Genomic DNA, 57,214 nt, shown 5'->3' with positions numbered 1-57,214 from the left:
GAGAAAAACTGCCTGAGTGTCGCTTGCAAAATACACTTGGGACACTTTTCGGTATTGTTGAGCTTGCCTGAGATTTAAATAAGGGAAATAATAAATAAACGCCCCGCATATTCCCCACCCCCGAATATCAAAATAAATCTCACCAAATATCACTAAATAATGCTGTGTTAATGATATTTATTCTTTTCATACGACTACAGGATATTTCATGAACGCTCCCAGCCAGGTAATCCATACCCAGGACGTCGAACTCCAGGCCATTCACGCCGCGCTCAACCGCGTACAGGCGGTGATCGAGTTTGACATGGAAGGAAAAATCCTGCACGCCAACGACAACTTCTTGCGCGTGCTCGGTTACTCCCTGGCGGAAGTGCAAGGTCGCCATCATTCGATGTTTTGCCCGCCCGACTATGCGGCCAGCCCGGCCTACAAACAGTTCTGGGCCGGCCTCGCGGCGGGCGAGTTCGAGCACGGCGAATTCAAGCGCCTGGCCAAGGACGGCCGTGAAATCTGGATCAATGCTTCGTACAACCCGGTGATGGACAGCGACGGCCGCCCCTACAAGGTGATCAAGTTCGCCACCGACATCACCAACAACCGCGTGCGCAGCGCCGAGTACGAGGGCAAGGTCAGCGCCATCGACAAGGCCCAGGCGGTGATTGAATTCGACATGCAGGGCCATGTACTGAATGCCAACGATAATTTCCTTAATGTTATGGGATATTATCTGGACGATATTAAGGGCGAACACCACCGCATGTTCTGCGACCCGGATTACGCCGCCAGCGCCGAATATAAACGCTTCTGGCAAAAACTGAATCGTGGCGAATTTGACAGCGGACGTTACAAACGTTTAGGAAACAATAAAAAATCGATATGGATCCAGGCCACTTACAACCCGATTCTGGATTTAAATGGTAAACCATACAAAATAGTTAAATACGCAAGTGATATCACCGCCCAGGTCGAGCTGGAAGAATCGGTGGCGGCCAAGTCCAAGTCCGATGGCGATAAAATCAGCCGGCTGCTGGATTCGGTGGCACGCGCGGCCAATGGCGACCTGACCAGCAAGATCGTGGTCGAAGGCGACGAACCGCTCGACCAGCTGGCCGAAGGCATCAGCAAGATGATCGCCGACCTGCGCAAGGTCATCAGCGACGTCGTGATGTCGGCCAACGGCCTGGCCGACGCCTCGACCACCATCGCCGAGCGCTCGAACGGCGTGGCGGTCGGCACCCAGGCGCTGGGCGCCACGGTGGAAGAGATGAACGCCTCGATCGATGGCCTGACCAGCTCGATCAACACCATCGCCAACAACACCTCGGACGCCGATTCGATGGCCAAATCGACCCAGCACGAGGCCGAAGTCGGCGCCAAGGCGGTGGCCAAGTCGATCGAAGCCATGGACCTGATCAACCGCTCGTCGGAAGACATCGGCGAAATCGTCAAGGTCATCAGCGACATCGCCAACCAGACCAATATGCTGGCCTTCAACGCGGCCATCGAGGCGGCCCGCGCAGGCGAGCACGGCCTGGGCTTCTCGGTGGTGGCGGACGAAGTGCGCAAGCTGGCCGAGCGCTCGTCGCAGGCCACCAAGGAAATTTCCAAGCTGATCAACGAGTCGGTCAAGCGCGTCTCGGCCGGCAGCGAGATTTCGCGCCAGGCCAGCGACGCCTTCGACAAGATCCTGGTGGGCGTGGTCAAGACCACGGTGGCCATCTCCGACATTTCCAAGGCCGCCAACGAGCAACTGCTGACGGCGCGCGAAGTGAGCACGGCGGTGCAGTACATCGCCGAGGAAGCCGAGAAGTCGGCCGCCGCCTGCGACAGCATCGCCCGCTCGACCGAGGGGCTGAACCAGCGCGCCGGCGACCTGAATAAAACCGTGTCCGGCTTCACGGTGTGAGCATGGATGCCACCGGCCTCCCTCCGGCCACGCTGTCGGCCCTGATCGCCCTGGTGCGCAAGCACACGGGCATCGCCATGACCGAGCGCAAGAGCGTGCTGCTGGAACGGCGCTTGCGCCCGCGCGTGCAGGCGCTCAAGCTGAACAGCTACCAGGCTTACCTCGACATGGTGGAACGCGACCGCGCCGAAGTGCCGCACTTTATCGACCTGGTGACCACCAACGACACCCTGTTCTTCCGCACCCAGCAGGTGTGGGATTACGTCGAGCAGGAATTCCTGCCGCAGTGGTGGCGCGCGCACCCGGGCAAGCAGCTGAAAGTGTGGTCGGCAGCCGCCTCGAGCGGCGAAGAACTGTACTCGATGGCCATGCTGTGCGAAGAGTTCCAGGCGCTCCATCCGGATTTCAGCTACCAGATCCACGCCACCGACATTTCGCAGCAAATCCTGGCGCTGGCGCGCGACGGCCAGTACGGCGGCCGTTCCGTGGAACGCATCCAGGCCACCCACCCGGACTGGGTGCGGAAATACTTCCGCCCCAGCGCCAGCGGCCTGCGCGTGGTCGATGCGCTGAAACGCCATGTCGAACTGGCGCAGCACAATCTGATGCTGCCGCTGAAATCGGCCAAGCAGTTCGACCTGGTGTTCCTGCGCAACGTGCTGATCTATTTCGACCAGGAACACCAGCACACCATCCTGCAACAAGCGCGGTTGAGCATGGCGCCGCACGCCGTCATGATCGTCGGCGAGTCGGAATCGATCTCGGGCAGGGATACCGCCTACCAGTTCGACCGCCCGATGATTTACACAATGGAATAAGGACACCATGCACGTGACCCAACTCACTGCCCCGATACGACCGGCCACGCTGCCGTGGAACGACCCGCACGGCTGTCTGCAGCCAACGCCCAGCGGCGTGCTGCAGGTCGCCATGGGCCAGGTGAAAATCGGCGCCGGCACCGACCGCTTGCAAGCGCTGCTGGGTTCGTGCGTGGGCATCGCCCTGATCTGGAAGAAGCAAGGGCGCTGCGCGCTGGCCCATTGCCTGCTGCCGGAAACGGCGGACGTGAGCGAGCTCCCCTGCGCTCGCTATGTGAGCCAGGCCGTGCCGTCCCTGCTGAGCCTGCTTGGCGCCAGCGTCGCCGATTACGCCGACCTGGAAGTCATCGTGGCCGGCGGCGCCACCATGCTCAACGGCTGCTCCAGCCGCTTGCAGATCGGTCAGCAGAATGCCGACGCGGCGCGCCGGCATTTGCGTAAATTCGGCCTGAACATCAGTTATTGCCGCGTCGGCGGCAAGTCGGGACGCACCCTGCACATCGACTGCGCCACCTGCGACTATTCCGTGCAGGACATCGTCCCCCCTTGCCCAGGAATTCCCCATGCGTGATGCGTCCGCCACTGCCGGCACTGAATTATTTGGTTCCTTCATCCTCGGTCAGGACGAGTTCGCCCTGCCCGCCTGCTGCTTCCGCGAAGTGGTCAATTTCCCGTCCAAGGTGTCGGCCCTGCCCTTGTCGCCCAAATTTCTGGAAGGCGTGTTCACCTTGCGCGGCAGCGTGATCCCGGTGGTGAACCTGGGGCGCGTCTTCAATCCCGACGCCCGCGCGGCGCTGCCGACCGACAAGATCGCCGTGCTCGACTACGAAGGCGTGCTAGTTGGCATCCTGTTCGACGCTACCGGCGAAATCCTGCGCGTGCGGCCCGAGCAGCGCAGCACGCTCAGCTATCCCGAGGGCGAACAGCGCGGCGTGGTGGCCGGCACCATCCTGCTCGACCACGGCGCTCGGCTGGTGCAGGTGCTCGATCCCGACGCCTTGATCCACATCGAGAACGTGCCGCAGGTGCTGGCGCTGCAAAGCGCGGACCGCAAGACGCGCCGCCATCAGGGCGAGCGCCGCCAGTGCGTGAGTTTCCGCGTGGGCGCGTCGTCGTTCGCGTTCGAGATGGCGGCGATCCAGGAAATCATCCGGGTGCCGGAATTGCAGCCGTCGGTGCTGAACAGCGCACTGTGCCTGGGCCGCATCAATTTTCGCGGCAGCCCGGTGGCGGTGGTCGACTTCGCCACCCTGCTCAACGCCGGCGGCGGCGCGCGCAGCGCCAGTCCCGACCAGCGCATCATCGTGGCGCGCATCGACGACGCCACCATCGGCTTCCTGGTCGATTCGGTCGACAACATCGTGCATTTCTACAGCGAAGAAGTAATGCCCATTCCCATGCTGAGCAAGGCGCGGGCGGGCATGTTCGGCGGTTGCCTGTCCAAGCCGGACCTGGGCGACATCTTCTTCCTCGATCACCAGCAGATCTTCTCCAGCACCGAGATCAAGGACATGCGCAACGGCCACGCCAACCTGTATCCCAAGGATGCGGTTCAGATAGGCAAGAACGAACGGGAAGACGCGCGGCGCGGCCAGCGCAAGGTCTACATCACCTTCGCGCTGGAAAACAGCTATGCGGTGGAGATCAAGCAAGTGCGCGAGATCATCGATCTCAGCGTCGGCGAGATCACGCGCCCGCCGGGTCTGCCGGCCTTCATGCGCGGCATGCTTAACCTGCGCCAGCAAATGGTGACGGTGATCGACCTACGCGGCCTGTACGGCATGACGCCGCTGGTCGACACCTCGCAGTCGAAGATACTGGTGATCGAGCGCGGCGAGGAATGCTTCGGCCTCTTGGTCGATGCCGTGCAAAACATCATGACCATCAATGACAACCGCCGCTTCGCCGCGCCGAAGATGATGCGCAATCCGAACGCCAGCGGCGACCCGCGCGCGGAAATGGACGAAGTCATCGATATCGAAGGCGAAGGCGACACCCACCAGACTCTCAGCGTGTTTGAGTGCGGCCGGCTGCTGGAGCGTATGGCCAGGGAGATTCCGGCACTGGCGGCATAGGCTGCGGTGGAGTACAGTAGGGCATTGCCTCATTGGAGACTTCCATGCCCGTATCGCGCCGCTCGCTTGCCGTCCTGATCCCCTTCGCCCTGTTGTCCGCGAGCGCGTTTGCGCTGTCGCTGGCCGACCTCAGCAACAAAGATGCGTCCGGCGGGCTGAAGGCCGCGCTGGAAACCGGCTCCAACGCGGCCGTGGCCAAGCTCGGCGTCGACGGCGGCTTCCTGAACAACGACAAGGTGCGCATTCCGCTGCCCAAGATTCTTGAGCAGGCGCGGCCTATCCTAAAAATGACCGGCAAGGGCAAGCAGCTCGACGAGCTGGTGGTGCAGATGAACCATGCGGCCGAAGCCGCCGTGCCGATGGCCAAGCCGCTGCTGTTGGACGCCGTCAAATCGATGAGCATCACCGACGCCAAGAACATCCTGACCGGCGGCGAAACCTCGGTGACGGATTTCTTCCGTGGCAAAACGCAGGACAAGCTGGCGGTGCAGTTCCTGCCGGTGGTCAAGAAGGTCACCGACAAATCCGGCGTGGCCACCCAATACAACAGCGCCATGAGCCTGGCGCCGAAGATGGGCGTACTCAGCAAGGAGCAATCCACAGTGGAAGGCTACGTCACCCAGCGCGCGCTCGACGGCCTGTACACCATGATCGCCGAAGAGGAAAAAGCCATCCGCGCCGACCCGCTGGGCACCGGCAGCAAGCTGATCGGCAAAGTCTTCGGCGCCATCAAGTAGCCGGCTTACTTAGGTTTCTGCCGCTGCTCCTCGCGCATTTTCTGGACCAAGACGGTGAGGTGCTCGACTTGCTTCGTCACCTCGGCTTGCGCGGCCGCCGTGTTTTTGCCGGATTCGAAAGCCGCGACCATGTTAGACAAAATGGTGGCATTGATGGCGCCAACGGCAAGCACCGAAGCGATGGCCGTCACGATGACGGTGGTTTTCAGGTTCTTGATGTCCGCGCGCAACTCCTTGTGGAATTGAATCGCTCCTGCAATCGCGGTTTCAATCGCCAAAATCCTCGCATCCATCCTTGTTTCAATGGTTTCGATTCTGGCGTTCAAAAGGTCGGTGGTAACGGTACTCATCCCAGTATCGTACGAGTGTTAAGCGGAGTGCGCAACTCGCACGATAGTCAGGTTTTTCGTAGCTCAATCAACGGCCCAGTGCCAGTGTCGGACGGCGCAGGGCTTGGGCGCTACGCTGGCCGGCGTGGCTGTCCAGTTTGAAGGTGCTGACCATTTCTTCCAGTTGCGCGGCCTGCTCCTGCATGGCGTTGGCGGCCGCAGCGGCCTCCTCCACCAGCGCGGCGTTCTGCTGCGTTACTTCGTCCATCTGCACGATGGCCTGATTGATCTGGTTGATGCCTTCGCTTTGCTCTTCGCCGGCGATCATGATTTCGGTCATGATGCCGGTGACGCGCTCCACGCTGCTGACGATGTCGTTCATGGTGGCGCCAGCCTTGTCGACCAACTGCGTTCCCGCATCCACCTGCTCCACCGAGGCGGTGATCAGTTCCTTGATTTCCTTGGCGGCGGCGGCCGAGCGTTGCGCCAGGTTGCGCACCTCCGAAGCCACCACGGCGAAGCCACGGCCCTGTTCGCCGGCGCGCGCCGCTTCCACCGCCGCGTTCAGGGCGAGGATGTTGGTCTGGAACGCAATGCCGTCGATAACGCCGATGATGTCGGCAATCTTGCGCGACGAACTATTGATCGAACCCATGGTATCCACCACCGCCGACACCAGTTGGCCACCCTTGCCGGCCACATCCTGCGCGCTCAGCGCCAATTGGTTGGCCTGACGGGCATTGTCGGCATTCTGGCGGACGGTCGAGGTCAGCTCTTCCAGCGACGAGGCGGTTTCCTCCAGCGCGGCGGCCTGGTTTTCGGTGCGGCGCGACAGGTCCAGGTTGCCGGCGGCGATTTCCGCACTGGCGGTGGCGATCGCGCTGCTGCCGCTGCGGATGCCACCGACGGTGCCCGACATTTGTTCCTGCATCCGGATCAGGCCCTTCATCAACTGGCCCATTTCGTCGTTGCGGTCGGCGTGGATGCGATTGGCCAGATTGCCGGCGGCGATCTGGTCGAAGTGTCCCAGGGCTTTTTGCAGCGGATGCAAAATCGCCCGCAGCAGACGCACCGCCGAGAAAATGATCAGCGCCGCGCCCAGCGCCAGCGCAATGGTGTAGCCCTTGGTAAAGCCGGAGAAGAAGGACTGGCTGTCCTCGTAGTGCACTTTGGCGGACGCCATCTGGAAGTTTTCCAGCTTGACCGAAGCGGCGTCAAACACGCCGAACTGCGCCGACAGCGTTTTCATCGACATTTCTTCGATCTTGGCGGCGTCCTGCGCGCGCAGCGCGGCCATGAGGGCGCGCATTTCACTGACGTAAACGGTACGCTTGGCATCCAGATCGTTCGCCAGCACTTTTTCTTCTTCTCCCAGCGGCAGGGCCAAGTAAGCCTTCCAGGCATTGTCGCCGTCCAGGATGAAGCCCTCGGCGCGGCCCAGCGTTTTTTCCAGGTCGGCGGCGTCGGGATGGAACACGCCGCGGTCGATCACGAAGCGCGAGCGGTTGAGGAAATTCTTGGCATTGGCCAGAGCGATGGTCGACGCCATCTGATTCGAATACACGTCTTTCAGCGCGAAATTGACGGTGTTCATGCCGAAAATGCTGAGCCCACCCAGGGCCAGCATGAGCACGCCAAGCACAGACATGGTGAATATCAGGCGCGTGCGGATAGTGATGCTGTTGAACATGGTTTTCTCTCGTTTATTGTTGGAAACAAATTCCTTAGGGCAATAATGTACGAGTAAAATGGTTTGGAGTCAAACGATTTATTTGTGAAGTATTTAGACTGAACGCGGCTACGCAGGACGATGCTGCACCGCCGCAATCGCGCCCTGCGGTAAAATCACCGCTTAGCCTATCTGGAGCACATCATCACTGCCGCCAAACTGCCGCTGGACAATTCCTTCGCGTCCCTGCCGCCCGCGTTCTACACCCGATTAATGCCCACGCCCCTGCCCGCGCCCTATCTGGTGGCCGTAAGCGCACCGGCGGCGTCCCTGATCGGCCTGTCGCCGGACCTGGCCGACAGTATTGACGTCCTGATCGGCAACGCCGTGCCGGAACGCGGCCAGGCGCTGGCCGCCGTCTACTCGGGCCACCAGTTCGGCGTGTGGGCCGGCCAGCTCGGCGATGGCCGCGCCATCCTGTTCGGCGAAGTGCAGACCGCGCAAGGCCCGATGGAACTGCAATGGAAAGGCGCCGGGCTGACGCCCTACTCGCGCATGGGCGATGGCCGCGCCGTGCTGCGCTCCTCGATCCGCGAATTCCTGTGTTCGGAAGCGATGCATGCGCTGGGCATTCCCACCTCGCGCGCGCTGTCGGTGGCGGGGTCGGACCAGGGCGTGATGCGCGAAACCGTCGAAACCGCCGCCGTGGTGGTGCGCATGGCGCCGAGCTTCGTGCGCTTCGGCTCTTTCGAGCACTGGTACTACCGCAAGCAGAACGCCGAACTGAAACTGCTCGCCGACTACGTGATCGACCACTTTTATCCAGCCCTGCGCGCGGCGGAAAATCCGTACGCAGCACTGCTGGAGGAAGTCACGCGTCGCACCGCGCACATGATCGCGCACTGGCAGGCGGTCGGCTTCATGCACGGCGTCATGAACACCGACAATATGTCCATCCTCGGCCTGACGCTCGATTACGGGCCTTACGGCTTCATGGAAGCGTTCGACGCCGACCACATCTGCAACCACACCGACCAGCAAGGCCGCTATTCCTACGCCAACCAGCCACAGGTGGGCCACTGGAACTGCTACGCGCTGGCGCAAGCGCTACTGCCGCTGATCGGCGAAGTCGAACCGACGCAAGCGGCGCTGGATGTGTACCAGCCGGAATTCGCCGCCAAGCTGGACGAGCTGCTGCACGCCAAGCTCGGCATCGCCGTGCTGGAACAGCACTTCGACGAGGACCGGGCGCTATTGGACGACATGTTCGCGCTAATGCAGGCCAACAGCGTCGATTTCACCCTCTTCTTCCGCCGCCTGAGCGGCCTGCGCGCGGCCGACGCCAGCGGTGACGAGCCGTTGCGCGACCTGTACATCGACCGTCCGGCGTTCGACGCCTGGGCCGGGCGCTACCGCGCGCGCCTGCAGGCCGAGGCCAGCGACGACGCCACCCGCGCGCTTGCGATGAACGCAGTCAACCCCAAATACGTGCTGCGCAATTATCTGGCCCAACAAGCCATCGAAAAAGCGCAAAATAAGGACTTTTCCGAGGTGGAGCGCCTGCTGACGGTGTTGCAGCGCCCCTACGACGAACAGCCCGAACACGAACACTACGCCGCCTTGCCGCCGGACTGGGCAAGCCACCTTGAAGTCAGCTGTTCTTCTTAAGCGAGAAATAAGCCATGAGCAATAAAGTTGTCAAATCCGACGCCGAATGGCGCGACCAACTGGACCCGATGGAATATCAAGTCACCCGCCATGCAGCGACTGAACGCGCCTTCACCGGCAAGTTCTGGGATCATCATGAACATGGCATCTACACCTGCGTGTGCTGCAACACGCCGCTGTTCCGCTCGGACACCAAGTTCGATTCCGGCTGCGGCTGGCCGAGCTACTTCGAACCGATCGATCCCGCCAATGTGGTGGAAAAAGTCGACCGCACCCATGGTATGCTGCGCACCGAAACCATTTGCGGCGTGTGCGACGCCCACCTGGGTCACGTATTCCCGGACGGCCCGCCGCCAACCGGCCTGCGTTACTGCATTAACTCCGCTTCCCTCCGCTTCGATCCACAAGACTAATAATAGACGCCATGAAATTCCTGTTCGACATGATCCCGGTACTGCTGTTCTTCGCCTGCTACAAGATAGCCGGCATGAACGCGGACGCCTCCCAGCACTTCATCAACACCTACATGAGCGGCATCATTTCCGGCGGCTCGGTCACGCCCGAGCAAGCGCCCATCGTCCTCGCCACCCTGGTCGGCATCTTGGCGACCGTGGCGCAGATCGGCTGGATCAAGGCGCGCGGACGCAAGGTCGATGGGCTGCTGTGGGCCTCGCTGGGCATGTTCGTGGTGTTCGGCGGGCTGACCATCTACCTGCACGACGAGGATTTCATCAAATGGAAGCTAAGCATTGTCTATTGGCTGTTCGCCGTGGTGCTGCTGTTCAGCGACCTGCTGTTTAAAAAGAACCTGATGCGCCAATCGATGAAGGAAATCATCGAATTGCCGGACCTGATCTGGACCCGCCTGAATCTGGCGTGGATCGCCTTCTTCACCTTCATGGGTGCGCTCAACTGGTATCTGGCGTTTGTGCTGTTTAAAGGGAATACCGATGCCTGGGTCAACTTTAAAGCGTTCGGCGCCAGCGGCATCATGTTTGTATTTATTGTTGGGCAAACGATTTATTTATCGCGTCATATGAAGGACCAGGCATGAGCCAGATTCAAGATACCCGCATGGAGCGCATGCGCGCCGCCCTGACCGCCAAGCTCGATCCGGTGGAACTGGTGCTGGACGACGACTCCGCCGCGCACGCCGGCCACGCCGGTGCGGCCTCAGGCGGCGGGCACTACAACCTCCGAATTGTTTCGTTACAATTCGAGGGCCTGAAACTCGTCACAAGACATCGACTCGTGTATGATTCTGTGCACGATATGATGCATAAAGAAATTCATGCACTGGCCATTACTGCATTGGCGCCCTCCGAGGTCTGATGCTGTCGTGGTCGCTATCGGCAATTTAAAATAATTGAAGACAAAACATAGCCGTCCAAGCTAATTCGCTAAAACTTTCCCCTTACAGGAATTAATAATGACTTTCAAGCCAGCCCAGTTGCTGATTGCACTCCTCGTTATCGCTGTACCAGCATTCGCACAAAACGTTGCCGTGGTAAATGGCAAGGCTATCCCGACTTCGCGCGTAGACGCGGTCGTCAAGCAAGTCGTGGCACAGGGCCAGCAACCTGATTCACCTCAGCTGCGCGACCTGATCAAGAAAGACCTGATCGGCCGTGAAGTCATGATGCAGGAAGCTGAAAAACAAGGTTTTGGCAAGAACGCCGACGTGAAAGCCGCGCTGGAAAACGCCCGCCAAGCCATCATCGTCAACGCCCTGGTGGCGGATTACGTGAAGAAAAACCCGGTATCGGACGCCGACATCAAGGGTGAATACGACCGTTTCGTGGCGCAAGCCGGCGACAAGGAATACCACGTTCGTCACATCCTGCTGGGCAGCGAAGCTGAAGCCAACGACGTGATCGCCAAGATCAAGGGCGGCGCCAAGTTTGAAGATTTGGCCAAGCAGTCGAAAGACACCGGCTCGGCAGCCAACGGCGGCGACCTGGACTGGGCCTCGCCTTCGTCCTTCCCGCCAGTCTTCGCACAAGCGTTCGTCGCTCTGGGCAAAGGCCAAGTGACCGAGAAGCCAGTGCAAACCCCGAACGGTTTCCACGTCATCAAGGTAGACGATGTGCGTCAGGCAAAACTGCCGACCCTGGAAGAAGTGAAGCCGCAAGTGGCTGAAGCGCTGACCCAGAAGAAATTGCAGGCTTATCAGGAAGAACTGGTAAAGAAAGCAAAAGTGCAGTAATGTTATGAAAGGCGGCGCCCTGCGGGGCGCCGTTTTTAATTCAGCGTTGGTATCATGCACCCTTAGAGTGTAATTCAGAGTTGTAATTTTTAAAGGATTTGAATAATGATGTTGAAGCCAGCCCGCCTGATGTTAGCCCTGATCGCCGTCGCGGCAGCACCAGCTTTCGCGCAGAACGCTGCGACCGTCAATGGCAAGGCAATTCCAGCCGCCAAGGTTGATCAAATGGTCAAACAAGTTGTGGCCCAGGGCCAGCAACCGGATTCGCCGCAACTGCGTGAAGCCGTTAAAAAAGAACTGATCGGCCGTGAAGTCATGCTGCAGGAAGCAGACAAACAAGGCTACGGCAAAAAAGCCGAAGTCAATGCAGCGATTGAAAATGCCCGTCAAAGCATTATTATCAACGCCATGCTGGCTGATTATGTGAAAAAGAATCCGGTGAAAGACGCCGAGATTCAAGCTGAATACGACAAATATAAAGCCGCTGTCGGCCCAACCGAATATCACTCGCGTCATATTCTGGTGCCAACCGAACAGGAAGCCAAGGATATTATTGCCAAGCTGAAAGCCGGCGGTAAATTCGAAGAGCTGGCCAAGGTATCGAAAGATCCAGGTTCGGGCGCCAATGGCGGCGACCTGGGCTGGATGACCCCGGCCAAACTGGTGAAACCATTCTCGGACGCGATGATCGCGCTGAAAAACGGCGAAATCACCCAGACCCCTGTGAAATCGGAATTCGGCTTCCACGTTATCAAACTGGAAGAATCGCGTCCAACCAAGTTCCCATCGTTTGAAGAAGTCAAAGCCCAAGTGGCCGAAGGCATCCAACAGCGCAAGATCGTGGCCTACCGCGAAGAGCTGACCAAGAAAGCCAAGATCCAGTAATCTGGACCTGGCCTACAAGAAGCGCCTGCATGCAGGCGCTTTTTTTACGTCCTCCACAAACTCAAACCTGGCTTGTACAAGCCAAGAACTAGCATGAAACCTGAGCTCCTGAGCCAAGTAAACGCCGTCCTCGCCCCGGTAGTGGACAGCGGACGCGCACCCGCCATGCGCGCCTATATGCGTGATCAGTTCGCGTTCCTTGGCGTCGGTACGCCGCAGCGCCGCGCCGCCTGCAAGGATGTACTGCGACCGCTCAAAGGCGCCGGCGCCGACGCCCTGCTCGACCACGCCCGCGCGCTATGGACACTGCACGAACGCGAATATCAATACGTCGCGCTCGACCTGCTGGCCATGCACTGGAAAGAATTGAATAGCGCCGATATTCCAGCATTGCTGGAATTGGCGCAGGATAAATCGTGGTGGGATACGGTGGATGCTTTGGCGGGAATCATCGGTAAGGTTTTACGTCATGACCATGATTATATGGACGACGCGCTGCGCGACAATAATATGTGGGTCCGGCGCATCGCCTTATTGCATCAATTAGGCTGGCGAAATAAAGCGGATGAACAACGCTTATTTGAATATGCGCTGACCTTGGCGCATGAAAAAGAATTCTTCATTCAAAAAGCCATCGGCTGGGCATTAAGGGATTATGCCCGCCACGCGCCGGACGTCGTGCGCTTATTCACCCACAAAGAAAAAGAGCGGCTTGCGCCGCTCAGTTTCCGTGAGGCGAATAAACACCTCGCCGTTTAATTACCCGATAAATTTACGGGCATTACGGAACATACGCATCCAAGGCGATTCCTCACCCCACGATTCCGGCGCCCACGAATGCTGGACGGTACGGAATACACGCTCGGCGTGCGGCATCATCACCGTGAAGCGACCGTCCGCCGTGGTCACCGATGTCAGGCCTTGCGGCGAGCCGTTCGGGTTGTACGGGTAGGCTTCGGTGGCGGCGCCACGGTTGTCGATGAAGCGCATGGCGGCCACGGCTTCGCTGATGTTGCCGGTCTGCGAGAAGTCCGCATAACCTTCGCCGTGGGCGATGGCGATCGGCGTTTGGGTGCCGGCCATGCCCTGGAAGAAGATCGATGGAGAATCCAGCACTTCCACCATGGCGAAGCGGGCTTCGAATTTCTCCGACTTGTTGGTCGTGAATTTCGGCCAGGCGTGCGCGCCAGGGATCAGCGGTTTCAGGTTACTCATCATCTGGCAGCCGTTGCAGACGCCCAGGCCGAAGCTGTCGCCACGGGCGAAGAACTTGGCAAATTGATCAGACAGAGCGCTGTTGAACAGGATGGTCTTGGCCCAGCCCTCGCCCGCGCCCAGTACGTCGCCGTACGAGAAGCCGCCGACGGCGATGATGCCCTGGAAGTCGTCCAGCTTGGCGCGGCCGGCAATCAGGTCGCTCATGTGGACGTCGACGGCGGTAAAGCCGGCTTGGTGCATGACGTAAGCGGTCTCGATGTGCGAGTTGACGCCCTGCTCACGCAGGATGGCGACGCGTGGACGCACGCCGCTGTTCAGGAACGGCGCCGCCACGTTCTCGCTCAGGTCGAAGCTGACTTTCGGCGTGATGCCTGGGTCTTGTTCGTCCAGCAGACGGTCGTATTCAGCGTCGGCGCAGGCTGGGTTGTCGCGCAGGCGGGCGATGCGCCAGCTGGTCTCGCTCCACAGGCGGTGCAGTTCCACGCGCGGCTTGTTGTAGATGACCTTGGCGTCGCGGGTGAATTCGATCACGCCACGGTCGTTGGTCTTGCCGATGATGTGGCTGCAAGCGCCCAGGTTGAACGAGCGCAGCACGTCCATGACCGCCGATTTCTCGTCGGCACGCACCTGGATCACGGCGCCCAGCTCTTCCGAGAACAGCGCGCGCAAGGTTTGCTCGTTGCGGCGTTCGGCGATCTGTTGCGTCCAGTTCTTTGCGTCGCCCTGGTCGGCGCCGTGACCTTCTTCCAGGGTCAGGATGTCGAGGTTGATCGACAGGCCGGCGCGGCCGGCGAAGGCCATTTCGGTCAGCGTGCCGTACAGGCCGCCGTCCGAACGGTCGTGGTAGGCCAGCAGCTTGCCGTCCGCGTTCAGTTGCTGGATGGCGGCGAAGAAGGACTTGATGTCTTCCGGATTGTCGACGTCCGGCACCGAGTTGCCCAGCTGGCCCATGACTTGCGCCAGCGCCGAGGCGCCCAGGCGGTTCTTGCCGCGACCCAGGTCGATCAGGATGATGGCGGTGTCGCCGGCATCGGTGCGCAGTTGCGGCGTCAGCGATTTGCGGACGTCGTAGACTGGTGCGAACGACGATACGATCAGCGAGACCGGCGACAGCACGGCCTTGGCGTCGTCGCCATCTTTCCAGGTGGTGCGCATCGACAGCGAATCCTTGCCGACCGGGATGGAGATGCCCAGCGCCGGGCACAGTTCCATGCCGACGGCCTTGACGGTGTCGTACAGGGCCGCATCCTGGCCGGGCTGGCCGCAGGCGGCCATCCAGTTGGCGGACAGCTTGATGTCTTCGATCGAGCGGATCGGCGCGGCGGCGATGTTCAGCACCGCTTCGGCCACGGCCATGCGGCCCGACGCGGCGGCGTTGATCACGGCCAGCGGCGTGCGTTCGCCCATGGCCATGGCTTCGCCGAGGTAGCCTTCGAAGCTCATGGCGGTCACGGCGCAATCGCCCACCGGCACTTGCCATGGGCCGACCATCTGGTCGCGCACGGACATGCCGCCCACGGTACGGTCGCCGATGGTGATCAGGAAGGATTTGTCGCCCACGGTAGGCAGCAACAGCACGCGCTTGGCGGCTTCTTCCAGGTCCATGCCGGTCAGGTCGATGGCCGGGAAATCGTTCTGCACATGGTGCACGTCGCGCTGCATCTTAGGCGGTTTGCCCAGCAGGACGTCCATCGGCATGTCGACCGGATCGTTGCCCAGTTCCGGATCGATCAGCTTCAGCTGACGTTCTTCGGTGGCAGTGCCGACCACGGCGAACAAGCTGCGCTCGCGCTCGCAGATCGACTGGAACAGCGGCAGGTCGGACGGCGCAATCGCCAGCACGTAACGTTCCTGCGATTCGTTGGACCAGATTTCCTTCGGCGCCATGCCGCTCTCTTCCAGCGGGATCTTGCGCAGGTCGAAGATCGCGCCGCGCTTGGCGTCGTTGGTGATTTCCGGGAAGGCGTTCGACAGACCACCGGCGCCCACGTCGTGGATCGAGATGATCGGATTGTTCGCGCCCAGCTGCCAGCACGCGTTGATGACTTCCTGTGCACGGCGTTCCATTTCCGGATTGCCGCGCTGGACCGAGTCGAAGTCCAGGTCGGCGGTGTTGGTGCCGGTGGCCATCGAGGAAGCGGCCGAGCCGCCCATGCCGATGCGCATGCCGGGACCGCCCAGCTGCACCAGCAGGCTGCCGACCGGGATGTCGTTCTTGTGGGTGTGCTGCGACGAGATGTTGCCGATACCGCCGGCAATCATGATCGGCTTGTGGTAGCCGAACACGGTGTCGTGCGCGCCGGCGAACTGCTTGCCGATGTTCTGTTCGTAGGTACGGAAGTAACCACCCAGCACCGGACGGCCGAATTCATTGCTGAAGGCGGCGCCGCCCAGCGGGCCGTCGATCATGATTTGCAGCGGCGAGGCGATGCGCTCCGGCTTGCCGTAAGGCGTGCCGGAATCGCGGTAATCGGCCACCGGCGCTGTAACGACGGCATCGCTTTCCCAGGCGCGCACGGCGCCCGGCAACAGCAGGTTCGAGACCGTGAAGCCGCACAGGCCGGCCTTCGGCTTGGCGCCGCGACCGGTCGCACCTTCGTCGCGGATCTCGCCGCCGGCGCCGGTGGAGGCGCCAGGGAACGGCGAAATCGCGGTCGGGTGGTTGTGGGTTTCCACTTTCATCAGCGTGTGGGTCAGCTCGGTCATCGGCGCGTACTGCTGGCCTTCGCCTTGCGGGAAGAAGCGCATCACTTCCGCGCCTTCCATGATCGAGGAGTTGTCGCTATAGGCGACCACGGTGCCTTTCGGCTGTAGCTGGTGGGTGTTCTTGATCATGCCGAACAGCGACTTCGGCTGGGCGACGCCGTCGATGGTCCAGTCGGCGTTGAAGATCTTGTGGCGGCAGTGCTCCGAGTTGGCCTGCGCGAACATCATCAGTTCCACGTCGGTCGGATTGCGGCCGGCCTTGGTGAAGGCGGCGTCCAGGTATTCCACTTCATCGTCCGACATGGCCAGGCCGAGGTCGGTGTTGGCCTTGTCCAGTGCGGCCTTGCCGCTGCCGATCACGTCCACCGATTCCAGCGGACGCGCCTTCAGTTCGCGGAACAGGCCGGCTGCGTCGTCCGGCGAGCGCAGCACCGATTCCGTCATGCGGTCGTGCAGCAGCGCGATCACGGCTTGCAGTTCATCGTCGCTCAGCTTCTTGGCCGCGCCGATGCTGCTGCCCAGGATGCCGGTCTTCAGGTTGATGCGATACGCCACGCCGCGCTCGACGCGCTTGATGTGCGCCATGCCGCAGTTGTGGACGATGTCGGTGGCCTTGGAGGCCCACGGCGAAATCGTGCCGAAGCGCGGGATGACGAAGAATTCCTCGGCGTGGCCTTCGGTGTTGTCGGCGTGGGCCGGCTCGCCGTAGGTCAGCAGGCCGGTCAGGCGGCTGGTGTCGTCGGCCGTTAGCGGCGCGGCGGCATCGATGAAGTGGACATAGCGCGCCTGGACGGCGGCGACGGAAGGCAGCACCGCTTGCAATTGGTTCAACAGGCGTTGGCTACGGAATGCGGACAGGGCGTTGGAACCCGGCAGAATCAGCATGGTGGGAAGGTAGTTGAGGCAGCTAGGCTGCGGTTTAAAGGGAGATGGGGCACTAGATACTTGTCTTGCTGAATTTTCCTTTGCGCGCATTATACCCTTTTCAACCCCTCCCTCGCCACCCGCCGCCCGGGGAATCTCATCGTCGCGGCGCAGTAAAACGTGCCTTGGCTGCAACATTTCGGGGCAAAAACGCCAAAAAAACCGCGCTGCGGCCCGGGCGGGCGGCGGTTTCCTGCCTTTACGGCTTGCCTTGGAGTATGCTCTTCTGAAAGTAGCATTACCCACGAGAGCAAGCAATGCACGACTATAGCAACCTGTCGGTTCTGATTGTCGACCCCAATCAGAGCATGCGCGCCAGCGTGCACAACATGCTGACCCAGGTAAATATCAGCAAGGTCGATCACGCGGTCAGCGCCGCCACGGCCATCCGCGCCCTGAGCGTCCGCGCCTACGACGTGATCCTGTGCGAATACGATCTCGGCGGCGATGGCGACGGCGCCGGCCAGGACGGCCAGCAACTGCTGGAAGACCTGCGCCACCACAAGGTGATCAGCCCATGGTCCATCTTCGTCATGCTGACTTCGGAAGGCGTGTACGGCAAAGTAGTCAGCGCTGCAGAGCTGCTGCCGACCGACTACATCCTCAAACCGTTCACGGTCGACGTACTGTCGCAGCGCATCGGCCGCGCGCTGGAGCGCCGCGCCGTGTTCCTGCCGGTGTATCAATTGATCGGCCAAGGCCGCGCGCGCGAGGCGATGGAGGCCTGCCTGGCCAACCAGGCCGCGCAGCCGCGCTATGCCATCGATTACGCCCGCCTGCGCGCCGAACTGCTGGCCAGCCTGGAACGCCATGCCGACGCCGAGCAGGCGTACGGCGCCATCCTCAAAGTCAAGCCGCTGGGCTGGGCTCAGCTGGGACAGGCGCGCGCGGTCTACGCGCAAGGCCGGCTGGCCGACGCCGCAGCCCTGCTGCGCCAACTGCTGGCGGAGAATCCGAAGTTCATGGCCGCCTACGACCTATTGGCGCAGGTGCTGCGCGAGCTGGACCAGGACGCCGAGGCCAAGCAGGTGCTGGAAGATGCGGTGACCCTGTCGCCCCACATGGTGCGCCGCCTGCGCAACCTGGGTGACGTGGCGCTGGCCACCGGCGATGTCGCCGCCGCCGAAAAGGCGTACAAGCAAGTGGTGGCCAAGGCCAAGTATTCCGAATTCCGCGATCCTGCCGACCATGTCAACCTGGTGCGCGCGCTGGTCCACAAGGGCGATGCGACGGCTGCCGCCGCCGTGGTGCGCGACCTCGAACGCTCGATGCGCGCCAGCCCCAGTGTCGACGTCTGCCGTGGCTACGCGGCCTCCATGGTCAAGCAGCTCAACGGCGACGCCGAGGGCGCGGCGGCCGAGCTGGCCAAGGCTATGGACAAGCTGGCCGAAGCCACCGGCATGTCGAGCAACCTCAAGCTGGGGCTGGCGCACAGCTGCCTGGCCAACCGTCTCGACGAACAAGCCGCCGCCCTGTTCGACCAATTGATCGCCAACCCCAACAGCGGTGTGGACGCGGAACAGGTGATCGACCTGTGCAAGCAGGCCGACCGCCAGGACATCGTCAAGCGCTACACCCTGGGCCAGGAACAGGCGGTGGACGCCGCCGTGCGCGAAGCGGCCGCCTTCAGCCGCACCGGCGACCTGCATGCCGCCGTGAGCACGCTGCAGGATGCGCTGCAACGCCATCCGGCCCACACCGGCCTGTGGTCGGTGAGCGTGACCGCCATGCTGCGCCAGATTACCGAGCTCGGCTGGGATGCCGAGCTGGCCACCCAATGCACGGCGCTGATGCGGCGCATGCGCGAAGACAATCCCCAACACCCATTATTGCCGGGCTTGCTGGCGCAATATGCGTCGGCGCGCCAAAAGGCCGCCGCGCAGGCGTCCTCCACCCCGGCTGAAAGCTCCTGATGTCCGACTACGCCGCCCTCTCCGTCCTGCTGGTGGACCCGAACCAAAGCATGCGCGCCAACCTGCGCAACATGCTCAGTCAGGCCGGCATCACCAACATTGACGACGCCGTCAGCGCCGGCACGGCGATTCGCCAGATCAACAAGAAAGCCTACGACCTGGTGCTGTGCGAGTACGACCTCGGCAACGGTTCCGGCGACAGCGGCCAGGACGGCCAGCAATTGCTGGAAGACCTGCGCCATCACAAGCTGATCGTGCCGTGGACCATCTTCATCATGCTGACTTCGGAGGGCGTCTACAGCAAGGTGATCGGCGCGGCCGAGCTGACGCCAACCGACTACGTGCTCAAGCCCTTCACCGTGGATGCGCTGCTGCAGCGCATCCGCAAGGCGGTGGACCGGCGCGACGTCTTCCTGCGCGCCTACCAAATGATCGAGATGGGCAACCTGCGCAAGGCCATCGACGAGTGCGTCGTCGGCGAGGAAAAGAATCCACGCTATGCCGTCGAGTTCGCCCGCCTGCGGGCCGAATTGCTGGCCCAGCTGGGCGAGCTGGGCGAGTCGGAGCTGGCTTACCAGATGATCCTGATGACCAAGCCCATCGCCTGGGCGCACCTGGGCCTGGCGCGCTGCCAGTTCGGCCAGCAGAAATATGTCGAGGCCCAATCCACGCTGCAAGAGCTGCTGGCGCACAACGGCAAATACATGGCGGCCTACGATCTGCTGGCACGCACGCACGAGGCGCTGGGCCAGCAGGAATCGGCCAAGAAGATCCTGGAGGACGCGGTCGCCATTTCACCGCACATGGTGCACCGGCTGCGGCACTTGGGCGACGTGGCCTATGAAACGGGCGATGTCGGCGTGGCCGAGAAGGCGTTCAAGCAGGTGGTGGCCAAGGCCAAGTACTCCGAGTTCCGCGACCCTGAGGACCACGTCAAGCTGGTCAAGACACTGGTCCGGAAAGGCGACGCCAACCAGGCCAGCAACGTGATCCGCGACATGGAGCGCTCGCTGCGCGGCGGCGCCAATGTCGATGCCTGCCGCGCCATCGCAGCCGGCCTGCTGCAGGAAATGACGGGCAATATCAGCGCCGCTGCGACCGAGCTGACCAATGCGGTCAACGCCATCGGCGCCACGCGCGGCCTGTCCACCAACCTGAAGATCGGCCTGGTGCACAGCTGCCTGAACATCAAGCTCGACCAGCAAGCCTCGGACCTGATGCTGAACCTGATGAACGATACGGACAGCGGCGTGTCCATGGACGACGCGGTGCAGGTGTTTGAAAAAGCCGGCCGTCACGACCTGGCCGAAGGCATGGGTGAACAGATCAAGCATCAGGTGGACGAATTGCTGGCCCACGCGGCCGAGCAACGCGGCCAGGGCGATCTGCGGGCGGCGGTCGATACCTTGAACGCGGGGCTGCGCAAGGCGCCGGGCAATATGGCTCTGCTGCCGGCGGCGACGGGGGCGATGCTCAAGCAGCTCGACGATCTGGGCTGGGAGGCGCCGCTGGCGGAGCAATGCCAGTTCCTGATCGAACGCATGCGCCGACTGGATCCCGATCATCCGGCGCTGGAAGCGCTGATGGCGCAGTATCAGTACACCCAGCGCAAATACGGTATCTCGGCGGTGGCCTAGTCGTCGTTCCCGCGAAGGCGGGAACCCATACCGAGTGGCTTGCCCGGCGAATCATGGATTCCCGCCTTTGCGGGAAGTCATTTCGCCCAATGGGCGGAATGACGTTTTTTATTCCGGGCTGTCGACCTGATAGCCCTTGTTCTTGAGCGCCGCCAGATAGTTTTCCGGACCGAAGATATTGGTCAGGCGCAGCGTGGCGAAGCTGCTGGCGTTGGCGTCCAGCGCCTTCTCGGCGGCGGCCAGCCAGGCCTCGCGGATGCGCTCCTTGACATTCTGGAAGCCCGGTGCGGTCTTGACGAAGTCGGCATTGCGCATGGCGTCCCCGCATTCCTGCTCCTGATCGGGATAGCTGAGCTTGCGGATCGCGTCCAGGTCACCCTTGGCCCAGGCGTTGGCGCGCACACGCATGGCGCCGATGTCGCTTTCCAGCCGTGACAGTGTCTTGTCCAGGCAGGCGGCGTCGGCAATCTGCGACTTCTTGAAGTCTTTCACCATCTTGCTGGCGTTGTCGATCTCCAACTTGACGGCGGTCTCGGTCAGCTTGATCTTGCGCTCCTTGGCGATGGCGAACAGTTTCTTTTCCACTTCGTAGCCTTTGGACAGGCCGGCCTGCTTCAAGCCGGCTTCGTACAGCGCTTCGGCGGCGAAGATCGGCCGTTCGCGTTCGATGTCGTCGTTTTCGCCGAGGTATTTGGTTTTCAGCGGTTGCCAGCGAGTGTACACATCGGCTGGCAGCACGTCGCGCAAGCTGGCGCCATCGGGATTTTTCTTCAGGCCGATCAGGCTGGGCAGCAGCGTCAGGCCACGAAAGAAGCCGACACTGGCGTGGGCGCCCGGCGGCGACAGGTATTCCTGCGTCTGCGCCAGGATGCGCTCCACTTCCTGCGAGCGCCATTCCATTTTCTGCGGCAGCGGCGAGTAGGTGCCGAACACCCACAACACATGGTCGCCCTTGCTGACCTTCCACAGGCCAGGGCCGGGACGCTGGCCTACCAGCAGGATGGTTTCCGGCACGGCTTCCTCGGTCGCAGGCGCGTCGGCGGGCGGCGCCTCGGTCTGGGCGAATGCGGAAGTCAGGTGAAGCGTCAGGCAAAGTGCGGACAGCAGGCGTATGCGCATGATTTAGAAGCCGACCAGACCGGCGGAAAGATAGTGGCTGATGATGTACCAGGAGGCGAAATACAAGCCGCACAGGCCGAAGGAAGACAGAATGGCGGCGCGCGGCGAGCTGTGGCTCTGCAAGATGTTCAAAATTGTTCGCATGGTGTGCTCTCCGGGCCGCTGAAAAACCTGACTGTACGTCGGCAGTTGCCGCCTGGACAAGCCGGGAATCCAGGGTAGCGGATTCCGGCACTACGGGTATCGTCTGGCTCGACTATTATCAGGAAGGCATGGCCGCGCGCAGCTCGGCTTCGGCGGCGCTGCCCAGCGCCTGTGGATCGATGCCGATGGCCTTGAAGGCGCGGCCGGCGGCACTGTGCGCCATCGATGCGGTGGCCAGCAACACATGCGCACCGCACAACGGTGCTGGCAAACGGCGCTGCAACTCGGGCAGGCTTTGCATCAGCGCCTGGCCGGAAGATTGGGCATCGAACAGTATGGCCGGCTTCGCTGGCGGCATGGCGTCACTGTCGCCCGGCCAGGCGCTGGTCGAGGCGGCGCCCGGCCCGGTTGCCTCCGCTGCGGCGGCCGCCAGCGCGGCAGCATCGTGTAGCCCGATCGCCCCGAGCGCGGCGGCGTGGCGATTGCTGAGCGCGGCGCGATAGGCTTCGGGATCAGCGCCGATGCGCGCGAATACGCGGCGCGCGCTGCCATCCGGCAAATCGAGCGCAGCCAATGTGTAGTGCTCAGCGCCCGGGTGCTGCCGCCCTTCCTGCAAGGCGCGCTTTTCCGCATCCAGCGACAGGGCCATGATGGTGCGCGTGTCTTGCCAGCGCTGCTTGAGTTTTGCAAACATCGTTCATCTCCGGTCAGCCGCGCGCCAGATTCGCTGCATGCTTTTTGTGGGCGGCCTGCTTGCTGACGCCAAGCGCTTCAGCGATCTGGGCCCAGGTCCAGCCGTCGTCCAGCGCCCGCCTGACGGCCTTGCGCTCGATCTGGTCGGCCAGATCGCGCAAGGCCAGCGCCGCCGCCATGGCGTCGCCGGGTTCGTCAGGAATCGTCAGTTGATGGAGAGCGGTCATGCGTCAACTTTAATTGACGAACACCGGACTGTCAACTTAAATTGACGGACCAAAGCCACCACCGCCCGGCGTCTCGATGATGAACACATCGCCAGGTTGCATATCGGTCTTGCCGATGTGGCCCAGTACCTCGACGCTACCGTCCGCGCGCTGCACACTGTTGCGGCCCAGCGCCCCCGGCTCGCCGCCGGCCATGCCGAACGGCGCATGGATGCGGTTGTTGGACAGGATGGCCGCCGTCATCGGCTCCAGGAAACGCACCTTGCGCACGCCGCCATTGCCGCCGTGCCAGCGCCCGGCGCCGCCGCTGCCCTGCCGGATCTCGTAGCTGTCGAGCCGCACCGGGAAGCGGAATTCCAGGATCTCGGGATCGGTCAGGCGCGAGTTGGTCATATTGGTCTGCACCACGCTCGTGCCGTCGAAGCCCTCGCCGGCGCCGGAGCCGCCGCTGATGGTTTCGTAGTACTGATATTTCTCGTTGCCGAAGGTGAAGTTGTTCATGGTGCCCTGCGCCGCCGCCATCACGCCTAGCGCGCCGAACAGCGCGTTGGTGATGCAGGTGGACGTCTCCACATTGCCGGAAACGACCGAGGCCGGATACACGGGATTCAACATCGAGCCCTGCGGGATGATCACCTTCAGCGGCTTGAGGCAGCCGGCGTTGAGCGGGATCTCGTCGTCCACCAACGTGCGGAACACGTACAGCACGGCCGCCATGCACACGGCCGACGGCGCGTTGAAGTTGTTCTCCAGCTGCGCCGAGGTGCCGCTGAAGTCGATCTCCGCGCTGCGCGCCGCCTGGTCCACGCGTACCGCTACCTGGATCTGCGCGCCGTTATCGAGCGGCAGCGTGAAGGCGCCGTCCTTCAGTGCCGAGATCACGCGGCGCACCGCTTCCTCGGCGTTGTCCTGCACGTGGCCCATGTAGGCCTGCACCACTTCCAGGCCGAAGTGCGCCACCATCTTGCGCAGTTCATCCACGCCCTTCTGGTTGGCGGCGACCTGCGCGCGCAGATCGGCCATGTTCTGGTCGGGATTGCGGGCCGGATGGCGTGCGCTCGCCAGCAGCACGCGCGTCTCCGCCTCCAACAGCCGACCGCCATCGACCAGCTTGAAGTTGTTGATCAGCACGCCCTCTTCTTCGATCACGCGCGAATCCGGCGGCATCGAGCCTGGCGTGGTGCCGCCGATGTCGGCGTGGTGGCCGCGCGAGCCGACGTAGAACAGGATGCGTTGATCGGCTTCGTCGAACACCGGCGTAATCACCGTCACGTCCGGCAAGTGCGTGCCGCCGTTGTAGGGATCGTTGAGCATGAAGACATCACCTGGGCGCATGCGGCCGGCGTTCTCGCGCATCACGGTCTTGATACTCTCACCCATGGAGCCCAGGTGCACCGGCATGTGCGGCGCGTTGGCGATCAGGTTGCCGTCGGCGTCGAAGATGGCGCAGCTGAAGTCCAGCCGTTCCTTGATATTGACCGAATACGCCGTGTTCTGCAGCCGCAGCCCCATTTGCTCGGCGATCGACATGAACAGGTTGTTGAAGATCTCCAGCATCACCGGATCGGCCGTGGTGCCGATGGCACGCCGTTCCGGCAGCGCGGCCAAGCGTTTCAGCACCAGGTGGTCGTGCAGCGAGACCTCGGCCTGCCAGCCGGTTTCCACGATGGTGGTGGCGTTGGCTTCGGCGATGATGGCCGGACCTTTGATCACATCGCCGATGCGCGTGGTTGAGCGCTGGTACAAGCCGGTCTGGCGCCACGTGCCACCGGTGTACATCGGCACCACCGCGTGCGGCATCAGGCCTGAGACGCGGCGCGCGGCCGGCACCACCGATTCGGCCGGCGCATCGGACTTGCCCACCGCCTCCACCGACACCGCCTCCACGATCAGCGCGCGCGACTGCATCAGGAAGGAATAGCGCTTGCGGTAGGCGGCTTCGAACTGGTCCTGCATGCTCTCGACCGTATCGAACAGCACGATCAGCGCGGTGTCCGTGCCTTCGTAGCGCAGGTGCACGCGGCGGATCAGCGTGATGCGCTGGTCTTCCACCTGTTGGTGATGCAGGTCGGCGCGCGCCTGGCGGCCCAGCGCGTGCAGGCGAGCTTCCAGGTCGGCGTGGGCGGCGGCGTTCAGACGGATCTCGACCGCCGCTTCACGCATCGCCGTCTGGTCGGCCAGACCCATGCCGTAGGCCGACATCACGCCGGCCAGCGAATGGACGAACACCGTCTTCATGCCCAGCGCATCGGCCACCAGGCAGGCGTGCTGGCCGCCGGCGCCGCCAAAGCTGGTGAGCGCGTATTCGGTGACGTCATGGCCGCGCTGCACGGAAATCTGCTTGATGGCGTTGGCCATATTGCCGACCGCGATATCGAGGAAGCCTTCGGCCACCTGCTCCGGCGCGGTTTCCTTGCCGGTGGCGGCGGCGATCTGCTCGGCCATCTCGGTAAAGCGATCGCGCACCGTGGCCGCGTCCAGCGCCTGCTTGCCGTCCGCGCCGAACAGCTGCGGGAAGTGGGCGGGCTGGATCTTGCCCAGCATGACGTTGCAGTCGGTGACCGCCAACGGTCCGCCGCGCCGGTAGCTGGCCGGGCCGGGATTGGCGCCCGCGCTGTCCGGGCCGACGCGATAACGGCTGCCGTCGAAATGCAGCACCGAACCGCCGCCCGCCGCCACCGTGTGGATGCTCATCATCGGCGCGCGCATGCGCACGCCGGCCACCTGCGTTTCAAACACGCGCTCGAATTCGCCCGAGTAGTGCGACACGTCGGTCGAGGTGCCGCCCATGTCGAAGCCGATCACCTTTTCAAAGCCGGCCAGCTTGCTGGCGCGGACCATGCCGACGATGCCGCCGGCCGGGCCGCTGAGGATGGAGTCCTTGCCCTGGAAGGCGCGCGCATCGGTCAGGCCGCCGTTGGACTGCATGAACTGCAGGTTCACACCCGGCAGCTCGTGCGCCACCTGGTCGACATAGCGGCGCAGGATCGGCGACAGGTAGGCATCGACCACGGTGGTGTCGCCGCGCGCCACCAGCTTCATCATCGGGCTGATTTCGTGCGACACCGACACCTGCGTGAAACCCATCTCGCGCGCCAGGTCGGCCACGCGGCTTTCGTGCGCATGATAGCGGTAGCCATGCATGAACACCACCGCCAGCGAGCGCAGCCCCATGTCGTAGGCTTGCGCCAGGCCGGCGCGCGCGGCCGTCAGGTCGAGCGCCGTCACGGTATCGCCGTGCGCGCCGACGCGCTCGTCGATCTCGATCACGTGGCTGTACAACAGCTCGGGCAGCACGATGTGGCGGTCGAACAGGCGCGGACGGTTCTGGTAGGCGATGCGCAGCGCGTCGCGGAAGCCGCGCGTGATGGCCAGCGCGGTCGGCTCGCCCTTGCGTTCAAGCAGCGCGTTGGTGGCCACCGTGGTGCCCATCTTGACGGCGCCAATTTGCGCCACCGGAATCGGCTTGCCCTTGGCCACGCCCATCAGTTGGCGGATGCCGGCGATGGCCGCATCGGCGTAGTGCTCCGGATTCTCGGACAGCAGCTTGAGCGTGCGTAGCCGGCCGTCGGGCGCGCGCGCCACGATGTCGGTGAACGTACCGCCGCGGTCTATCCAGAATTGCCAATCCATGCCGTGCCTCGCCTCGTTGTGATGCGTCTATTGTAGTGCCGCCGACGGCCCGCACACCAGCGGTGCACGCAGAAATATCGATGATAAAATAGCACCATGAATCCCCTCTACTCCGTCGCCGAGATCCGCGCCATCGAGCGCGCCGCAGCCGCCGTGCTGCCACCGGGTGCGCTGATGCAGCGCGCCGGCCAGGCCGCAGCCAACGCCGCGCTCGACCTGCTGCCCTTCGCCACCACGCAGGCGCGCGTGCTGGTGCTGGCCGGGCCGGGCGACAACGGCGGCGACGCGCTGGAGGCGGCGGCTCACATCTCGTACACCGGCGCGCACGTCACGCTGGTTCACTTCGCGCCGACCGGCGCAGCTTCGCCCGAGCGCGAGGCGGCGCTGCAGCGCGCCAAGGTCAGCGACGCCCGCTTCCGCGAATGGGGTGACGCCGACATCGGCGGCGCGGAATGGCATCTGGTGGTGGACGGCCTGTTCGGCATCGGCCTGAAGCGCCCGCTTGACGGCGAATTCCGCGCGCTGGCGGAAGCCATCAACCAGCTGCGCTGCAACGTGCTGGCGCTGGACGTCCCCAGCGGGATGGACGCGGACAGCGGCGCCGTGGTTGGGCCGGACGGGATCGCCATCCACGCCACGCACACGCTCACCTTCATCGGCAACAAGCCGGGCCTGCACACCTGCGACGGCCGCGACTACGCGGGGCTGGTGGACGTGGCGCGGCTAGACGTCGACGCCGGCCACTACGCGCCATCTCAGCTGCATTTGAACGACGTTAAATTCTTTGCACGCCATCTGCGCGCGCGGCGTCACAACTCGCACAAGGGCAGTTACGGCAACGTGGCGGTGATCGGCGGCGCGCGCGGCATGAGCGGCGCGCCCATCCTGGCGGCGCGGGCTGCGCTCAACAGCGGCGCCGGGCGGGTCTACGCGTTGTTTCCGGAAGAAGCGCTGGCCAGCGATCCCGGCCAGCCGGAATTGATGTGCCGCAGCGCCGGCGACTTCGACCTCAGCCTGGCGACGCTGGTCATCGGTCCCGGCCTGGGCAACTCGGCGGCAGCACACGAATTGCTGGCGCGCGCCATCGGCTGCGGCAGCGCGCTGCTGGCCGACGCCGACGCCCTCAACCTGCTGGCGGCCAATCCGTCCCTGCAAACGGCGTTGGCGCAGCGGCCGGCGGCGGTGGTGCTGACACCGCATCCGCTGGAAGCGGCACGCCTGCTGGGCACGACGATAGGCGCGGTGCAGGCCGACCGCCTGGCCGCCGCGCGCACGCTGGCGAAGCGGCTGCACGCTGTGGTCATCTTGAAGGGATCGGGAACGGTCATAGCCGCGCCGAGTGGCGACGCGGTCATCAACACCACCGGCAATCCGGCGCTGGCCACGGCCGGCACGGGCGACGTGCTGGCGGGCCTATGCGGCGCGCTGCTGGCGCAAGGCTGGCCACAGTGGGAAGCGGCGCTGGCGGCGGTCTGGCTGCACGGCATGGCGGCCGATGTACTGGTGACCGAAGGCGCCGGCCCGATCGGCCTCACCGCCGCCGAACTCATCCCCGCGATCCGCGTGGCCCTGAACCGCATGGTCCAACACCACACCCGCTAAAACTTCGGGGTCAGGTCCTCCATTGCTACACGGGCTGTACCGTAGCGGTCGCTACGGTACAGCCCGTGTAGCAATGGAGGACCTGACCCCGGATTTAGATGAGGCGGCCGGCGGCGATGGTGATGGTGCGGCGGCAGCGGGCGGCCATGGCTTGATCGTGGGTGACCAGGACCAGCGTCGAGCCGTGTTGGCGGTTGAGCTCGAACATGAGCTGGATCACCGCTTCGCCGGTGGCGGCGTCCAGGCTGCCGGTCGGCTCGTCGGCAAACAGCAGCGGCGGCTCGGTGACAAAGGCGCGCGCCAGCGCGACGCGTTGCTGCTCGCCGCCCGATAGATATTTCGGATAATGTTTCAGGCGACTCGACAGGCCGACCCGCGCCAGCATCGCTTCGGCCCGCTCACGCGCTTGCGCCACGCCGGCCAGTTCCAGCGGCAGCATGACGTTTTCCAGCGCCGTCAGGTGCGCCAGCAGCTGGAAGGACTGGAACACAAAGCCCAGCTTTGCCATGCGCAGCGCCGCCCGGCCATCCTCGTCCAAGGCGTAAATATCGACGCCGTCGAGCACCACGGTGCCGGCACTGGGCGTGTCCAGCCCGGCCAACAAGCCCAGCAGCGTCGACTTGCCCGAACCCGAGGCGCCAACTATCGCCAGCGTCTCGGCCTTTTGCACGGTAAAATCCACCTCGTGCAAAATCGTCAGTTCGCCGCTGGCGTCGGCAACGCGCTTGGCCAGACCACTGACCACGATCGCCGATTGCGCCGCCACCGCCGCCGGCGTAGCCGCCGGGGACGCTAACGCCGGACCATCCGGGATGAAATGTGTTGATGCATTAGGGAAATCTGGCATGCTGAGTCTATTAAATCGTTTATCGGGTAAGGCCCTGGCCGCCCTGCTCCTGCTGTCGGCAGCGGCGAGCGCCTATTCTGCACCAAAAACCGTGCTTGTGCTCGGAGATAGTTTGTCGGCCGAATATGGCCTGGCGCGCGGCACCGGCTGGGTCGCACTGGCCGAGCGCAAACTCAAGCAAAACAATATCGATGCGGTGCTGGTGAACGCCAGCGTCAGCGGCGAGACCACCAGCGGCGGCCGCACGCGCCTGCCCGCCTTGCTGAGCAAGTACAAGCCCGACCTGGTGGTGATCGAACTGGGCGCCAACGACGGCCTGCGCGGCCTGCCGGTGGCCGCCGCCCACTCCAATCTGCGCGCCATGAGCGACGCCGCAGCCAAGGCCGACGCCAAGGTGATGCTGATCGGCATGCGCATGCCACCCAACTACGGCCGCGACTACGCCGACAAGTTCTTCGCCATGTATGGCACGTTGAGCAAGGACATCAAGGCGCCACTGGTGCCCTTCATGCTGGACGGCGTGGCCGACCAGCCGCAGCTGTTCCAGCCCGACCGCCTGCACCCGCTGGCCGAGGCGCATTCCATCATTCTTGCCAATATCTGGCCCACCCTGCAAAAAACCATCAAGGCCAAATGAAGTACCCTGAAATACTGAGCATCGACCAGGTGCTCGCGCAGCTCGATACCTTTGACGCCATCATCGACGCCCGCAGTCCGGGCGAGTTCGCGCTCGATCACCTGCCCGGCGCCATCAACGCGCCGGTGCTCGATGACGAGCAGCGCATCCGAGTCGGCACCATGTACAAGCAGATCGGCTCGTTCGAGGCCAAGAAGCTGGGCGCGGCGCTGGTCGCCCGCAATATCGCGCATTACGTGGAAACGCTGTGGATAGACAAGCCGCGCGAGTGGCGCCCGCTGGTCTACTGCTGGCGCGGCGGCAACCGCAGCGGTTCGATGGCGCATATCCTGGCCAAGATCGGCTGGCCGGTGGTGCAGCTGGACGGCGGCTACAAGGCCTTCCGCCAGCACGTCAACGCGGCGCTGGAACATGCGCCGCAACTGAATTTTAAAGTGGTGTGCGGCACCACCGGCAGCGGCAAGAGCCGCCTGCTGGAGGTGCTGGCCGCGCAAGGCGCGCAAGTGCTGGACCTGGAGCTGCTGGCCGCGCATCGGGGCTCGGTGCTGGGCCACCTGCCCAGCCAGCCGCAGCCGAGCCAGAAGGCCTTTGAGACCATGGCGTGGGACGTGCTGCGCCGCTTCGATCCGGCGCGGCCGGTGTTTGTGGAGGCGGAAAGCAAAAAGGTCGGCAACGTGCGCGTGCCGGCGGCGCTGATGGAAACCATGCGCGGCGCGGACTGCATCGCGCTGACGCTGTCGCGCCAGGACCGCGTGCGCCTGCTGATGGAGGACTACCAGCATTTCCTGGTCAGCCCGGAGTCGCTGAATACGCAGCTGGAGCACCTGACCCAGCTGCACGGCAAGGAAAAGATCGCGCACTGGCAAGCCATGTCGCAAGCCGGCCGCATGCCCGAGCTGGTCGATGAACTGCTGGCCCAGCACTACGATCCCGCCTATCTGCGCTCGATCGACCGCAACTTCGTCCGCTACGGCCAGGCGCTGCCGCTGCATCTGGACGATATCGACGCCGAGGCCTTCGCGACCGCCGCGCGACAACTGCTCGCCATGTAAAAAAGGCCGCTCGATGTGAGCGGCCTTTCTTTTATTTCACTTCAGTCACGGTTGCGCTGGCAATCGGCTTGAGGATCTTCACCTTGGCTTTTTGCTTGAGCAGCTCAAGGTACTGAGCCATCTCCTGCTGCGCCACGATGGTGCCGATCTGTTCGGCTTCCTGCTTGCGCTGTGCTTCATCCAGCTGGGCTGGCTGCTGCACCTTGCCGATGCGGTACAGGCCGTAACCCATGCCCGGCACGTCGACACCGACGTAGGCCGGCAGCTTGCTGACGTCGGCCTTCATGATCGACTGCATGGCCAGGCCGTTGATGCCTTCAACCTTGGCGCGCGACACCAGCTTGGCGGCGCCGAAGCCGGTTGCATCGCCCGATTTCTTGAACGCAGCCAGCTTCTCTTCACCAGCCTTGGCGGCCAGCTTGGCCGCTTCTTCGATGGTCACGCGCTGACGGATCTGCGCATCGACTTCAGCCAGCGGACGCTTGCTGGCAGGCTTGAACTCGACGATGCGGCCGGCCACCAGGGTGCTCGGCGCGGTTTCCACCGCTTCAGTGTTGCGCTTGTTGCTCAGCGACTCATTCGAGAACAGCGCGGCCAGGAACTTGGCGTTGTTGTACGGCGCGGCGGCAGCCATCGGCGAAGGATTGCGCGAAACGCCAGCGGCGGTTTCGATCTTCAGGCCCAGCTTGTCGGCCACCGGCTTCAGGCTGTCAGCCTGTTCGTAGACGGTGTTGGTGAAGGCTTCGGCCATTTCCGCATACTTTTTCGAGGCTTTCTGCTTTTTCAGCAGGTCGGCCACGTCGGCTTTCACCAGTTCCAGTGGTTTGACCACGGCTGGCTTGAGTTCGGTCACGGTCAGCACGTGGAAACCGAATTCCGACTGGACTGGATCGCTGATCTCGCCCTGCTTGAGCTTGGCGATGGCGTTTTCGACCGGCGCGACCAGCGTGCCTTTTTCGATCACGCCCAGATCGCCGCCCTGCTCGGCCGAACCAGGATCTTCCGACTTGGCCTTGGCGACCTTGGCGAAATCGGCAGGCGTCTTGCGCAGCTCGGCGACAATGGCGTCGGCCTTGGCCTTGGCGGCGGCGGTGTCAGCCGAGCTCGCGCCTTTTTTCACGGTGATCAGCACGTGGCTGGCGCGGCGGCTTTCCGGCGTGGTGAACTGGGCCGAGTTCTTGGCGTAGTAGTCCGACACTTCGGCGTCGGTCACGCTGACCTGGCTGGCCACGACGTCGGCGTTGAAGACCACGTATTCGATCTTGGCCTGCTCCGGCACTTCGAAGAACTTGGCGTTCTTGTCGTAGAAGGCTTTGACCATCTCGTCGGTGACTTTGACCTGCGGCACGAACTCGCTGACCGGCAGCAGCAGTTCCTGCACTTCGCGTTCCTGCGCGGCGATGTCCGACAGCGTCTTGGCGACGGTGCGCGGCGCGAAGCCGGTGCCTTCGACGGCGGTGGCCAGCTGTTGCAGCACCAGTTCACGGCGCATGCGGGCGTCGTAATCGGTCGGACGCATGCCTTGGGCGGCCAGCGCCTGCTTGTAGTTGTCCATATTGAAACCGGCCGGGCCGCCGAACTGGTCGACGATGACCTTCTGCAGCTGGGCATCGGAGACGCTCAGGTTGGCGTGGACGACCTCGGCGGCGATCGCGCGCTGCGCGATCAGCTGGTCCAGCACGTTTTGCTTGAACTCGGGCGTGTCGAACATTTTCTGGTCGAACTGCGCGCCCAGGCGCTGGCGATAGCTGTCGAGTTGATTACGGACGGCGTTGTCGAATTCCAGCTGGGTCAGCGGCTTGCCGTCGATCTTGGCGATGGTACCGGCGTCGTCGCCGAAGCTCTTGTAACTGCCGATACCGACAAATGCAAACGATGGCACGATGATGATGGCCAGGAAAATCTGCATCAAGCGTTGGTGGGTACGAATAAATTCAAACATGGTCTGCCAATTCGGATTGATGGGGCTTGCACATACAAAAAAGGCGAACTCGCGTTCGCCAATTCCGGTTGCCGGATTTTACAGTGCACACCCCGTCATAGCAAGGGCCATCCTTGGCAAAACGGCCATGTTGCAGATCAGCCGTTGCGACGACGGCGCGCAACCGCGCCCATCAAGCCCAGGCCGGCCAACAGCATGGCGTAGGTAGTCGGTTCCGGCACGGCGGTCACCGATACATTGTCCAGCAGACCGCCAACGTAATCGCCGCCGCTGTTCTTGAAACTCAGGCTAAACGCACTGTTGGTGACAGCAGTGAAGGTCAGGGTGTGGCTGCCGAATGCGTCGCCGCTGGACAGCGTGTAGCTGCCGCTCGCGGAGCCAAAGTTGACTGCCACGGTATCGTCCCCATAGCCGCGGTGATTGCCGGCCAGCTGGAAGGTGGCGGTATAGGTCGTGCCTGCAGTGGCAACAAAACTCTTGCTGAACAGGCCGGTGGCACCGTTCGAGCCATCCAGGTCGATGTAGTGGCCGTTTAGCGGGAAGACGTCGTACAGGCCGGGGCCAATGGTGTCGACCGTGCCGCCGCCGGAAACCGTCCAGCCGCCCAGGAAGCTGGTGGAGTTGAGCGCCAGCACGTCGTTGTCGAAGTTATCCGAGAATATGGTGGCGGCTTGCGCCGACGAAGCACACAGCAGGGCTGCGGCGATTGCGATTTGTTTGACGAACATGATCCCCCCTTTTTTTATTTACCTAGGAACAACTGAATTGCCATCTTAGCAGCATTTGTTGCCTAGTGTGATTGATTTTTCCTTCCGGAACACGCTCATCAATAAATGTTGCCGTAGGTGATATATTTTTGAATCTCGGGCGATATAAACGAAAAACCCCGCAGCTTTATGCAAGCTGCGGGGTTTTATATTCTGGCGGAGCGGACGGGACTCGAACCCGCGACCCCCGGCGTGACAGGCCGGTATTCTAACCAACTGAACTACCGCTCCTAAACGGTATTGCTACTACGTCGTTTTGTATTTTGTTGGCGGAGCGGACGGGACTCGAACCCGCGACCCCCGGCGTGACAGGCCGGTATTCTAACCAACTGAACTACCGCTCCAGCAAAATACAAGGTGCTACATTTTACTTTAATACTTACTGTTTGGCAAACATGTTTTTTCAAACATCTTGGTGGGCGGTGAGAGGCTCGAACTCCCGACCTAAGCCTTGTAAGGGCTCCGCTCTACCAACTGAGCTAACCGCCCGTTTGCCGCGATGAGCAGCTGAATTACCTGTGCTGCTCGCCGAAGTCCGTTAGTTTACAGCATCTTTCAAAGCTTTACCAGCTTTAAATTTAGGAACCTTGGCTGCTTCAATAACGATCTCTTCTTTGGTGCGCGGATTGCGGCCGGTACGGGCAGCGCGTTCGCTCACGGTGAAGGTGCCGAAGCCGACCAGGGTCACGCTGTCGTTTTTCTGCAGGGTGGTGGTGACGCCGTCGATTACTGCGTCCAGCGCACGGGCAGCAGCCGCTTTCGAAATATCAGCGGTGGTGGCGATATGGTCGATCAATTCAGTCTTATTCAAAGCAATTCCCCGTCACATAGGTTATATCGTTGTTTCCGCTTAAAACACGGAAACAGAAAAATTTCAGGCCGTATTAAACAAGCCAGCCCACCTTGGTGTCAAGGCTGCACAATAGAAAAATAGGTAAAAATAACAAAACAGGCGCTATATAAGCGCCTGTTTCAAACTACATGCCACTAAAAAGTTAGTGTTTTACCACTTCGCCCTGACCATCGGTCTTGGTCGCGGCGGCCGCGACGGCCTCCACCGGAGCGGTTTCCACCAGTGGTTCCGGCTGGCGTTCCAGCGCGATTTCCAGCACTTTATCGATCCAACGCACCGGTACGATCTCCAGTTTGTTTTTGACATTGTCCGGAATGTCGGCCAGATCCTTGACGTTCTGCTCGGGGATCAGCACGGTCTTGATGCCACCGCGCTGGGCCGCCAGCAGTTTTTCCTTCAAGCCGCCGATCGGCAATACTTCGCCGCGCAGCGTGATCTCGCCGGTCATCGCCACGTCGGCGCGCACCGGGATGCCGGTGAACACCGACACCATCGCCACCGTCATGGCGGCGCCGGCGGACGGGCCGTCCTTCGGCGTCGCACCTTCCGGCACGTGGATGTGGATGTCGCTCTTCTCGAACACTTCGTTCTTGATGCCGAGGCGATTGGCGCGGCTGCGCACCACGGTGCGGGCTGCTTCGATCGACTCTTTCATCACGTCGCCCAGAGTGCCGGTGCGGATCACACCGCCCTTGCCCGGCATTTGCACGGCTTCGATGGTCAGCAGATCACCGCCCACCTCGGTCCATGCCAGGCCGACCACCTGGCCGATCTGGTTCTCTTTCTCGGCCACGCCAAAGTCGTAGCGGCGCACGCCCAGGAACTTGTCCAGGTTTTTCGGCGTGACGATCACTTTCTTGTCCGACTTCTTCAGCAGCAGCATCTTGACCACCTTGCGGCAGATCTTCGACACTTCGCGTTCCAGCGAACGCACGCCCGCTTCACGGGTATAGTAGCGCACGATGTCGCGCACCGTTGCTTCGCTGACCGAGATCTCGTCCTCTTTGAGGCCGTTGTTCTTGATCTGCTTAGGCAGCAGGTAGCGCTGGGCGATGCTGGTCTTCTCGTCCTCGGTGTAACCCGACAGGCGGATCACTTCCATGCGGTCGAGCAGCGCCGGCGGGATGTTGTACGAGTTCGAGGTCGCCACGAACATCACATCCGACAGGTCGAAGTCGACCTCGATGTAGTGGTCAGAGAAGGTGTGGTTCTGTTCAGGATCCAGCACCTCCAGCAGGGCCGACGATGGATCGCCGCGGAAGTCCGCACCCATCTTGTCGATCTCGTCGAGCAGGAACAGCGGGTTGCGCACGCCGACTTTCGCCAGCGATTGCAGCACCTTGCCCGGCATCGAGCCAATGTAGGTACGACGGTGACCACGGATCTCGGCTTCGTCACGCACGCCGCCGAGCGCCATGCGCACGAACTTGCGGTTGGTGGCGCGGGCGATCGACTGGCCGAGCGAGGTTTTACCCACGCCTGGAGGACCAACGAAGCACAGGATCGGCGCTTTCAGCTTGTCGACGCGCTGTTGCACTGCGAGGTATTCCAGGATGCGTTCCTTGACCTTGTCCAGGCCATAGTGGTCGCCTTCCAGGACTTTCTCGGCATTGGTCAGATCGTTGTTGACCTTGGATTTTTTCTTCCAAGGCAGGCTGACCAGGGTGTCGATGTAGTTGCGCACCACGGTGGCTTCGGCCGACATCGGCGACATCAGCTTCAGCTTTTTCAGCTCTGCGGTAGCCTTGTCCAATGCCTCTTTCGGCATCTTGGCCAGGGCGACCTTTTTCTCCAGCTCGTCCAGGTCAGCGCCGTCTTCGCCCTCGCCCAGTTCCTTCTGGATGGCCTTGACCTGCTCGTTCAGGTAGTACTCGCGCTGCGACTTCTCCATCTGGCGCTTGACGCGGCCACGGATGCGCTTCTCGACCTGCAGGATGTCCAGTTCGCCTTCCAGCTGGCCCAGCAGATGCTCCAGGCGCTTGGCGACGCTGAAGATCTCCAGGATCACCTGTTTCTGCTCCAGCTTCAGCGGCAGGTGCGCGGCCACGGTATCGGCCAGGCGGCCGGCGTCGTCGATGCCCGACAGCGACGCCAGGATCTCAGGCGGGATTTTCTTGTTCAGTTTGACGTACTGGTCGAACTGCTGAACGATGGCGCGGCGCATGGCTTCGATTTCCGAATCGTCGCCCAGCTCGGAATCGAGCGGCGTCAGATCGGCCACGAAGTGCGTCGGCGCGTCGGTGATTTTGTTGATGCGCGCACGCTGGGCGCCTTCGACCAGCACCTTCACGGTGCCGTCGGGCAGCTTCAGCATTTGCAGAATATTGGCTACGCAGCCGATCTCGTAGATATCGGAGGCAGAAGGTTCGTCCTTGGCAGCGGCTTTTTGCGCGGCAAGCATGATGCTCTTGCCCTGCTCCATAGCGGCTTCCAGCGCCTTGATCGATTTTGGGCGCCCTACGAACAGCGGTATCACCATATGCGGAAATACGACGACGTCCCGCAGTGGCAATAACGGCAGTTGAGTTTGCTCAGTTAATTTGGAAGTTGTCATGGCGTACCTTATGTGAAAGCGTGATTATGATGTGGGCGCTGTTTTGCCAAATCACAAGACCGACCTACAAGAAATAATTCCTCATATAAAAGAATGTTTTTCAATGAAGCGAGTCCACTCTAAAAAAATCAAATAAAAAAGCCACGCGTGACTGGGAGTCACGAGTGGCTTTCCGAATGAAGCCTGATTCTTTTATTGGTTTTGATTGTACCGCCTTGCCCCACGGATGCGAAATGAATTTTGCTGTCGAGCGGGACAAGTGTGCACAAGTTATTTAATTCTCACCAGAGGCTTTGGCCTGTTCCTGATAAATCAATAATGGCTTGGCACCACTGGTGATGGTATTCTCATCAATAACCACTTTAGTAACATTGGTTTCATTTGGCAGCTCATACATCGTATCGAGCAGCGCGTGTTCCAGGATCGAACGCAGGCCGCGTGCGCCGGTCTTGCGCGCCAATGCCTTCTTGGCGATCGCATGCAAGCCGGCCGGACGGATTTCCAGTTCCGCGCCTTCCATCTCCAGCAGCTTGGCGTATTGCTTGACCAGGGCGTTCTTCGGCTCGACCAGAATCTGGATCAGGGCTTCCTCGGTCAGCTCGGCCAGGGTGGCCACCACCGGCAGACGGCCCACCAGCTCAGGGATCAGGCCGAACTTGATCAGATCTTCCGGTTCCGCTTCCTGCAGCACGTCGCTGACCGCGCGTTCCGACTTGCTCTTCACCGAAGCGCCGAAACCGATGCCGGATTTCTCCGAACGGTTCTCGATCACCTTGGCCAGGCCGTCGAAGGCGCCGCCGCAAATGAACATGATGTTGGTGGTGTCGATCTGCACGAAGTCCTGGTTAGGATGCTTGCGGCCGCCTTGTGGCGGCACCGAGGCCATGGTGCCCTCGATCAGTTTCAACAGCGCCTGCTGCACGCCCTCGCCCGACACGTCGCGCGTGATCGACGGGTTGTCCGACTTGCGCGAGATCTTGTCGATCTCGTCAATATAGACAATGCCGCGCTGCGCCTTGTCGACGTCGTAGTTGCAACTTTGCAACAGTTTCTGGATGATATTCTCTACGTCCTCACCCACGTAACCGGCTTCGGTCAGGGTGGTGGCGTCGGCGATCACGAACGGCACGTTCAGCATGCGCGCCAGGGTCTGCGCCAGCAGGGTCTTGCCCGAGCCGGTAGGACCGACCAGCAGGATGTTGGACTTGGCCAGTTCGACTTCGTCCTTCTTGCCCAGGTGCTTGAGGCGCTTGTAGTGGTTGTACACGGCCACCGACAGGATGCGTTTGGCGGTTTGCTGGCCGATGACGTACTGGTCCAGCAAGTCCTTGATTTCGTGCGGGGTCGGCAGGTCCGACTTGGCGCCCGTCACCGACTCGATGGCCGAGGTTTCGTCGCGGATGATGTCATTGCACAGGTCGATGCACTCATCGCAGATGAAGACCGATGGGCCGGCGATGAGTTTCTTCACCTCGTGCTGGCTTTTGCCGCAGAACGAGCAGTACAGAAGTTTTTCGCCGCTGGAGGATTTTTTGTCAGACATGGGCAGTTTTCTTTGGTTACAGGAAGCAAGTAATCAGTGCAATGCGGTCCGGAAACCCGGCCTACAGTGACATGCTACCCGAAATAAAAACGAAACGCCCGAACGATTAATCGCCCGAGCGTTTTTTCTAGCGATGCCGCGAGGGAAGCATCAAGCCCGGTTGGTCAACATTTTGTCGATCAGGCCGTACTCTACCGCTTCTTCCGCCGACATGAAGCGATCGCGGTCGGTGTCCTTGGCGATCTGTTCGACGGTTTGACCGCTGCGCTCGGCCATGATCGAGTTCAGACGGTGGCGCAGGTACAGGATTTCCTTGGCCTGGATTTCGATGTCCGAAGCCATGCCCTGCGAGCCGCCCGACGGCTGGTGAATCATGATGCGCGAGTTCGGCAGCGAGAAACGCTTGCCCTTGGCGCCGGCGGCCAGCAGGAACGCGCCCATGGAGGCGGCGATGCCGGTGCACAGCGTCGACACGTCCGGCTTGATGAACTGCATGGTGTCGTAGATCGCCAGGCCGGCCGAAACCGAACCACCAGGCGAATTGATGTACAGCGAGATGTCCTTGTCTGGATTTTCGCTTTCCAGGAACAGCAGCTGGGCGACCACCAGATTGGCCATCTGGTCGTTGACCGGACCGACCATGAAGATAATACGTTCCTTCAGCAGACGCGAGTAGATGTCGTAAGAGCGCTCGCCGCGACCGCTTTGTTCCACCACCATCGGCACCAGGCCGAGCATTTCGGTGTCCAGCGCCGGATTTCGGTTCATACCAGTCATTCTATTTCCTTGTGAAGCAGCTATTAAGGCCGGGTGAGTAAATAATACATCATCCGGCCCAAACTGAATTACGCTTGTGCGTTGCTTCCCATCAGTTCGTCAAAGGCGATGGCCTTGGACGAAGTCTTCGACAGGCCCAGGACGTAGTTGACGACGTTTTCTTCCAATACAAGGGCTTCGACTTCCGCCAGACGACGACGGTCGCTGTAGTAGTACTTCAGCACTTCACGTGGATCTTCGTAGCTTTGGGCGAAGTCTTCGATCTGGGCTTTGACTTGTTCAGGCTGGGCTTGCAGGTTGTTTTCGCCGACCAGTTGCGACAGGATTAGGCCCAGGCGTACGCGACGCTCGGCTTTTTCTGCGAACAGTTCTGGTGGGAATGGCACGTCCTTGACGTTCATGCCGCGCTGCGCCATGTCCTGACGGGTCATTTCGGCCAGACGCTCGGTGTCTTGGGCAACCAGTGACTTCGGCACGTCCAGGGTGGCGGTCTTGACCAGGGTGTCCATCACGGCTTCTTTGTTGCGTGCTTTCACGCGGCCAGCGACTTCACGTTCCAGGTTGACTTTGATGTCGTCGCGCATTTTGGCAACGTCGCCATCGGCCACGCCCAGCGATTTGGCGAATTCAGCATCGACTTCCGGCAGGTGCGCCCACTCCAGCTTTTGCAGGGTGATGGTGAACGAGGCGGTTTTGCCGGCCACGTCTTTACCATGGTAGTCCTCTGGGAAGGCCAGTGGGAAGGTCTTGGCTTCGCCGACTTTCAGGCCGACGGTCGCTGCTTCGAATTCCGGCAGCATGCGGCCTTCGCCCAGCACGAAGGCATAGCCTTCAGCTTTGCCGCCTGGGAATTCAACGCCGTCGATCGAGCCGACGAAGTCGACGGTCACGCGGTCGCCGTTGGCGGCCACTGGCTCGCCGCCGTCGCCGTGCTCACCGGCTTCACCCTTGGTGTGGAAGTGCACACGTTGCTTGCGCAGGATGTCGATGGTCTTGTCGATTTCAGCATCGCTGACGTCGGCTTTGACGGTTTCGATTTCCACGGTGGTCAGGTCGCCGATGACGACTTCCGGGTAGATTTCGAAGGTCGCATCGAAGGACAGTACGCCGGCTGGCGATTCCTGCTTCGGTTCGATGTTCGGATAGCCCGCTACGCGCAGTTGGGCTTCGTTTGCGGCGTCGTTGAAAGCGCGGCCAACTTTATCGTTCAGCACTTCGGTCTCGATTTGATAACCGTATTGTGCTGCGACCATTTTCAGAGGAACTTTACCCGGACGGAAGCCTGGTGCCTTAGCCGTTTTGGCTTGCACTTTCAGGCGCTTCTCAACTTCAGCGCGGACTTCGGTCAGCGGAAAGGAGATCGTGATACGACGTTCGAGTTTGCCCAAGGTTTCGACTGCAGTTGCCATGTAAAAATCGTCCAAAAAATAAGAAATACAGTTGGTGCGAGGAGGGGGACTCGAACCCCCACACCATTGCTGGCGTCAGGACCTAAACCTGGTGCGTCTACCAATTTCGCCATCCTCGCGGCTTGTTTGCACAAAAGCAAAGGGCGACCCGTAAGTGAAAACGGTCGCCCTATTCCCGCTCTTTTTACGCAGGAGCTTTCAACTTCAACGCGGTATTCTAACGGGTTTTTCAGCGAAATGTGACGATTTTTACTATGCCGCCAACATTCCGCTGTTTTTTGCATATTTTTGCCTATTTTATGGGCTTTTTCACTCTAAACCACGCCGCATACAGCGCCGGCAGGAACAATAGCGTGAGCGCCGTGGCCAGAATCAGGCCGCCCATGATGGCGACCGCCATCGGTCCCCAGAACACCGAGCGCGATAGCGGGATCATCGCCAGCGCGGCGGCGGCGGCCGTCAGGATGATCGGCCGGCAGCGGCGCACCGCCGATTCGACGATCGCGGTCCAGGGATCGTGGCCTGCCTTGATGTCCTGCTCGATCTGGTCGACCAGGATCACCGAGTTGCGGATGATCATGCCGAACAGCGCGATGATGCCCAGGTTGGCCACAAAGCCCAGCGGACGCCCCAGCAGCAACAGCGCCATCGCCGCCCCCGCCACGCCCAGCGGCCCGGTCAGGAATACCAGCAGCGAACGCGAGAAGCTGTGCAATTGCAGCATCAGCAGCGTGAAGATAATGAAGATTGCCAGCGGCAGGTTGGCCGCGATCGAGGCTTCCGCCGCGCCGCTGTCTGACGCCGCTCCCTTGACGGTGATGGCGTAACCAGCCGGCAACGCGTCGCGCAGCGCCTTCAGTTGCGGTTCGATCTGGCCCGAGACGGTTGGCCCCTGGATGTTGTCGACCACATCCGACTGCACGGTGATGGCCCAGTCGCGCCCTTCGCGCCACACCACGCCCGGCTCCCAGACGAAATGCGCCCGCGCCAGTTGGCTGATCGGCACCGACTTGCCGCTGGCGGTCGGGATATTCGTGTCGTTCAGCACCGAGATGGTGGCGCGTTCCTCGATCGGCTGGCGGATCTGGATATCGATCAGCTTGATGCCTTCGCGGAACTGGCCGATGGTGGTGCCGGACAGGATGGTGTTGGCCGCGCGCATCACCGTTTGCGAGGTCACGCCCAGGGCGCGCATCTTGTCCTGGTCCAGGTCCAGGCGCAGCACCTTGATCGACTCGTTCCAGTTGTCATTCACGCCCAGCGTATTCGGATTGGCGCGCATGATGTCCTTGACCTGGTCGGCGATCGCCCGCACCTTGTCCACCTCGGTGCCGGTGACGCGGAATTGCACCGGATACGGCACCGGCGGCCCGTTCGGCAGCAGCTTGACGCGGCCGCGCACTTCCGGGAAATCATGCTTGAAGACGTCGACAATCTTGTCGCGCAGCGCCGAACGCGCTTTCAGGTCTTTCGGCAGCACCACGATTTGCGAGACGTTGGTCTGCGGGAAAATCTGGTCCAGCGGCAGGTAGAAGCGCGGCGAGCCGGTGCCCACGTAGCTGGTGACGCTGACCACGCCGTCCTGCTTGCGGATGAAGGCTTCGAACTTTTTCACCTGCGCCTCGTTGGCAGCAAATGTGGTGCCTTCTGGCGTCCACAACTCCACCATCAGCTCGGGACGGCTGGAATCCGGGAAGAACTGCTTCTCAATGAACTTGAAGCCGTACACGCCCAGCGCAAACACCAACAGCGTGGCGCCGATGGTGATCCAGCGGTATTCGACGCACCAGTTGACCAGTGCGCGGAACTTGCGAAAGCCTGGCGTATCGAACAATTCATGCTCGCCGCCGCCCGCGCCGTGCGGCTTGACCTTGAGCAGCACGTAGCCGAGATACGGCGTAAAAGTCACCGCTACCACCCACGAAATCACCAAGGCCAACGCATTCACCGAGAACAGCGAGAAGGTGTACTCCCCCGCCGCCGATTTGGCCAGGCCGATCGGCAGGAAGCCCGCCACCGTGATCAAGGTACCGGTCAACATCGGAATCGCGGTGGATGTATAGGCATAGGTGGCGGCGTCGAAGCGCGACATGCCCTCCTCCATCTTGCGCACCATCATTTCCACGGCGATGATGGCGTCGTCCACCAGCAGGCCCAGGGCGATAATCAGCGCGCCCAGCGAGATCTTGTGCAAGTCGATGTTCAGCATGCGCATGAACAGGAAGGTGACCGACAGCACCAGCGGTATGCTCAGCGCCACCACCATGCCCGGACGCACATCCAGCCGCAGCTTGGGCTTGGTGTGCAGGCCCAGCGCCACGAAGCTGACGGCCAGCACGATCAGCACGGCCTCGATCAAGGTATGCACGAACTCGCCCACCGAAGCTTTCACCGCTTCCGGCTGGTCCGACACGCGCTCCAGCTCGATGCCGACCGGCAGCTTGGCCTTCATCTCGCGCACGGTTTTCTCCATGTGCTTGCCAAGCTGGATGATATTGCCGCCCTTTTCCATCGATACGCCCAGGCCGATCACTTCCTTGCCGTTGAAGCGCATCTTGTTGCCCGGCGGGTCCTGGTATTCGCGCTTGATGGTGGCGAAGTCGCCCAGGCGGAAGGTGGTGCCGTTGGCGCGCAGTTCCAGCTCTTCCAGATCCTTGACGGTCTTCAGGGCGCCGGTTACCCGTACTTGCAGGTTGTCGGTCGGCGTGACCAGCACGCCGGTGGCTTCGACCGAGTTCTGGGTGGCGATCTGGTTGACGATGGCCTCGAACGGCACGCCCAGCTGGGCGAATTTCTTGTGCGAGAACTCGATGTTGATCTTCTCGTCCTGCACGCCGAACAGCTCGACCTTGGATACCAGCGGCACGCCCAGCAGTTGCTGGCGCACGAAGTCGGCGTAGTCCTTCATCTCGGCATAGGTGAAGCCGTCGCCGGACAGCGCGAAGATGGAACCGTAGGTGTCGCCGAATTCATCGTTGAAGAACGGTCCCTGCACGCCAGGCGGCAAAGTGCCGCGGATGTCGCCGATCTTTTTGCGCACCTGGTACCAGGACTGCGCCACTTCCTTGGGCGCCGCCGACTCGCGCAGCTTGAGGATGATAGTGGTCTCGCCCGGCTTGGAATAGCTGGATATCTCGTCGATATCGGGCGTTTCCTGGAGCTTTTTCTCCAGCTTGTCGGTGACCTGTTCGGCCATTTGCAGCGAGGTCGCACCCGGCCAGTTGGCCCGTACCACCATCGCGCGGAAGGTGAACGGCGGATCTTCATCCTGACCCAGGTTGGAATAGCTGAGCGCGCCGCCGATGAGCAGCACCGCGATCAGGTAGCGGGTCAGTGGAATGTGTTCCAGCGCCCAGCGTGAGAGATTGAATCCTTCCTTCATTTGGCGGCCTTCGGCAGGTCGTTCCCGAGAATCTTCACCTTCTGCCCCGGCTTGAGCAGATTGACGCCGGCCGTGACCACGGTCTGGCCCGCCTTCACACCGCTGGCCAGCACGATGTCGTTGCCCGCCACGCCGCCGATGGTGACCGGCACCAGCTTGACGGCGCCGTTTTCCACCACCCACACCGAGGTCGCGGACTTTTCATAAAACAGCGCGGTCAGCGGCACTTTGATCTGCGGCGTCGCCGTCTTGGAGGCGAACTGCACCACCGCCGTCATGCCCAGCTTGGCTTCCGCCAGCGAATCCGGAATCACCACCTTCACGGTGTAGGTGCGGGTGGATGGGTCGGCCACCGGCGAAATTTCACGGATCTTGCCGACCGCCACGGTCTTCGGATCGGCCCACAGGCGCACGTGCACGTCCGCGATGCGGCGCAGCGTGTCGACCTTGTCTTCGGGGATGCCGATGACAATTTCCTTCTCGCCCGACTTGGCCACGCGCACCACCGGCGTGCCGGGGGTCACCACCTGCCCCACTTCGGCGTCGACTGCCGTTACCACGCCATCGACGTCCGACACCAGCGAGGCGTAGCCGGCCTGGTTGGACTGGCCACGGTATCCTGCCTGCGCGGCATCGACGTTTGCCTGCGCGGCTTTGAAGGTGGATTCCTTGGCGTCCAGCACCGACTGGCTGACGAAGCTCTTGCTGACCAGTTCCTGGTAGCGCTTCAGATCGGCCTTGGCCAGGTCGCGGTTGGTTTCGGCGGCGCGCAAATTGGCCAGCGCCTGGGCTTGCGACAGTTGCAAATCCTGCGGATCGAGCTGCATCAGCACCTGGCCTTTCTTGACCAGCGTGCCGGCATCAACCTTGCGGCTGACAATCTTGCCGCCGACCCGGAAGCCGAGGCGCGACTCGACGCGAGCGCGCACCTCGCCGGAAAATTCGGCATTCACATCGATATCGCTGCTGACCAGCGTGATCGCGCGGACCGGGCGGACATCTTCAGTTTTCTCGGCCTGTTTGGAACAAGCGCCCAGCAGGGCCAGCGCCGTGGCGGCGACCAGCACATTCTTGAGAGTAGACACGACAGCTTCCTTTAAATGACTGACAGGTTATTTATTGATTATATGCTCAACAACGATTTTTGCAAATGACTTGAGCGTCATTAATTGAGCCTTGCTCTTATTTCAAGTTCCCTCTACTATTACGTGCTGGAAACCCTTATACAATCCGGCCCCTGCCGTTCTGTCCGTTTATGCCGGTCGATCACTACGAAAACTTCCCTGTCGCCTCCATTTTGCTGCCGAACCGTTTGCGTCCGGCGGTGGAAGCCATTTACGCCTTTGCCCGCAGCGCCGACGATCTGGCCGATGAAGGCGATGCTACGCCGGAAGAACGCCTGGCGGCGCTGAACGCCTACGAGACGGCGCTGGACCGCATCGCACAGGGTGCGACCGATCACCAGCCGATGTTCGAACGGCTGGCGCAGGTGGTGCGCGAATATCAGATGCCGCTCAAGCCGCTGTATGAGCTGCTGTCGGCCTTCAAGCAGGATGTGACGGTGTCGCGCTACCAGACCTACGAGGCGCTGCTCGACTATTGCGCGCGCTCGGCCAATCCGGTGGGCTTCATGATGTTGTACCTGTATGGCGCGGCGGATGAGGACAATGTGCGCGACTCGGACGCCATCTGCACGGCGCTGCAGTTGATCAACTTCCTGCAGGACGTGGCGATCGACCAGCACAAGGAGCGCGTCTATATTCCGCTGGAAGATTTGAACCGCTACGCGATTTCGCCGGCGGCGCTGGACCACGCGAGTGCGCGGCCGCGCTGGCGTTCATTAATGCGCTTCGAGGTGGAACGCGCCCGCCAGCTGATGCTGAGCGGTGCGCCGCTGGCCCTGCGCCTGCCGGGTCGCATCGGCTTCGAACTGAGGATGGTGGTGCAAGGCGGCCTGCGCATCCTGGACGCCATCGAAGCGGCCGAATACGATGTCTTCCTGCACCGTCCCAAACTGACCAAGCGCGACTGGCTGGCCATTTTCTGGGCCGCCGTGCGCATGAAAAAGCAACTGAAAGCCGTGCCACGCACCGCTTGAGCGCCATCAATTGACGGCGCCGATGCCAGGTCTATACTGAAAAACCTGCATCCCCGGAGCGCCGCCATGGCCGATATTTCCCGCGAAGAAATTGACGCGAAGCTACTGCGAGAAGAAGCGCTGCGCAACGTTCAGATTGCCGCCGTCCTCGGCAAGCTGGACGTGATCGTCGCGCGCCTCGACGCCCACGACATCCGCTTCGAACGCCTGGAACAAGGGCTACGCGACGCGGTGACGTCGATCACCAATCTCAAAGGGACGATTATCATCACCGGCATCAGCTCCGTGATTGCCATCATCCTCTGCATGGCAGGATTCAACGCCGCCCTGCTCTCCAACATGATGGCCTCCTTCGAATCCGGCAAACAAACCGGTCAATGGCAGAGCGATATCAGAAAGCAAGCGTTCGAGACGGATCAGAAGCTGACACAAGTCAGCAAGCAAATCGAAGCGAATGACGCGCTACAAAAACAAATCAGCGCCGAACTCGAAAGGATCAAACAGGAGCGAGCGTCTGGGAGGAAATGACTTTTTGTTCCGTGCGCTCCTGGGAGGCGGGCACGGCTGAGGATGGCGACCCGGCTTTCGGTGCGGCGACCGGGGATTGCGGCTTGGATTGTTTCAGCACGAACTCGCGCAGCGAGGCCGCTTCCGACACCGACAGCGCCGTCTGGCAATTCACGCCCTCGTTGGAAATCTGCCACTCCTGATAGTTGCCCGCGCTCAAGGTGCGCTGCTTCTGCGCATCGAGCGCCCTGCAGCGGCTGGCCACCTCGTGCGCCTCATTCAAATTCTGGGTGTAATACGTGGCCGTTTTCATCGGCGCCGCATTTTCCACAGACGCGCCCTCACACCCAGCCAAGGCTGGAATGACGATCAAGGCGGCAACGATCTGCGACTTCATACGGGAACGATCTCCTGAAAAGGTAACATATTGTATCCCCAAATGGGCTTAAGTTGCAGACCACGTCCTTCGCCCTTCCTATAGAATAGCGGCTTCGAACAGATCATTGCTTTTTTATCCATGTCCCCCGACGACTACTGCCAGCAAAAGACCGCACAAAGCGGCTCCAGTTTCTACTACAGCTTCCTGTTCCTGCCGCCGGAGCGTCGCCGCGCCATTACTGCCCTGTACGCCTTTTGCCGCGAAGTGGATGACACCGTCGACGAATGCACCGATGAATCGATCGCCCGCATCAAGCTGGCATGGTGGCGCAAGGAAATCAACAATATGTACGCCGGCCAGCAGACCCACCCAGTCACGCAGGCGCTGCAGCCCCACCTTCAGGTTTACAACCTGAAGGAAGAACACCTGCAAGCCATCATCGACGGCATGGAAATGGATCTGAACCAGACCCGCTACCTCGACTACGCCGCCCTCAGCAAATACTGCTGGCACGTGGCCAGCGTGGTCGGCATCCTGTCGGCCAGCATCTTCGGCGTGACCAATCCGCAAACCCTGCAGTTCGCGGAAAAGCTCGGCCACGCCTTCCAGCTGACCAACATCATCCGCGACGTCGGCGAAGACGCGCGCAAAGGCCGCATCTACCTGCCGATCAACGAACTGCAACAGTTTAACGTGACCGCCGCCGAGATCCTGAACGTCAAGCACAGCGAAAAGTTCGAAAAGCTGATGGCCTTCCAGATCGCCCGCGCCCAAAGCGCCTACGACGAAGCCTACGCCCTACTGCCCAAGGAAGACCGTCGCGCCCAGCGTCCCGGCCTGATGATGGCCGCCATCTACCGCACCTTGCTGACCGAAGTGGAAGCCGACGGCTACCACGTGCTGGAACACCGCATCTCGCTCACGCCCATCCGCAAGCTCTGGCTGGCGTGGAAGACCTATATCCGTGGCTGACCCGGACGTTGCCGGCACCCCGGCGGACAAACGCGGCCACGCCGACACCGGCCTGGTGGCGCGCTCCATCGCGGTGGTCGGCGCCGGCTGGGCCGGCTGCGCCGCCGCCGTCGAACTGGCGCGCGCCGGCTACAAAGTCACCCTGCTGGAAGCCGGCCGTACCCTGGGCGGCCGCGCCCGCCGCGTCGAAACCGACCGCAAACAGCTCGACAACGGCCAGCACATCCTGCTGGGCGCCTACAGCGAAACCCTGCGCCTGATGAAACTGGCGGGCGTCGATACCCAACAGGCGATCCTGACGCTGCCGCTGCAAATGCGCTACCCGCCTGGCACCGGCGGCATGGACTTCGCCGCGCCCGCGCTGCCGCTGCCGGCGCCGCTGCACCTGGCCGCCGCCCTGCTGCGGGCCAAGGGCCTGAACCGCGAAGACAAACTCAGCCTCGCCCGCTTTTCCAGCACCGCGCGCTGGATGGGCTGGCGCCTGCAGAACGACTGCACCGTGAGCGAACTGCTGGAGCGCTTCGACCAGACACCGCGCCTGATCCAGCTGATGTGGCGGCCGCTGTGCCTGGCCGCCCTGAACACGCCGCCAGAACGCGCCTCGGCCCAAGTCTTCCTCAACGTGCTGCGCGACAGCCTGGGGGCAAAGCGCCGCGCCTCCGACATGCTGCTGCCGCGCGCCGACCTCAGCGCGCTGTTCCCGGAAGCGGCGGCGCGCTACGTCGAAGCGCATGGCGGCAATGCGCGCGGCGGCGCCAAGGTCAACGCGCTGCGTTCGATCGAAGGCCGGCTGTGGCAGCTGGACATCAGCGGCGCGGCCGTCGGCGGCACCTGGAGCACGTATTTCGGCGGCGTGGTGCTGGCCACCGGCGCCAGCCAGGCCGCCACCCTGCTGCACGACATTCCCGACAGCGACACCACCGCCCTGTGCGGCCAGCTGACCGCCTTCGAGCCGGAAGCCATCACCACCGTCTACCTGCAATACGACGCCGCCACCCGCCTCGACCTGCCGTTCTACGCCCTGCTGGACGACCCGTTCAACCATCACTACGGCCAGTTCGTGTTCGACCGCAGCCAGCTCGACGCGCGCCAGGCCGGCCTGCTGGCGGTGATCATCAGCGCTTCCGGCCCGGCCTCGGCCCAGCCGCAGGAGTTGCTGGCCGAAGCCGTGGCGGTGCAACTGGCGGTGGTGTTCCAGCGTCCGGAACTGGGCCGCCCGGCCTGGTTCAAGGTGATTACCGAGAAGCGCGCCACCTACGCCAGCGTCCCCGGATTGGTGCGACCAGGCAACGCCACGCCCCTGCCCGGACTATTCCTGGCCGGCGACTACACCGCCGGCGACTACCCCGCCACGCTGGAGTCGGCCGTCCGCAGCGGCGTAGCCGCCGCCGCCCTGCTGAAAAGGAGCGCCGTCCAGTAGTGCTTTTTGGTCGCCTGTTCCGCGATTTATGCAGCCTGTCACATGCCCATGGCGGCTGGACAAGCGCTTGCGTACAGTCACAACATCGGCAAAGGCTTATATTGCCTTGGACTAGAAGAAATATTGGAAGACTGACATCATGACGAAGCAGGAATATCTCGACGCGCTCAAGCAGGCAATGCAAGGTCTGCCACCGGAAACGGTGGCCAAGACCCTGGCCTACTACGAGCAACGCTATATCGACGGCCTGGTGGCCGGCCGCAGCGAGGCCGAGGTTTACAAGGAACTCGACGAGCCGCGCAAAATCGCCATGACCTTGCGCGCCAACGCCCACCTGAACGCCTTCGAGCAAAAGAAAACCCCGTTCAACCTGGCGCGGGTGATGGTGTCCTTCATCGGCCTGGCGATCTTCAACCTGTTCATGGTGATTCCGGCCATGGTCTACGCCAGCCTGCTGGGCGCGGTCTACCTGTCCGCCTTCGCTTTTTACATCGGCGGCGTGGCGCTGACGGCCAGCGGCCTGTCGGGCCAGAACGAACTGGCGCTGGAAGGTCCGCTGCGCCACATCATGGAATTCACCGACGCTCATTTCGCCTCGGCCGAAGACGAGGAAGAAGCCCAGGGCTGGCGCGTCTCGATCAATAACATGGGCGTGCAGGTCAACAAAGACGATCCGGGCGCGCAGCCGGCCGACGACGAAGGACTGAGCCGCAGCGGCAAGCTGCTCAACCGCGCCGAAGCCGTGGCGGCCGGCGACGTCCACATCACCACCGATTTCGACAGCGGCGCGCGCACCACCCAGTCCCTGATCGGACTCGGACTGATTTTGGGCGGCATCGGCCTGTGCCTGATCAGCGTGGTGCTGACCCGCTATACCGTGATCGGCCTGAAACGCTACGCCGCGATGAACGCCTCGCTGCTGCGCGGACGCTAGGAAGCTTGAGGACATGATGATGCGCGCATTGTTGAAAATTGGAGCGGGCCTGCTGGTGCTGTCGTTCGTGCTGATCGGCGTGACCTACAGCATGCTCAAGGCCTACGGCAGCAGCAGCCCGACCAGCGTGGCCGGCCGCTCGCTGGGCACGGAGACCCGCAAGATCGACGCCATGGCCACCGTGGTGGAACTGAACGGCCCGATCGACCTGATACTGACCCAGGGCCAGACCGCCACGCTCAAGGTGCGCGGCGAGCAGCGCTCGCTGGCCAATATCGAAACCATCCAGGACGGCCGCGAACTGCACATCGGCACCAAGGGCATGCTGCTCAATCCGCGCCATCGCCTGCAGGTGGAGCTGGTGCTGCCGTCGCTGGAAGAGCTGACGGTGCACACCAGCGGCGACACCAAGGTGTCGGGTTTCAATGGCGAAAAGCTGGAGCTGCAGTTGCATGGCTCGGGCAATGTCAACTTCAACGGCCGCTATCGCGAGCTGAACGCCGGCGCGCACGGCAGCGGCAACCTGAATCTGAACGCCGGCAGCAGCGAAAACGTGGCACTGGAAATGGTCGGTTCGGGTGAGATCAGCGCCTCCGGCAGCTGCAAGACGCTGACCGCCGACCTGACCGGCTCGGGCGACCTGAATGCGCGCCACCTGGCCTCGGACAAGGTCACCGTCAACCTCAAGGGCTCGGGCACCACCCACGTCTTTGCCAAGCAGTCGGCCGATCTGACCTTGCAAGGCAGCGGCGATATCCGCGTGCTGGGCAACCCGGACCAGCGCAACGTCCACCGCACCGGTTCCGGCGAAGTTACCTGGGAGTGAGTCCCACGCGCCAAGCCAGCACGTCGCGGGCGGCGGCCGCGCCGCCGGCGAAGCAGGCGGTCAGCAGGTAACCGCCGGTCGGCGCTTCCCAATCGACCATCTCGCCGGCCACGAACACGCCCGGCGCGGCCTTCAGCATCGTTCCCTCCAACGCATCCCAACGCACGCCGCCGGCGCTGCTGATCGCCTCGTCGATGGGACGCGCGCGCTGAAGGCGCACCGGCAGGCGCTTGATGGCCTGCGCCAGTTGCGCCTCGTCGGCGAATTGATCTTTGCTCAGGCACTCGCGCAGCAAGCCGGCCTTAACGCCCTTGATGCCCAAACGGCTTTGCAGATGGCTGGATAGCGAACGCGCGCCGCGCGGCCGGCTCACTTCATCGGCCACGCGTTCGGCCGTCAGGTCCGGCAGCAGGTCGAGCCAGATGGTGGTATGGCCGTCTGCCGCGATCTGGTTGCGCAATGGCGCCGACAAGGCGTAAATCAGGCTGCCCTCGATGCCGCCCTGCGTCACCACGAACTGGCCCTGCTTGCGCATCTCCCTGCCCTGCGCATCGCGCGCGATCACGGCTACCGTCATCAACGGCTCACCGGCGTGGCGGCTGCTGAAATGCTCGCTCCAGTCGACGTCGAAGCCGCAGTTGGCCGGCACCAGCGGCGCCACTTCGATGCCGCGCGCCGCCAGCAGCGGCATCCAGGCGCCGTCCGAACCGAGACGCGCCCAGCTCGCTCCGCCCAGCGCCAGGATCACGGCGTCCGCCTGCACCAGGTGTTCGGCCGGCTTGTCATCCTCGCCAGGTGCGCTGAAAAGTAGCGCATCGCCCTGCCAGCCCAGCCAGCGGTGCCGCGTATGGAAGCGCACACCGCTTTCGCGCAGGCGGTGCACCCAGGCGCGCAACAGCGGCGCCGCCTTCATATCGGTCGGAAACACGCGTCCCGAGGTGCCGACGAAAGTCTCCAGGCCCAGTCCATGCACCCAATCGCGCACGGCCTGCGGGCCGAAGGCGTCCAGCATGGGCCGCAAGGGCGCGGCGCTGTCGCCGTAACGGCCGACGAAATCCTCGTAGGCCTCGGCGTGCGTGATATTCATGCCGCTGCGGCCGGCCAGCAGGAACTTGCGGCCGACCGAGGCCATGGCGTCATACAGGTCCACCTGAACGCCCGCCTGCGCCAGATCCTGCGCGGCCATCAAACCAGCGGGCCCGCCGCCGATGACGGCGACGCGAAAAGGTGTCAAACTAGACTGCATGCTGGGTCCATATTAAAAACAAGGGAGAGACAATGGGTGCAATGTTCTGGATTAAGCGCTACCTGCAGGCAGCCGTGCCGCTGTTCGCTATCCTGGCCGCCGTGGAATGGTTCAAAGGTTCCACCGCGCCGGTGGATTATCTGAGCGCTTTGGCATGGGCGCTGTTCGCGGCCGCCATCTTCAACTTCACGGCATGGCGCCGCTACCGTGCCGCCCTGGATTGCCGCGTTTGCAACGACGTGGGCAGCAAAGGCAAGGAAAAGAAATCCACCTAGCCGCCGGTGACCGGCGGGAAAAACGCCACCTCGGCGCCGTCCGCCAGCGCGGTATCGGCGCCGCACATCACCTGATTGTACGCCATGCGCAAGGCTGGATTGCCCAGCGCTTCGCGCCACGCATCGCCGCGCGCGGCCAGATGCTCGCGCAGCGCGCCCACCGTGGCCACGCCGTCCGGCAAGGCCAGCGACTCCGACGAAGCGCCCACCGCTTCGCGCACGCTGGCGAAAAATTTAACGGTAATCGTCATCAGTAAAGTAACTCGTTGAACGGGATGAAGCGCACCATGTCGCCGGAAGCGATGGTGGTGCCAGGCGGATTATCGATCACGCCATCGCCCCACACGGTCGACGTCAGCACGCCGGAACTCTGGTTGCGGAACAGTTCCACGCCGCCGGCTGCGTTGATGCGGGCGCGCAGGAACTCATTGCGCTTGTCGGCTTTCGGCCAGTCGAAATCGGCGCGCATTGCGTAGCCGCGCGGCGCGATCGGACCTTCCACGCCCTGCAGGCGCAAAATGAAGGGACGCACGAACATCAGGAAGGTGACGAAGCTCGACACCGGATTTCCCGGCAGGCCGACAAAGAAAGCGTCGCGCACTTCGCCGAAGGCCAGCGGCTTGCCCGGCTTGACGGCGATCTGCCACATATTCAGCTTGCCCTCCGCTTCCACCGCAGGCTTGATGTGATCCTCTTCACCGACCGACACGCCGCCGGAAGTGATGATCAGGTCATGGCCCTGCGCCGACTCGCGCAGCACCGAACGCGTGGCCTCCAGCGTATCCGGCACGATGCCGAAATCGCTGATCTCGCAGCCCAGGTTTTCCAGCAGCGCGCGCAGCGTAAAGCGGTTGGAATTGTAGATGGCGCCCGGCGCCAAAGGCTCGCCCGGCATGGCCAGCTCGTCGCCGGTAAAGAATACGGCAACGCGCAGCTTGCGGCGGACCGGCAGTTCGGCCAAGCCAACCGATGCGGCCAGTCCCAGTTCCTGGCTGCGCAGGCGCGCGCCGGCAGGCAGGATCACGCTGCCGCTGGTGATGTCCTCGCCGGCGCGGCGGATCCACTCGCCCGACTTGGGCGCGTGGTTGATGGTGACCTGATCGCCCGCCAGCGTGCATTGCTCCTGCATGACGACGGCGTCCGCGCCCTCGGGGATCATCGCGCCCGTAAAAATGCGCGCCGCAGTCCCCGGTTGCAAAGGCTGGCCGACATGGCCGGCCGGGATGCGCTGCGACACCGTCAGCACAGCGTTGCCGCCGGCGCAATCGGCGGCGCGCACCGCGTAGCCGTCCATCTGCGTATTGTCCGCGCCGGGCACGTTCATGCCCGATACCTGCGCAGCGGCCAGCACGCGGCCATTGGCCGACAGCGTCGGTATCACTTCGGTGTGCGCCACCGGCCGCGCGGCGGACAGCATCAGGTCGAGCGCTTCGCGGACGGCCAGCATGATTACAGCCCCGTGTTGGCGGCGATGTACGCCTTCATGGCGTCGACATCGGGCTTCATGACCACGAACTTCTGCGGCAGCTCTTCGATGTTCTCGAAGCCTTCCGGACGTTCGGCGTCCATGCCCAGCGCTTCCAGGATGGTTTCGTTGAACTTGGCCGCCAGCGCGGTTTCCAGCACGATCATCGTCACGCCCGGTTCCAGGTTCTCTTTGGCCACCTTGATGCCGTCGGCGGTGTGGGTGTCGATCACGACGTCGTAATCGTCGGCCACGTCGCGGATGGTGTTGACGCGGTCGTCGTGGGTCGACTTGCCCGACTTGAAGCCGTAGTTGGCCACCAGCTTGAACTCGTCGCCGTCGCTGCCCGGCTTACCGGACAGGTCGAAGCCGCCGTGGGTGTCGACTTTCTGGAACAGCGCGCGGGTGCGGTCGCTGTCGCGGCCCACCAGGTCGTAGATGAAGCGCTCGAAGTTGGAGGCTTTCGAGATGTCCATCGACGGGCTGCTGGTGTGATAGGTCTCGGCCGACTTGCGCACGCGGTACACGCCGGAGCGGAAGAACTCATCGAGCACGTCGTTTTCGTTGGTGGCGGCCACCAGCTTGTCGATCGGCAGGCCCATCATGCGGGCGATATGGCCGGCGCAGATATTGCCGAAGTTCCCCGACGGGACCGTGAACGACACTTTCTGGTCATTCGAGGTGGTGGCCGCCAGGTAGCCACGGAAGTAGTACACCACCTGGGCCACCACGCGCGCCCAGTTGATCGAATTGACGGTGCCGATTTTATGGCGGGCCTTGAATTCGAGATCGTTGGACACGGCTTTGACCATGTCCTGGGCGTCGTCGAACACGCCTTCGATGGCGATGTTGTAGATGTTCGAATCCTGAAGGCTGAACATCTGCGCGGTCTGGAAGGCGCTCATTTTCTTGTGCGGCGACAGCATGAAGACACGGATGCCTTTCTTGCCGCGCATCGCGTATTCGGCGGCGCTGCCGGTGTCGCCCGAGGTGGCGCCGAAGATGTTCAGTTCAGCGTTTTGCTTGGCCAGCGCGTATTCGAACAGGTTGCCCAGCAATTGCATGGCCATGTCCTTGAACGCCAGCGTCGGGCCGTTGGACAGCGCCTGCAGCACCAGCTTGGCACCGTTGTCGTGCTCTTCCAGCACGCGCAGCGGCGTGATCTGGCTGGCTTTTTCGCCCTGGCGGACGTTTTTGTAGACTTCCTTGGTGTAGGTCTTGGCGGTCAGCGCGCGCAGGTCGGCTCCCGGAATGTCGGTGGCGAACTTCTTCAGGATCTCGAACGCCAGGTCGGCGTAGGACAGCTGGCGCCATGCGTCCAGCTCCGCGCCGCTCACCTGCGGGTATTCAGCAGGCAGGAACAGACCGCCGTCAGCGGCAAGGCCGCCCAGCAGAATATCGGAAAATTGTTGGGAGGACGAAGCGGCAGCCGACGACGCGGCGCGGGTAGACACGTATTGCATAAATGAGAAAGAATTCCAGTTGAGCTGCAGAACGGTACAAAGGCGAGCGGCTATTATAGTGCGCCTCACGCTTTCCCGTGAAATTCACGTTGTTTTATGGTCATCCCCATCCACGGCATTGCTGGCTGGCGCGCGCCACAAGCCATATATAATGGCGTACTTATCGCTCGTCGTACAACATAATGAAGCCGCACGCCCACCTCCCGCAACCCAAATATGACAGCTTTCTGTGGGCCTGTTTCGGCACCATGCTGCTGGTCACGGCGGCGTTCATGGTCTACGTCTGGACCGAAAAGCGCATCGATCACGCCAACGAGCTGCGCTACGTCTCGCACAACCTGGTGGACGAACTGCGCCAGTCATCCGATGACCTGAGCCGCATGGCGCGTACCTACGTGGCCACCGGCGAGCCACAATACCGCAAGCACTACGAGGAAATCCGCGCCATCCGCGACGGCCGGGCGCCGCGCCCGCAGGGGTATGAAAATGTGTATTGGGACCTGGTGCCGGCCAGCGGCCAGCGGCCGCGCGCCGGCCAGGCCATCGTGCCGCTGATGCAACTGCTGCGCGAAGCGCAGCTGGCGCCGGAAGAACTGGCGTTGCTGAGCGCCGCCAAACAGGAATCGGACAAGCTGGCCAACGTCGAAGTCGCCGCCATGGACCTGCGCACCGCCGGCGGCGACCCGGCGCGCGCCGCCGCCATGCTGTACGACGTTGCCTACCACGACGCCAAGGCCGCCATCATGCGCCCCATCGGCCAGGTCAACGACAGCATGGACCTGCGCACCCGGATGCTGGTGAAGGACACCGCGCTCGACGCGATTCTCGCGCGCGTCGCCTTCATGCTCAGCGCCGTGGTTCTGGTGCTGATGGTCTGGCGCGGCAAGCGCCGCCTGGACGCGGAGCGCAACCAGGCGATGGAGCGTACGCAGCGCGTCAGCCGCCTGTATTCGGCGCTCAGCCAATGCAACCAGGCGATTGTGCACAGCCATACCGAGGCCGAGCTGTTCGAACGCATCTGCCGCGACGTGGTGAGCTACGGCGGCATGCAGATGGCGTGGATAGGACTGATCGACCCGGACAACGGCCGCATCAAGGTGGCCGCCGCGCATGGCGGCGGCATTGACTATCTGGACCAGCTCGAAGTCTCGCTGGACGCGTCGACGCCGCAGGGACGCGGACCGATCGGCCTGGCCTACCGCAGCGGCCAGCCCTATTGGTGCCAGGACTACCAGCACGCGCCGGAAACGCTGCACTGGCATGTGCACGGTGCGCGCCATGGCTGGGCCTCGTCGGCCGCGATACCGCTGCGCCGCAACGGCGACATCATCGGCTTCTTTGCGCCCTATTCCAGCGCCGTCGACGCCTTCGACCACGACGTGCGCGAGCTGCTGCTGGAAATGACGCTCGATATCGAATTCGCGCTGAAGAACTTCGAGCGCGAGGCGATGCGCCAGCAAACCGACCAGCGCGTGCACTACCTGGCGCATTACGATGTGCTGACCGGCCTGCCGAACCGCTCGCAGTTGCACGAGCGCGCGCGCCACATGCTGGAGCAGGCCCGTACCAGCCGCACGCCGGCCACGGTGATGATGCTGGACCTCGACCATTTCAAGGACATCAACGATTCGCTCGGCCACACGGTGGGCGACGCCCTGCTGTCCGAACTGGCGCTGCGCCTGACCAGCTGCCTGCGCGACGGTGACATGGTGGCCCGCCTGGGCGGCGACGAATTCATTTTCGTGCTGCGCAACCTG

The 57,214-nt window shown here is 62.4% G+C and carries 48 protein-coding genes and 4 tRNA genes (1 of these 52 only partly in view); 25 read left to right on the top strand and 27 right to left on the bottom strand.

The features are described 5' to 3' along the window. The first annotated feature begins 208 nt into the window (after positions 1 to 208). From ACXZ1M_RS27530 to ACXZ1M_RS27510, 5 genes are read left to right on the top strand one after another with little or no spacing between them, the layout of a single operon-like run. Positions 209 to 1,906, top strand: coding sequence for a methyl-accepting chemotaxis protein (locus ACXZ1M_RS27530; protein ID WP_459050770.1), 1,698 nt, complete (start codon positions 209 to 211; stop codon positions 1,904 to 1,906). Positions 1,907 to 1,908: 2 nt separating this feature from the next. Continuing rightward, positions 1,909 to 2,724 (top strand): CheR family methyltransferase, encoded by an 816-nt coding sequence (locus ACXZ1M_RS27525; RefSeq protein WP_459050769.1) that lies wholly within the window; start codon positions 1,909 to 1,911, stop codon positions 2,722 to 2,724. Between the two features lie 13 nt (positions 2,725 to 2,737). After that, a complete protein-coding gene (locus ACXZ1M_RS27520; RefSeq protein WP_459050768.1) occupies positions 2,738 to 3,295 on the top strand; it encodes a chemotaxis protein CheD in 558 nt (185 codons plus the stop codon). Beyond that, positions 3,288 to 4,799 carry a chemotaxis protein CheW gene (locus tag ACXZ1M_RS27515; RefSeq protein ID WP_459050767.1) on the top strand — a complete coding sequence of 504 codons (1,512 nt, stop codon included), beginning with the start codon at positions 3,288 to 3,290 and terminating at the stop codon, positions 4,797 to 4,799. The genes ACXZ1M_RS27520 and ACXZ1M_RS27515 overlap by 8 nt, the downstream gene beginning before the upstream one ends. A 44-nt stretch (positions 4,800 to 4,843) precedes the next feature. Next, positions 4,844 to 5,536 (top strand): DUF4197 domain-containing protein, encoded by a 693-nt coding sequence (locus ACXZ1M_RS27510; RefSeq protein WP_459050766.1) that lies wholly within the window; start codon positions 4,844 to 4,846, stop codon positions 5,534 to 5,536. Positions 5,537 to 5,541: 5 nt separating this feature from the next. Here ACXZ1M_RS27510 and ACXZ1M_RS27505 read toward each other — a convergent pair whose 3' ends face one another. Together ACXZ1M_RS27505 and ACXZ1M_RS27500 are read right to left on the bottom strand one after the other, a co-directional pair. Then, a complete protein-coding gene (locus tag ACXZ1M_RS27505; RefSeq protein WP_459050765.1) occupies positions 5,542 to 5,886 on the bottom strand; it encodes a hypothetical protein in 345 nt (114 codons plus the stop codon). A 67-nt stretch (positions 5,887 to 5,953) separates the two neighbouring features. Next, positions 5,954 to 7,555, bottom strand: a complete 1,602-nt coding sequence (locus ACXZ1M_RS27500) for a methyl-accepting chemotaxis protein (protein WP_459050764.1) — start codon at positions 7,553 to 7,555, stop codon at positions 5,954 to 5,956. 171 nt (positions 7,556 to 7,726) lie between these two features. On the opposite strand from ACXZ1M_RS27500, the gene ACXZ1M_RS27495 reads away from it, so the two are divergent. The 7 genes from ACXZ1M_RS27495 to ACXZ1M_RS27465 all read left to right on the top strand — a co-directional run bounded on the left by ACXZ1M_RS27495 (position 7,727) and on the right by ACXZ1M_RS27465 (position 13,052). Further along, positions 7,727 to 9,202 (top strand): protein adenylyltransferase SelO, encoded by a 1,476-nt coding sequence (locus tag ACXZ1M_RS27495; RefSeq protein ID WP_459054080.1) that lies wholly within the window; start codon positions 7,727 to 7,729, stop codon positions 9,200 to 9,202. Between the two features lie 14 nt (positions 9,203 to 9,216). Beyond that, positions 9,217 to 9,615, top strand: a complete 399-nt coding sequence (gene msrB / locus ACXZ1M_RS27490) for a peptide-methionine (R)-S-oxide reductase MsrB (protein ID WP_459050763.1) — start codon at positions 9,217 to 9,219, stop codon at positions 9,613 to 9,615. Between the two features lie 11 nt (positions 9,616 to 9,626). Then, on the top strand, positions 9,627 to 10,256 hold the full coding sequence (locus ACXZ1M_RS27485; RefSeq protein WP_459050762.1) for a septation protein A: 630 nt from the start codon (positions 9,627 to 9,629) through the stop codon (positions 10,254 to 10,256). Next, the gene (locus ACXZ1M_RS27480; protein ID WP_459050761.1) at positions 10,253 to 10,534 is read left to right on the top strand and encodes a BolA family protein; all 282 of its coding nucleotides are present in this window, start codon (positions 10,253 to 10,255) and stop codon (positions 10,532 to 10,534) included. The genes ACXZ1M_RS27485 and ACXZ1M_RS27480 overlap by 4 nt, the downstream gene beginning before the upstream one ends. Before the next feature lie 97 nt (positions 10,535 to 10,631). Further along, on the top strand, positions 10,632 to 11,408 hold the full coding sequence (locus ACXZ1M_RS27475; protein WP_373986828.1) for a peptidylprolyl isomerase: 777 nt from the start codon (positions 10,632 to 10,634) through the stop codon (positions 11,406 to 11,408). 105 nt (positions 11,409 to 11,513) lie between these two features. Further along, positions 11,514 to 12,293, top strand: a complete 780-nt coding sequence (locus ACXZ1M_RS27470) for a peptidylprolyl isomerase (RefSeq protein ID WP_459050760.1) — start codon at positions 11,514 to 11,516, stop codon at positions 12,291 to 12,293. A 93-nt stretch (positions 12,294 to 12,386) separates the two neighbouring features. Further along, positions 12,387 to 13,052, top strand: coding sequence for a DNA alkylation repair protein (locus tag ACXZ1M_RS27465; protein WP_459050759.1), 666 nt, complete (start codon positions 12,387 to 12,389; stop codon positions 13,050 to 13,052). Here the strand turns inward: ACXZ1M_RS27465 and purL are convergent, their stop codons facing one another. Then, on the bottom strand, positions 13,053 to 17,102 hold the full coding sequence (gene purL / locus ACXZ1M_RS27460) for a phosphoribosylformylglycinamidine synthase (RefSeq protein ID WP_459050758.1): 4,050 nt from the start codon (positions 17,100 to 17,102) through the stop codon (positions 13,053 to 13,055). It lies immediately after the preceding gene. Between the two features lie 296 nt (positions 17,103 to 17,398). Between purL and ACXZ1M_RS27455 the strand changes: the two genes are divergently transcribed. Further along, the gene (locus ACXZ1M_RS27455; RefSeq protein WP_459050757.1) at positions 17,399 to 19,054 is read left to right on the top strand and encodes a tetratricopeptide repeat protein; all 1,656 of its coding nucleotides are present in this window, start codon (positions 17,399 to 17,401) and stop codon (positions 19,052 to 19,054) included. Beyond that, positions 19,054 to 20,691, top strand: coding sequence for a response regulator (locus ACXZ1M_RS27450; protein WP_459050756.1), 1,638 nt, complete (start codon positions 19,054 to 19,056; stop codon positions 20,689 to 20,691). Before ACXZ1M_RS27455 ends, ACXZ1M_RS27450 begins: the two co-directional genes overlap by 1 nt. A gap of 108 nt (positions 20,692 to 20,799) precedes the next feature. Here the strand turns inward: ACXZ1M_RS27450 and ACXZ1M_RS27445 are convergent, their stop codons facing one another. The 5 genes from ACXZ1M_RS27445 to ACXZ1M_RS27425 all read right to left on the bottom strand — a co-directional run bounded on the left by ACXZ1M_RS27445 (position 20,800) and on the right by ACXZ1M_RS27425 (position 26,507). Beyond that, positions 20,800 to 21,810 (bottom strand): TraB/GumN family protein, encoded by a 1,011-nt coding sequence (locus ACXZ1M_RS27445; protein WP_459050755.1) that lies wholly within the window; start codon positions 21,808 to 21,810, stop codon positions 20,800 to 20,802. A 3-nt stretch (positions 21,811 to 21,813) separates the two neighbouring features. Further along, positions 21,814 to 21,954: a hypothetical protein gene (locus tag ACXZ1M_RS27440; protein ID WP_459050754.1), complete on the bottom strand. Its 141-nt coding sequence runs from the start codon at positions 21,952 to 21,954 to the stop codon at positions 21,814 to 21,816. A gap of 118 nt (positions 21,955 to 22,072) precedes the next feature. Continuing rightward, entirely contained in the window at positions 22,073 to 22,648 is a 576-nt protein-coding gene (locus ACXZ1M_RS27435; RefSeq protein ID WP_459050753.1) for a Clp protease N-terminal domain-containing protein, read from the bottom strand. A 13-nt stretch (positions 22,649 to 22,661) separates the two neighbouring features. After that, positions 22,662 to 22,874, bottom strand: a complete 213-nt coding sequence (locus ACXZ1M_RS27430) for a helix-turn-helix domain-containing protein (RefSeq protein ID WP_373986818.1) — start codon at positions 22,872 to 22,874, stop codon at positions 22,662 to 22,664. A 36-nt stretch (positions 22,875 to 22,910) separates the two neighbouring features. Next, positions 22,911 to 26,507, bottom strand: a complete 3,597-nt coding sequence (locus ACXZ1M_RS27425; RefSeq protein WP_459050752.1) for a hydantoinase B/oxoprolinase family protein — start codon at positions 26,505 to 26,507, stop codon at positions 22,911 to 22,913. A gap of 96 nt (positions 26,508 to 26,603) precedes the next feature. Here ACXZ1M_RS27425 and ACXZ1M_RS27420 point away from each other — a divergent pair, with 96 nt between their 5' ends. Further along, entirely contained in the window at positions 26,604 to 28,109 is a 1,506-nt protein-coding gene (locus ACXZ1M_RS27420) for an NAD(P)H-hydrate dehydratase (RefSeq protein WP_459050751.1), read from the top strand. Positions 28,110 to 28,203: 94 nt separating this feature from the next. Here the strand turns inward: ACXZ1M_RS27420 and ACXZ1M_RS27415 are convergent, their stop codons facing one another. Continuing rightward, on the bottom strand, positions 28,204 to 28,956 hold the full coding sequence (locus ACXZ1M_RS27415) for an ABC transporter ATP-binding protein (RefSeq protein ID WP_459050750.1): 753 nt from the start codon (positions 28,954 to 28,956) through the stop codon (positions 28,204 to 28,206). Here ACXZ1M_RS27415 and ACXZ1M_RS27410 point away from each other — a divergent pair. After that, the gene (locus tag ACXZ1M_RS27410; protein ID WP_459050749.1) at positions 28,955 to 29,593 is read left to right on the top strand and encodes an arylesterase; all 639 of its coding nucleotides are present in this window, start codon (positions 28,955 to 28,957) and stop codon (positions 29,591 to 29,593) included. The two genes, ACXZ1M_RS27415 and ACXZ1M_RS27410, sit on opposite strands and share 2 nt — an antisense overlap. After that, on the top strand, positions 29,590 to 30,645 hold the full coding sequence (gene mnmH, locus ACXZ1M_RS27405) for a tRNA 2-selenouridine(34) synthase MnmH (RefSeq protein WP_459050748.1): 1,056 nt from the start codon (positions 29,590 to 29,592) through the stop codon (positions 30,643 to 30,645). Before ACXZ1M_RS27410 ends, mnmH begins: the two co-directional genes overlap by 4 nt. 31 nt (positions 30,646 to 30,676) lie before the next feature. On the opposite strand, the gene ACXZ1M_RS27400 is transcribed toward mnmH, so the two are convergent. The 13 genes from ACXZ1M_RS27400 to ACXZ1M_RS27340 all read right to left on the bottom strand — a co-directional run bounded on the left by ACXZ1M_RS27400 (position 30,677) and on the right by ACXZ1M_RS27340 (position 44,957). Continuing rightward, a complete protein-coding gene (locus ACXZ1M_RS27400; RefSeq protein WP_459050747.1) occupies positions 30,677 to 32,587 on the bottom strand; it encodes a SurA N-terminal domain-containing protein in 1,911 nt (636 codons plus the stop codon). A 137-nt stretch (positions 32,588 to 32,724) separates the two neighbouring features. Next, positions 32,725 to 33,315 (bottom strand): PEP-CTERM sorting domain-containing protein, encoded by a 591-nt coding sequence (locus tag ACXZ1M_RS27395; protein WP_459050746.1) that lies wholly within the window; start codon positions 33,313 to 33,315, stop codon positions 32,725 to 32,727. Between the two features lie 193 nt (positions 33,316 to 33,508). Beyond that, positions 33,509 to 33,585, bottom strand: a tRNA-Asp gene (locus tag ACXZ1M_RS27390). A 36-nt stretch (positions 33,586 to 33,621) separates the two neighbouring features. Then, positions 33,622 to 33,698: transfer RNA gene (locus ACXZ1M_RS27385), tRNA-Asp, on the bottom strand. 69 nt (positions 33,699 to 33,767) lie between these two features. Next, positions 33,768 to 33,843: transfer RNA gene (locus ACXZ1M_RS27380), tRNA-Val, on the bottom strand. A 49-nt stretch (positions 33,844 to 33,892) separates the two neighbouring features. After that, positions 33,893 to 34,165, bottom strand: a complete 273-nt coding sequence (locus ACXZ1M_RS27375; protein WP_373986811.1) for an HU family DNA-binding protein — start codon at positions 34,163 to 34,165, stop codon at positions 33,893 to 33,895. A gap of 184 nt (positions 34,166 to 34,349) precedes the next feature. Continuing rightward, positions 34,350 to 36,761: an endopeptidase La gene (gene lon / locus ACXZ1M_RS27370; protein ID WP_459050745.1), complete on the bottom strand. Its 2,412-nt coding sequence runs from the start codon at positions 36,759 to 36,761 to the stop codon at positions 34,350 to 34,352. Between the two features lie 274 nt (positions 36,762 to 37,035). Next, the gene (clpX, locus tag ACXZ1M_RS27365) at positions 37,036 to 38,304 is read right to left on the bottom strand and encodes an ATP-dependent Clp protease ATP-binding subunit ClpX (protein ID WP_459050744.1); all 1,269 of its coding nucleotides are present in this window, start codon (positions 38,302 to 38,304) and stop codon (positions 37,036 to 37,038) included. Between the two features lie 150 nt (positions 38,305 to 38,454). Beyond that, positions 38,455 to 39,072: an ATP-dependent Clp endopeptidase proteolytic subunit ClpP gene (gene clpP / locus ACXZ1M_RS27360; RefSeq protein ID WP_371866049.1), complete on the bottom strand. Its 618-nt coding sequence runs from the start codon at positions 39,070 to 39,072 to the stop codon at positions 38,455 to 38,457. A 77-nt stretch (positions 39,073 to 39,149) separates the two neighbouring features. Continuing rightward, positions 39,150 to 40,490, bottom strand: coding sequence for a trigger factor (gene tig, locus ACXZ1M_RS27355; RefSeq protein ID WP_459050743.1), 1,341 nt, complete (start codon positions 40,488 to 40,490; stop codon positions 39,150 to 39,152). A 32-nt stretch (positions 40,491 to 40,522) separates the two neighbouring features. After that, positions 40,523 to 40,609: transfer RNA gene (locus ACXZ1M_RS27350), tRNA-Leu, on the bottom strand. Positions 40,610 to 40,782: 173 nt separating this feature from the next. After that, the gene (locus tag ACXZ1M_RS27345) at positions 40,783 to 43,872 is read right to left on the bottom strand and encodes an efflux RND transporter permease subunit (protein ID WP_459050742.1); all 3,090 of its coding nucleotides are present in this window, start codon (positions 43,870 to 43,872) and stop codon (positions 40,783 to 40,785) included. Continuing rightward, positions 43,869 to 44,957, bottom strand: coding sequence for an efflux RND transporter periplasmic adaptor subunit (locus ACXZ1M_RS27340; RefSeq protein WP_459050741.1), 1,089 nt, complete (start codon positions 44,955 to 44,957; stop codon positions 43,869 to 43,871). The genes ACXZ1M_RS27345 and ACXZ1M_RS27340 overlap by 4 nt, the downstream gene beginning before the upstream one ends. Before the next feature lie 170 nt (positions 44,958 to 45,127). On the opposite strand from ACXZ1M_RS27340, the gene hpnC reads away from it, so the two are divergent. Together hpnC and ACXZ1M_RS27330 are read left to right on the top strand one after the other, a co-directional pair. Further along, on the top strand, positions 45,128 to 45,970 hold the full coding sequence (gene hpnC / locus ACXZ1M_RS27335; protein ID WP_459050740.1) for a squalene synthase HpnC: 843 nt from the start codon (positions 45,128 to 45,130) through the stop codon (positions 45,968 to 45,970). 66 nt (positions 45,971 to 46,036) lie between these two features. Beyond that, positions 46,037 to 46,498, top strand: a complete 462-nt coding sequence (locus ACXZ1M_RS27330) for a hypothetical protein (RefSeq protein ID WP_459050739.1) — start codon at positions 46,037 to 46,039, stop codon at positions 46,496 to 46,498. Here the strand turns inward: ACXZ1M_RS27330 and ACXZ1M_RS27325 are convergent. Then, positions 46,467 to 46,874: a hypothetical protein gene (locus ACXZ1M_RS27325; protein WP_459050738.1), complete on the bottom strand. Its 408-nt coding sequence runs from the start codon at positions 46,872 to 46,874 to the stop codon at positions 46,467 to 46,469. The two genes, ACXZ1M_RS27330 and ACXZ1M_RS27325, sit on opposite strands and share 32 nt — an antisense overlap. Positions 46,875 to 46,994: 120 nt before the next feature. Here ACXZ1M_RS27325 and hpnD point away from each other — a divergent pair, with 120 nt between their 5' ends. The 4 genes from hpnD (at position 46,995) to ACXZ1M_RS27305 (ending at position 51,008) form a co-directional block, all read left to right on the top strand. Then, the gene (gene hpnD, locus ACXZ1M_RS27320) at positions 46,995 to 47,828 is read left to right on the top strand and encodes a presqualene diphosphate synthase HpnD (protein WP_459050737.1); all 834 of its coding nucleotides are present in this window, start codon (positions 46,995 to 46,997) and stop codon (positions 47,826 to 47,828) included. After that, on the top strand, positions 47,815 to 49,248 hold the full coding sequence (hpnE, locus tag ACXZ1M_RS27315; protein WP_459054079.1) for a hydroxysqualene dehydroxylase HpnE: 1,434 nt from the start codon (positions 47,815 to 47,817) through the stop codon (positions 49,246 to 49,248). The genes hpnD and hpnE overlap by 14 nt, the downstream gene beginning before the upstream one ends. 139 nt (positions 49,249 to 49,387) lie before the next feature. After that, positions 49,388 to 50,182, top strand: a complete 795-nt coding sequence (locus ACXZ1M_RS27310) for a DUF1700 domain-containing protein (protein WP_459050736.1) — start codon at positions 49,388 to 49,390, stop codon at positions 50,180 to 50,182. A gap of 13 nt (positions 50,183 to 50,195) precedes the next feature. Beyond that, positions 50,196 to 51,008 (top strand): head GIN domain-containing protein, encoded by an 813-nt coding sequence (locus tag ACXZ1M_RS27305; protein ID WP_459050735.1) that lies wholly within the window; start codon positions 50,196 to 50,198, stop codon positions 51,006 to 51,008. Here ACXZ1M_RS27305 and ACXZ1M_RS27300 read toward each other — a convergent pair. Beyond that, the gene (locus tag ACXZ1M_RS27300; RefSeq protein WP_459050734.1) at positions 50,995 to 52,254 is read right to left on the bottom strand and encodes a TIGR03862 family flavoprotein; all 1,260 of its coding nucleotides are present in this window, start codon (positions 52,252 to 52,254) and stop codon (positions 50,995 to 50,997) included. The genes ACXZ1M_RS27305 and ACXZ1M_RS27300 overlap by 14 nt on opposite strands. A 32-nt stretch (positions 52,255 to 52,286) precedes the next feature. On the opposite strand from ACXZ1M_RS27300, the gene ACXZ1M_RS27295 reads away from it, so the two are divergent. Beyond that, complete coding sequence (locus ACXZ1M_RS27295) at positions 52,287 to 52,529, top strand: hypothetical protein (RefSeq protein WP_459050733.1); 243 nt, start codon at positions 52,287 to 52,289, stop codon at positions 52,527 to 52,529. Here the strand turns inward: ACXZ1M_RS27295 and moaD are convergent. From moaD to thrC, 3 genes are read right to left on the bottom strand one after another with little or no spacing between them, the layout of a single operon-like run. After that, on the bottom strand, positions 52,526 to 52,780 hold the full coding sequence (gene moaD, locus ACXZ1M_RS27290; RefSeq protein ID WP_459050732.1) for a molybdopterin converting factor subunit 1: 255 nt from the start codon (positions 52,778 to 52,780) through the stop codon (positions 52,526 to 52,528). The two genes, ACXZ1M_RS27295 and moaD, sit on opposite strands and share 4 nt — an antisense overlap. Continuing rightward, entirely contained in the window at positions 52,780 to 53,976 is a 1,197-nt protein-coding gene (locus ACXZ1M_RS27285; RefSeq protein WP_459050731.1) for a molybdopterin molybdotransferase MoeA, read from the bottom strand. The genes moaD and ACXZ1M_RS27285 overlap by 1 nt, the downstream gene beginning before the upstream one ends. A 2-nt stretch (positions 53,977 to 53,978) precedes the next feature. Continuing rightward, positions 53,979 to 55,457 carry a threonine synthase gene (gene thrC / locus ACXZ1M_RS27280; RefSeq protein WP_459050730.1) on the bottom strand — a complete coding sequence of 493 codons (1,479 nt, stop codon included), beginning with the start codon at positions 55,455 to 55,457 and terminating at the stop codon, positions 53,979 to 53,981. A 182-nt stretch (positions 55,458 to 55,639) separates the two neighbouring features. On the opposite strand from thrC, the gene ACXZ1M_RS27275 reads away from it, so the two are divergent. Further along, positions 55,640 to 57,214, top strand: the 5' portion of a protein-coding gene (locus ACXZ1M_RS27275) for a putative bifunctional diguanylate cyclase/phosphodiesterase (protein WP_459050729.1). The gene runs 1,011 nt beyond the window's last position; the window shows 1,575 of its 2,586 coding nt (coding positions 1-1,575); the start codon lies at positions 55,640 to 55,642; its stop codon lies off the right edge, out of view.

The organism is Duganella paludis (genome assembly GCF_054461335.1).
This window is presented reverse-complemented; position numbering and strand designations above follow the sequence as displayed.

Coding starts and splice junctions, on each gene's coding strand:
- mnmH (WP_459050748.1), top strand. CDS start 29,590: ATGAAGTACCCTGAAATACTGAGCATCGACCAGGTGCTCGCGCAGCTC.
- ACXZ1M_RS27300 (WP_459050734.1), bottom strand. CDS start 52,254: ATGCAGTCTAGTTTGACACCTTTTCGCGTCGCCGTCATCGGCGGCGGG.
- ACXZ1M_RS27330 (WP_459050739.1), top strand. CDS start 46,037: ATGGCCGATATTTCCCGCGAAGAAATTGACGCGAAGCTACTGCGAGAA.
- ACXZ1M_RS27445 (WP_459050755.1), bottom strand. CDS start 21,810: ATGCGCATACGCCTGCTGTCCGCACTTTGCCTGACGCTTCACCTGACT.
- ACXZ1M_RS27450 (WP_459050756.1), top strand. CDS start 19,054: ATGTCCGACTACGCCGCCCTCTCCGTCCTGCTGGTGGACCCGAACCAA.
- moaD (WP_459050732.1), bottom strand. CDS start 52,780: ATGACGATTACCGTTAAATTTTTCGCCAGCGTGCGCGAAGCGGTGGGC.
- ACXZ1M_RS27525 (WP_459050769.1), top strand. CDS start 1,909: ATGGATGCCACCGGCCTCCCTCCGGCCACGCTGTCGGCCCTGATCGCC.
- hpnD (WP_459050737.1), top strand. CDS start 46,995: ATGTCCCCCGACGACTACTGCCAGCAAAAGACCGCACAAAGCGGCTCC.
- ACXZ1M_RS27305 (WP_459050735.1), top strand. CDS start 50,196: ATGATGATGCGCGCATTGTTGAAAATTGGAGCGGGCCTGCTGGTGCTG.
- ACXZ1M_RS27465 (WP_459050759.1), top strand. CDS start 12,387: ATGAAACCTGAGCTCCTGAGCCAAGTAAACGCCGTCCTCGCCCCGGTA.
- ACXZ1M_RS27285 (WP_459050731.1), bottom strand. CDS start 53,976: ATGCTGGCCGTCCGCGAAGCGCTCGACCTGATGCTGTCCGCCGCGCGG.
- tig (WP_459050743.1), bottom strand. CDS start 40,490: ATGGCAACTGCAGTCGAAACCTTGGGCAAACTCGAACGTCGTATCACG.
- ACXZ1M_RS27455 (WP_459050757.1), top strand. CDS start 17,399: ATGCACGACTATAGCAACCTGTCGGTTCTGATTGTCGACCCCAATCAG.
- ACXZ1M_RS27310 (WP_459050736.1), top strand. CDS start 49,388: ATGACGAAGCAGGAATATCTCGACGCGCTCAAGCAGGCAATGCAAGGT.
- ACXZ1M_RS27420 (WP_459050751.1), top strand. CDS start 26,604: ATGAATCCCCTCTACTCCGTCGCCGAGATCCGCGCCATCGAGCGCGCC.
- ACXZ1M_RS27500 (WP_459050764.1), bottom strand. CDS start 7,555: ATGTTCAACAGCATCACTATCCGCACGCGCCTGATATTCACCATGTCT.
- ACXZ1M_RS27530 (WP_459050770.1), top strand. CDS start 209: ATGAACGCTCCCAGCCAGGTAATCCATACCCAGGACGTCGAACTCCAG.
- ACXZ1M_RS27485 (WP_459050762.1), top strand. CDS start 9,627: ATGAAATTCCTGTTCGACATGATCCCGGTACTGCTGTTCTTCGCCTGC.
- lon (WP_459050745.1), bottom strand. CDS start 36,761: ATGACAACTTCCAAATTAACTGAGCAAACTCAACTGCCGTTATTGCCA.
- purL (WP_459050758.1), bottom strand. CDS start 17,102: ATGCTGATTCTGCCGGGTTCCAACGCCCTGTCCGCATTCCGTAGCCAA.
- ACXZ1M_RS27345 (WP_459050742.1), bottom strand. CDS start 43,872: ATGAAGGAAGGATTCAATCTCTCACGCTGGGCGCTGGAACACATTCCA.
- ACXZ1M_RS27425 (WP_459050752.1), bottom strand. CDS start 26,507: ATGGATTGGCAATTCTGGATAGACCGCGGCGGTACGTTCACCGACATC.
- ACXZ1M_RS27400 (WP_459050747.1), bottom strand. CDS start 32,587: ATGTTTGAATTTATTCGTACCCACCAACGCTTGATGCAGATTTTCCTG.
- ACXZ1M_RS27430 (WP_373986818.1), bottom strand. CDS start 22,874: ATGACCGCTCTCCATCAACTGACGATTCCTGACGAACCCGGCGACGCC.
- clpX (WP_459050744.1), bottom strand. CDS start 38,304: ATGTCTGACAAAAAATCCTCCAGCGGCGAAAAACTTCTGTACTGCTCG.
- ACXZ1M_RS27440 (WP_459050754.1), bottom strand. CDS start 21,954: ATGCGAACAATTTTGAACATCTTGCAGAGCCACAGCTCGCCGCGCGCC.
- ACXZ1M_RS27415 (WP_459050750.1), bottom strand. CDS start 28,956: ATGCCAGATTTCCCTAATGCATCAACACATTTCATCCCGGATGGTCCG.
- ACXZ1M_RS27325 (WP_459050738.1), bottom strand. CDS start 46,874: ATGAAGTCGCAGATCGTTGCCGCCTTGATCGTCATTCCAGCCTTGGCT.
- ACXZ1M_RS27480 (WP_459050761.1), top strand. CDS start 10,253: ATGAGCCAGATTCAAGATACCCGCATGGAGCGCATGCGCGCCGCCCTG.
- ACXZ1M_RS27515 (WP_459050767.1), top strand. CDS start 3,288: ATGCGTGATGCGTCCGCCACTGCCGGCACTGAATTATTTGGTTCCTTC.
- ACXZ1M_RS27435 (WP_459050753.1), bottom strand. CDS start 22,648: ATGTTTGCAAAACTCAAGCAGCGCTGGCAAGACACGCGCACCATCATG.
- ACXZ1M_RS27395 (WP_459050746.1), bottom strand. CDS start 33,315: ATGTTCGTCAAACAAATCGCAATCGCCGCAGCCCTGCTGTGTGCTTCG.
- ACXZ1M_RS27505 (WP_459050765.1), bottom strand. CDS start 5,886: ATGAGTACCGTTACCACCGACCTTTTGAACGCCAGAATCGAAACCATT.
- ACXZ1M_RS27410 (WP_459050749.1), top strand. CDS start 28,955: ATGCTGAGTCTATTAAATCGTTTATCGGGTAAGGCCCTGGCCGCCCTG.
- ACXZ1M_RS27295 (WP_459050733.1), top strand. CDS start 52,287: ATGGGTGCAATGTTCTGGATTAAGCGCTACCTGCAGGCAGCCGTGCCG.
- ACXZ1M_RS27475 (WP_373986828.1), top strand. CDS start 10,632: ATGACTTTCAAGCCAGCCCAGTTGCTGATTGCACTCCTCGTTATCGCT.
- ACXZ1M_RS27470 (WP_459050760.1), top strand. CDS start 11,514: ATGATGTTGAAGCCAGCCCGCCTGATGTTAGCCCTGATCGCCGTCGCG.
- msrB (WP_459050763.1), top strand. CDS start 9,217: ATGAGCAATAAAGTTGTCAAATCCGACGCCGAATGGCGCGACCAACTG.
- ACXZ1M_RS27510 (WP_459050766.1), top strand. CDS start 4,844: ATGCCCGTATCGCGCCGCTCGCTTGCCGTCCTGATCCCCTTCGCCCTG.
- hpnC (WP_459050740.1), top strand. CDS start 45,128: ATGCCGGTCGATCACTACGAAAACTTCCCTGTCGCCTCCATTTTGCTG.
- clpP (WP_371866049.1), bottom strand. CDS start 39,072: ATGAACCGAAATCCGGCGCTGGACACCGAAATGCTCGGCCTGGTGCCG.
- thrC (WP_459050730.1), bottom strand. CDS start 55,457: ATGCAATACGTGTCTACCCGCGCCGCGTCGTCGGCTGCCGCTTCGTCC.